This is a genomic window from Vogesella sp. EB (genome assembly GCF_001037925.1).
Lineage (GTDB): Bacteria > Pseudomonadota > Gammaproteobacteria > Burkholderiales > Chromobacteriaceae > Vogesella > Vogesella indigofera.
In genome coordinates this window covers 1-55,614 of sequence record NZ_LFDT01000002.1, presented here as the reverse complement: position 1 = coordinate 55,614, position 55,614 = coordinate 1, and the positions used below count along the sequence as shown (strand labels likewise).

Here is a 55,614-nt window from a genome sequence, read left to right as displayed (position 1 = left end):
CGGTCTCCAGCGCGAACGGCACCACCGCGGCCAGCATGTTGCCGCAGTTGGGGGTGGTGTCGACGCTGTCCTTGTCCGGCGTGATCTGCGCGAACAGGAAGGTGAGGTCGATGCCGGGCGTCGTGCCCAGGGCAACGATGCCGACCTTGCTGGTCAGCGGATTGGCGCCACCGAGGCCGTCGATCTGGCGGCGGTCCGGCGAGCCCATCACGGCGAGCAGCACGCGGTTGCGCAGTTCAATGTCGGCGGGCAAATCCGCTGCGTTGAAGAACGGGCCGCGCGAAGTACCGCCGCGCATGAACAGGGTAGGGATAGAGGTCTGCATGCGGCCAGTATCTGCCGGCCGGCGATGCTGCAAAATATGGATAGCTAACTAGTAGATATAGCAGTTTGATATGGATTGGATGCGAGAAAAGCCGCCGGTCGCGGCGGCGGGTGCCCGCCCTGCATCCGGCACCTTACGCCGCCGGCAAGGCCTTGCCCGTCACGATGGGCGGCACCATCTCGCGCACCAGTTCCTGCATCGCCTGTTGCGTCAGCGTGCTGGGGCGGTGCGAGCTGACCGCCAGCGCCAGCCGGCTGACCAGGCCCGGCTCGCCGATCGGGCGCAGCCGCAGCCGCGCCGCCTTGTCGCTGGTCGATACCGCCAGTCGCGACAGCACCGCGCAGCCGGCGCCGTCGGCGACCAGCTCCAGGATCGCCGGCACGCTGTCGATCTCCAGCGCAATGGTTGGCCGCAAGCCCTGCGCGCCCAGCTGCGACTCCACCAGCATGCGGATGGCGTGCGGCTGCGACGGGATCACCAGCGGCTTGGCGGCCAGCTCCGCCAGCGACACCGCGCCCGGCGCGGCGTCGCCATCGGCCAGCTCTACCAGGTACAGCATCTCGTCGCACAGCGGCGTGATGTCGATGTCGGAAGACGGCACCGGGTTGTACAGCAGCGCGATGTCGAGGCGGCCGTTGCGCAGCGCCTCCAGCATGTTGGCGGACAGACCCTCGCGGATCGCCAGCGACGCCTGCGGCAGCCGGGTGCGGAAGGCGCGCGACAGCGGCACCGACAGTACCCGCGACAGGCTGGGCGGCAGCCCCAGCGCCACCTTGCCGGCCAGCGCACCGCGTACGCGGCCCAGCTCTTCCTTGGCGCGTTCCACCTGGTGCAGCACGCCGCGGCCGTGTTCCAGCAGCAGCTTGCCGGCCTCGGTCAGCGTCACGCCACGGCCGTTGCGCAAGAGCAGCGTCTGGCGCAATTCCACCTCCAGCTGGCGAATCTGGCGGCTGAGCGCCGGCTGCGCGATGTCGAGCACGATGGAGGCACGGGTAAAGCTGCCCAGCTCGGCAACGCGGACGAAATACTCGATCTGTTTCAGGTCCATGGCGGCGCGGCAAACGGAAGGGAGGACAGGACAGCATACGCGATGGCGGGTAGCGCAGGAATGCCTTTCCGGCATAACCGCGGTGCCGACAGACAAAAAAATGGCCCGGCCGGTGACAACACCGAACGGGCCAGACAAGCAACGCAACGAGAAAAGGGAATAACGTTCAGGCCTGGGCGGCGATCATGCTGCGGAAGTGACGCTCCATGCGTGCGGTATCCGGCTGCCGCCCGGTGAACAGCTGGAAGGCGCCGATCGCCTGCCACACCGCCATGCCGCCGCCGTCGAGCACGCGGCAGCCGCGCTGGCGTGCCAGCTGCAGCAATTCGGTTTCCAGCGGGAAGTACACCACTTCGGCCACCCACAGGTCGCCGTGCAACAGCGCTTCCGGCAGCGGCAGGCCGGGATGGCCGTCCATGCCGGTCGGCGTGGCGTGCACCAGGCCGCTGGCGCCCGGCATCGCCTGGCCCACGTCGCTGCTGCCCGTCACCTGCCGATCCGGGAAGAAGCCATGCAGGCGTGCGGCCAACGTTGCGGCGCGCTGGGCGTCCTGGTCGACGATCACCAGCTCGCGGGTGCCGGCCACCAGCAGTGCGTGGGCGACGGCGGAACCGGCACCACCACCGCCGAGCAGCACCACGCGCTGCAGGTCGTCCGCGGCGAAGTGGCGGCGGAACGGCTCGGCAAAGCCGGACCAGTCGGTGTTGTGGCCGTAGCGCTTGCCATCGCGGAACACCACGGTGTTGACGGCGCCGATCTGGCGCGCGTCTTCCGACAGCTGGTCGAGGTAGGGGATCACCGCCTGCTTGCAGGGGTGGGTGATGTTGACGCCGGCAAAACCGCAGGCTTCGGCGGCAGCGAGCAGCTCCGGCAGCGCCTCGATACCCTTGCCGATGCGGCTGAGGTCGATCAGCTGGTAGTGCAGCTTGAAGCCCAGTTCGGCCGCTTCCTGCTCGTGCAGATAGGGCGACTTTGAACGCTGGATATCCGCACCGATCAGGCCGATCAGCACCTTGTCCGGCACGCCGTGCTCGGTTGCGAATGATGAAACTTCAGAGATCATGTCATGCCTCGGTGGTTGGCTCCCAGCGCCGCCTGCGGGGCGGCGCCGGGGTGGGGGGTAAATGGCGGCTTAGCGCAGTTTGGCCAGTTCGCTGTTCAGCTCGCCCATCAGCTGCGGGCCGACGTTTTCGCTGAACTTCTTGGTCACGCCCTGCAGCTTGATGCGGATGCGGCCTTTTTCGGCGGCGGACAGCTCGTTCACCTTCATCGTCGCCTTCAGCTTGGCCAGCGCCTGGGCGGCACCGTCACGGTTGACCTTGCGCTGGTACAGCGTGGCGTCGCGCGCGGCCTTCTGCAGCAGCTTCTTCTCGTCGGCGGACAGCTGGTCCCACAGCTTCTGGCTGGTCAGCAGCACCTGCGGGTTGTAGACGTGGCCGGTGAGGGTCATGTACTTCTGCACTTCGTTGAGCTTGGTGCCGAGAATGGTGGCTTCCGGGTTTTCCTGGCCGTCGACCGCCTTGGTTTCCAGCGCGGTGTACAGCTCGGTGAACGGCATCGGTACCGGGTTGGCGCCCAGCGCCGAGAACATCTCGATGTACAGCGGCGACTGCACCACGCGCACCTTGAGGCCGGCGATGTCTTCCATCTTCACCACCGGGCGCACGTTGTTGGTCAGGTGGCGGAAGCCCAGCTCCCAGTAGCCGAGACCGACCATGCCCTTGCCCTGCAGCTTGGCCAGCAGCTTGCTGCCGATCGGGCCGTCGACGATGGCATCGGCTTCCTTGCCGCTGTTGAACAGGAAGGGCAGGTCGAACAAGACGAATTCCTTGGCGTGGCTGGACAGCAGGCCGGCGTTGAGCACGGTGAAGTCGAGGGTGCCGCCCTGGATCGAGGACACGGTCTGCACGTCGCCACCGAGTACGCCGGACGGAAACAGCTTGACGGTGATCTTGCCGCCGGAGGCCTTGTTCACCAGCTCGGCGAACTTGGCGGCGCCCATGCCCTGCGGGTGCTCCTTTGCATTGAGGAAGGAGAAGCGCAGCGTGCGTTCCTTGATGTCGGCGGCGCTGGCCTGGCCGGCGAGGCTGAGGGCGAGGATGGCGGCACTGCCGAGCACGGCGATGTTGTTCAACTTCATGATGTCTCTCTCCATGTTGGAATTGGACTCCGGGGTCTCCTCCCCGGAGGTGCTACGAAAACTTAACGGGCAAACCAGGCGGCCGGCACGGTGACGATGCTCGGGAACAGCACCAGCAGGAACAGCACCGCCAGCTCGGCCAGCAGGAACGGGGTGATCGCCGAGATCAGCGCGCCCATCTTGGTGCGGGTGGCGCCGCACACCACGTTGAGCACGGTGCCCACCGGTGGCGTGATCAGGCCGATCGAGGTGTTGATGATGAACAGCACGCCGAAGTAGATCGGGTCGATGCCGGCCTGGGTCACCACTGGCACCAGCACCGGCGCCAGGATCAGGATGGTCGGCGCCATGTCCATCGCGGTGCCGACCAGCACGATGATCAGCATGATCACCAGCATCAGCAGTGTCGGGTCGTCCATCAGCGGGGCCAGCAGCTCGATCAGCTGCGACGGCAGGTCGGCGATGGTGATCATCCACGCCGACACCAGCGAGGCGGCGACCAGGAACATCACGATGCCGGTGGTCTGGGCCGACACGGTAAAGACATGGAACAGTTGCGACGGCTTCAGCTCGCGGTAGATCACCATCGCCACGAACAGCGAGTACACCGCGGCCACCACCGCCGCTTCGGTCGGGGTGAAGATGCCGAACTTGAGGCCGCCGATGATGATGCCGGGCAGCAGCAGCGCCCAGAACCCGTCACGCACCGCGGCCATGATTTCACCTGCCGACTTGCGCGGCGCCGGCTGGATGTCTTCCGAGCGAGACACCCACCACCACGCCACGCACAGCGAGGCGGCGATCAGGATGCCGGGCACGATGCCGGCCAGGAACAGCTTGGAGATCGACAGGTTGCCGGCCACCCCCAGCAGGATGAAACCGATGCTGGGCGGGATGATCGGCGCGATGATGCCGCCGGCGGCGATCAGCGCGCTGGAGCGGGCCTGGTCGTGGCCGGCGCGTACCATCATCGGCACCAGCAGCACCGCCAGCGCCGCGGCATCGGCCACCGCCGAGCCGGACAGGCTGGCGAGGATGCAGGAGGCGAGAATGGCGACGTAGCCGAGGCCGCCCTTGACGTGGCCGACCAGCGCCATCGCCACGTTGACGATGCGGCGCGACAGGCCGCCGACATTCATCACCTCGCCGGCGAGCAGGAAGAACGGTACTGCCAGCAGCGCGAAGCTGTCGGCGCCGTTGATCAGGTTTTGCGCGACGATCTGCGCATCGAACATGTCCATGTGGTACATCAGCGCCACACCGGACAAGAGCAGGGCAAAGGCAATCGACATGCCCATTGCCATGGCACCGAGCAGGGTGCCAAGAAAGATAGTCAGAACCATGATGCAGTCTCCGGCCGGGGCTTAGTCAGCGATATTCAGCGTGGTGTGCACGTCGGACACTGGTGCACCACTGAATACCTTGTACAGATCGAATACGACGACGATGGCGGACAGCACGCTGAACACCAGGCCGGCCAGATACACCGTCGCCATCGGCAGGCCGGTCATCGGCGCCGGGACGTCAAGGTTGATTACCACCTGCTGCCAGCTGCCGCTGCCGAACAGCCACAGCAGGTACAGCACGATGCCTTCCATCAGCACGTGGCAGACCTTTTGCGCCAATACCGGCAGGCGCCGGACCAGGCTGTCGACATTGAGGTGGCCCTTTTCGCGCACGCCGACGATGGCGGCGAGGAAGGTCATCCACACCATGAACCAGCGCGACAGCTCTTCGGAAAGGCTGATGCCGCTGTTGAAGCTGTAGCGCAGCACCACGTTGGTGAACACCAGCAGCACCATGCCGGCCAGCAGCAGGGCCATCATGCCCTTCAGTATCTGCATCGATACGTCGATTACTTTTTCCATCACAACCTCCATGCAGTGCGCCGCTGCAGCGCCGGGGCGCGACAGGCGCGTCTGCCAGTCAAGAAAACGGCTTGTCGTTTATTTCTTCAGGTGGCAGGCAAGGTGGTGCACCGCGAGGTTGTAGCCCGCCGTACCCAGACCGCAGATCACGCCGGTCGCCACTTTTGAAACGTAGGACAGATGCCGGAAACTCTCGCGGCGATGGATGTTGCTGATGTGCACTTCGATGATGCTGCCGGGGAAGGCGGACAGTGCATCCATCAGTGCGATGGAGGTGTGGCTGTAGCCGGCCGGATTGATCACGATGCTGGCGTGCTGCTCGCGCGCCTGGTGGATCCAGTCGATCAGCTGCGCCTCGTCGTTGCTCTGGCGGAAGTCGATGGTGAGGCCGTACTCGCGCGCCACGCTGCGGCAGCTGCGCTCGACGTCGGCGAGGGTTTCGTGGCCGTAGATTTCCGGCTGGCGTTTGCCCAGCAGGTTCAGGTTCGGGCCGTTGAGTACCAGGATATCGGTGGCCATGTCAGCGCGCTCCCTGCTGGGTGGCGGCCACTGCTGGCGATGGTGGGAAGAACATGTCGCGCTCCTCAATCTCTCTGTGTCTTTTTTAGAAATGTACCTGTTGGTACATAATGAAAGAATGGCGTATCAGTGTCGCTTTGTCAATGTCTGATTGAGGCAAATCAAGGTCATGCGATGACGGATTGTGGTGATCCGCAACAGTGCCGGCAGGCCCGCGTTTGCTGCATTGCGGCAAACGGGCGCCGCCACCGCAAACCGCACCGCCGCCGCCGGCGCCAGACAAAAAAACGGGCGCCGACCGGCGCCCAAAGGAGAGTGTTTCAGTTGCGGAAACTAGCCGCCCTGGCGGTTGCGGCGTTGTGCTTGTGCCGCCAGCCGCACCGGTGCGTTGGCCGCACCGTACTGGTCGTAACGGCCGAGGCGCTGCACGATCTCGAAGAAGAAACGCTCGTCGAACGGCGCGGAATACACGTGCAGGAATTCGCCGCCGCCGGCGTCGCGGTCGTACAGCACGTTGTGCTGCTGCAGGCGCGCGACAAAGTCGTCGTCGAGGCTGAAACGCGCCAGCAGGTCGTCGTAGTAGTTGTCGGGGATGTCCAGCAGCGGCACGCCGTTGGCACGTGCCTGCACCACCGCGGCGAAGATGTCGTCGCTGGCGAAGGCGATGTGCTGCAGGCCGGAGCCCTTGTAGGTCGACACCGAGCGCGCGATGGCGGTGTTGCGGTTTTCCGAGATGTTGAGCGGAATGCGGATGCTGTTGTTGGCGCTGCGCACCACGCGGCTCTTCATCAGACCGTACGGGTCCGGCAGCGTCCACTCGTGCTCGGTGGCAAAGCCGAAGATGGCGCGGAAGTGCAGGATCCAGTTGTCCATCGTCTCCGCCGGCAGGCCGATGGCGAAGTGGTCCAGCGCGGTCAGGCCGAGGCCGGGCGTGGTCGCGGGGCAGGCGTCGAAGTCCGACTGGTAGATGGACGCACCGTCAACGTTGGCCGCAACCAGGTACTGCAGGCTGCCGTCCGGCGCGCGCACCGCCGGGATGTGGCGCTCGTTGGGGCCGACGCGGCTTTCGAACGGCTTGCAGCCGTACAGCTTGGCGCGGGTCAGCGCCTGCTGCGCGTCGTCGGTGCGGAACGCCGCGGCGCACAGCGACGGGCCGTGCGACACGTAGAAGGCATGGGCGAAGGAATCCGGCTCGGCATTGAGGATCAGGTTGATGTCGCCCTGCTGGTACAGGGTGACGTCCTTGGACTTGTGCTGCCCGGCGCGGGAAAAGCCGAACTGTTGCAGCAGCTTGCCCAGCCGCGCGCCGGAGTCGTCGTCGACCGCGAACTCCAGGAACTCCACGCCGTGGTAGTCGGCGGCCGGCGGTGGCGAGAACAGGCTGTCGGCCACCGCGCTGGCGCCCTCGTCGCGCAGGGTGCGGGCGGTGACTTCTTCCAGATAGCGCAGCGAGCGCAGGCCGTCGATGGCGGTCAGCCGTGTCGGCGCGGCGCGGAAGCCGTCGTTGAACACCTCTAGCGACAGCGGGCCGCGGTAACCGGCGGCGATGATCGGCGCGAGGAAGGCGCCCAGCTCGAAATCGCCCTGGCCGGGAAAGCTGCGGAAGTGGCGGCTCCACTCCATCACGTCCATGTTCAGGATTGGCGCATCGGCCAGCTGCACGAACACGATTTTGTCGCCGGGGATCTGCGCCAGCAGCGACAGGTCGTCCTTGATCGCCAGGGTGTGGAAGCTGTCGAGGATGATGCCGAGGTTGGGGTGGTCGGCCTGCTGCACCAGGCGCCAGGCGTGCTGGTAGGAGTAGACGTGGCGGCCCCAGGCCAGCGCCTCGTAGCCGACCAGGATGTCGCGGCGCGCGGCGCGCTCGGCCAGCTGGCGCAGGTCGTCGGCAATCAGCGCGTCGTCCTGGCTGGTGTCCGGGGCCACGCTGCTGCACACCAGGATGCGGTCGGTGCCCAGCTCCTGCATCAGGTCGAACTTGCGTTCGGCGCGGTCGAGGTTGCGCGCCAGCCGCTCGCGCGGGCCGCCCTCGAAATCGCGGAACGGCTGGAACAGCATGATTTCCAGTCCCAGATCGGCGCACATGCGGCGCACGGTGGCCGGTGTGCCGTCGAAGTAGAGCAGGTCGTTTTCAAAGATCTCGACGCCGTCAAAACCGGCTGCCGCAATCGCCTCCAGCTTCTCCGGCAGCGTGCCGCTCAGGGACACGGTTGCAATGGAATGCTTCATGCCATCCTCCGTTATTGGGTGTGTATCTCCTTATTATGTACCAATTGGTACATTAGTGGAAAAATCTTGCGCCCGGGTGCGGCGGTGCGTGGCCGGCTGCGACAAATTGGCGACAGTGCCGGCGCCGGCGTGCGGCAGCCACACCATGCCGCTTGCGGCCAACGTTGGCCGCAGGCCGCGGCAAGGGGCAGGGAGTAGAGGGTAGGGAGCAGAGGCTAGGGAGTAGAGGCTAGGGAGTAGAGGCTAGGGCGCGGCAGGAAACCGCGGCCGCAAGCCGTGGCCGGGCGGTGGCGGCAGCGCCGGGTTTTCGGTGCGACGGTTCAGCTGGGGCGGCTGCCGGATCCGCGTTCGCTGGCGGCACAGTCAATGCCATCGCGAAAAATCGTTTTTTATGTCAGTCACTTAGCTGGTTTCACCTTTTTGTAATCCAAAAACTACATTTCCCAAAAAAGTGCCATAAATACCCAAAAAACGATATTGAGAGGCTGCGGCTTCAACTATAGAGTTTTGGCACCACTACCAGATTGATCTTGCAACAACATTGCATCAGGTCAAGAGAAAGCCCGGTTTTGGTTGGCAAGCGGTTTCACCCCGTCATCAAGCAGGCAACAACAGTTCCGCCGTGGCCATGCCCGGCGCCGCGCCGTCATCAAGGTGACAGCGTGCGCCGCGCGGCGACGGCAAGCGGGTGAAGTGCGGACACACACAAGGAGAAAAATGGTGAGTAACGGGAACAGGATCAGCACGCGGGCGCTGCCGGGCGTGCTGCTGGCAGCCTTGCTGGCGGTGCCGGCGATGAGTGCCAGCGCCGAAGGCACGGCCGAGATCTCCAGAGGCCAGCAGTACTACGAAAAAATCTGTGCCAAGTGCCACGAGGCCGGGATCGGCCCGGTGCTGCTTGGCCGCGGCCTGCCGGAGGTGATCTTCACCACCATCCCGCGCAGCGGCCTGCGCGCGATGCCGGCATTCCGGGTGTCGGACATCGACGACGCCACCTTGCAGAGTCTGGCGAAATACCTCGCCAACTCCAAGCCAAAACCGTAAGCGGGAGGAGCAGGCATGACTACTGATCGTCGCACTTTGCTCAAGGGCCTGGCCGCCGTCGGCCTCGCCTTCAGCGGTGGCTCGCTGGCGCAGGCCGCCACCGTGCTGCCCGCCGGCAAAACCCTGGCCGCCAACGCCACGCTGCCGCTGACCGCGGTGGTGTCCGGCAGCGCGCTGGACAGCCAGTTTCTGGCCGGCGTCGCCGCCGCCGCGCAGCAGCACGGCATGCAGCAGCAGCCGGCGCTGCGCCTGAACGGGCTGGACGGCACCCTGCTGAACCATATTCACGCACTGGCACAGGATGCGCAGCCGGCGATGCTGGTCGGGCTGGTGGATGACGCCACCGCCACCGTGTTGCTGGACCTGGTGCGCTCGTCCGGCGGCCGCGTGCTGTCGCAACAGCCGCAGCGGCTGGGCAGCGACGCCGCCCCGCTGGCCGCGCTGGGGCAGGCCCTGGTGGCCAGCCCGGAGCGTGTGTTGCCGGCGTCCAACCCGCAGGGCACCGCCTGCGTTTCCTTCTGCTGCGTGATCTGAACGGAGTTATCTCATGGCTAGTAAATATCTTGCCCTGCCCAAGGGCGTCAGCGAGGCCCGTTTCGACGCGGCCATCAAGAAGTTCACCGCCGCACTGGGCAAAGACAATGTGCTGACTTCCGGCGAACACCTGCAGCCCTACACCAAGGTGATGATGGCGGTGGAAACCGAAAAGCACATCCCGTCCGCCATCGTGATGGCCACCACCGTGGAGCAGGTGCAGGCGGTGGTGAAGATCTGCAACGAGTACAAGATCCCGGTGTGGACCATCTCCACCGGCCGCAACTTCGGCTACGGCTCGGCGGCGCCGGTGGAGCGCGGCCAGATCGTGCTCGACCTGCGCAAGATGAACAAGATCATCCATATCGACCCGGAACTGTGCACCGCGCTGGTGGAGCCGGGCGTCACCTACCAGCAGCTGTACGACTACATCGAGGACAACAAGCTGCCGCTGATGCTGTCGTTCTCGGCACCGTCGGCCATCGCCGGCCCGGTCGGCAATACCATGGACCGTGGCGTCGGCTACACCCCGTACGGTGAACACTTCCTGATGCAGTGCGGCATGGAAGTGGTGCTGGCCAACGGCGACGTGTACCGCACCGGCATGGGCGGCGTGAAGGGCGACAAGGCGTGGCAGGTGTTCAAGTGGGGTTACGGCCCGACGCTGGACGGCATGTTCACCCAGTCCAACTACGGCATCTGTACCAAGATGGGCTTCTGGCTGATGCCGAAGCCGCCGGTGTTCAAGCCGTTCGAGATCAAGTTCGACAACGAGGCCGACATCAGCGAGATCGTGGAAATGCTGCGCCCGCTGCGTATCGCACAGATCATCCCCAACGCGGTGGTGATCGCCGGCACGCTGTGGGAAGCGGCCACCTGCAACACCCGCCGTTCCGACTACATCACCACCCCCGGCCACACCCCGGATCACATCGTCAAACAGATCCAGAAGGACAAGCACCTCGGCGCCTGGAACGTGTACGCCGCGCTGTACGGCTCGCCGGAGCAGGTGGAGGTGAACTGGAAGATCGTCACCGAGACCATCAAGAAGGCCGGCAAGGGCCGCATCGTGACCCAGGAAGAGGCCGGCGACACCCAGCCGTTCAAGTACCGCGCGCAGCTGATGTCCGGCGTGCCCAACCTGCAGGAATTCGGCCTCTACAACTGGCGCGGCGGTGGCGGCTCGATGTGGTTCGCCCCGGTCAGCCAGGCACGCGGCAGCGAGTGCGACAAGCAGGTGAAGCTGGCCAAGACCATCCTCAACAAGCACGGCCTCGACTACGTCGGCGAATTCATCGTCGGCTGGCGCGACATGCACCACGTGATCGACGTGCTGTTCGACCGCAGCAGCGAAGAGGAAACCAAGCGCGCCAATGCCTGCTTTGCCGAGCTGCTGGACGAGTTCGAGAAGGAAGGCTACGCCGTGTACCGCGTCAACACCGCGTTCCAGGAACGGGTGGCCAACAGCTACGGCCCGGTGAAGCGCAAGCTGGAAAAAACCATCAAGCGCGCGCTGGACCCGAACGGCATTCTGGCACCGGGCAAGTCCGGCATCCGCATCTAAGGCAGGAAACTAGCGATGACAACGAAACAAGCATACGACGGCTTCGAACTGCAGCCGATCGCCGGCCAGTGGCGCCGAGGTGGTTCCCGCCAGCAGCTGACCGATACCAACCCGTACTCCGGCGACGTCCTGCTGCAGTTGCAGCTGGCCAGCCGCGACGACGTGGACGCGGCCTACGCCGCCGCCGCCACGGCGCAGCAGGAGTGGGCCGCCCGCCTGCCGGAAGAGCGCGCCGCGGTACTGAACCGTGCGGTGGAAATCATGCTGGCGCGCGCCGAGGAGATCCAGGACTGGATCGTGCGCGAATCCGGCAGCTCGCGCCTGAAGGCCATCATCGAATGGGACAGCGCGCGCCGCATCACCCAGGAGTCGGCCACCTTCTGCAACCGCGTCGAGGGCCGCATCCTGGCCTCGGCCATCCCCAACCAGGAAAGCCGCGTCTACCGTGCGCCGCTGGGCGTGGTCGGCGTGATCAGCCCGTGGAACTTCCCCTACCACCTGACCGCGCGCTCCGTCGCCCCGGCGCTGGCGCTGGGCAATGCGGTGGTGGTGAAGCCGGCCAGCGACACCCCGGTGACCGGCGGCCTGCTGCTGGCCAAGATCTACGAGGAAGCCGGCCTGCCGGCCGGACTGTTCAGCGTGGTGGCCGGTGCCGGCAGCGAGATCGGCGATCATTTCGTCGCGCATCCGGTGCCGAGTCTGATCTCGTTCACCGGTTCCACCGAGGTGGGCCGCAACGTTGGCCGCATCGCCACTGGCGGCCAGCACATCAAGCGCGTGGCGCTGGAGCTGGGTGGCAACGCGCCGCTGGTGGTGCTGGACGACGCCGACATCGAGCAGGCGGCGCAGGCGGCGGTGGTCGGCCGCTTCCTGCACCAGGGCCAGATCTGCATGAGCACCAACCGCGTGATCGTCGACGCCAAGGTGCACGATGCCTTCGTGGCCGCGCTGAAGGCGCGCGTCGAGCAGCTGCCGTACGGCGACCCGGCCGATGCGGCCAACATCGTCGGCCCGCTGATCAACGGCAAGCAGCTGGACAGCGTGCTGACCAAGATCGAGCAGGCGAAAAAGGACGGTGCCACGCTGCTGGTCGGCGGCGCGCCGCAAGGCAATGTGCTGCCGCCGCACCTGTTCGTGGACGTGGACCCGAGCTGGTCCATCGCCGTGGACGAGACCTTCGGCCCGGTGCTGCCGGTGATCAAGGCGCGCGACGAGGCGCACGCGCTGGCGCTGGCCAATGCCAGCGAATACGGCCTGTCCGCCGCGGTGTTCACCCGCGACTACGCCCGCGGCCTGCACTTTGCCCGCGGCATCCGCAGCGGCATGTGCCACATCAACGACATCACCGTCGACGACCAGACTAACGCGCCATTCGGCGGCGAGAAGAACTCCGGCCTCGGCCGTTTCAACGGCGAGTGGGCGATCGAGGAGTTCACCCGCGCGCAGTGGGTGACGCTGCAGTTCCAGCCGCGCCCGTATCCGTTCTGATCCTCTTTATCTATTGCCGTACGCCGGCGGCCTGGCCGCCGGCGCATCAAGGAGCAAACCATGCAATCACGTCGCAATTTCCTGATCAACAGCGTGGGTGTCGTGTCCGCGCTGGCCGTGGCCCGCGGCGCGCTGGCCGCCGCCCCGAAAGTGGACGCGAAGGACCCGGCCGCCGTGGCGCTAGGCTACGTCGCCGACGCCGGCAAGGTCGACAAGGCCAAGCAGCCGAAATACGTCGCCGGCCAGGCCTGTAGCAACTGCCAGTTCTACCAGGGCAAGGTCAGCGACGCCTTCGCGCCCTGTCCGATGCTGGCCGGCAAGCAGGTGGCCGGCAAGGGCTGGTGCAACGTCTACGTCAAGAAGGCCTGACCGTTAAACGCCGGGCCAGGGTTGGCCGCAGGCCGGCCGTGGCAACGGCAAGGAGAGCGCAATGGGTTCATTCAGCCTGTGGCACTGGTTGATCGTGCTGGCGGTGGTGCTGCTGGTGTTCGGCACCAGGAAACTGCGCCATGTCGGCGCCGACCTGGGTGGCGCGGTACGCGGCTTCCGGCAGGGCATGCAGGGTGAGGGCGAGCCGCCCGCAAGCGACGCCACGCCGAAAAGCTAGTTGCCGGCCGGCGCGCGCCGGCATACAAACGCAGCATGACCCATCACCCTGCGGAGAGCGCCATGCTGCACGCCCAGCTGTTCATCAATAACCAGGATGTCGCCTCGTCCGACGGCGCCACCTTCGACTGTCTCAACCCGGTCAATGGCGAGGTCGCCACCGTGGCGGCGGCGGCGAGCGTGGACAGCGCGCTGGCTGCGGTGAATGCCGCCACGGTGGCGTTCGGCGCCTGGGCGGCGATGCTGCCGCAACAGCGCCGTGCGCTGCTGGATCGTGCCGCCGACCTGATCGTGGCGCGCAGTGCCGATTTCAGTGCCGCGATGACGGCGGAAACCGGCGCCACCGCGGCGTGGGGCAGCTTCAACTGCCAGCTGGCGGCCAACATCTTCCGCGAGGCGGCGGCGCTGGTCACGCAGATCCAGGGCGAGCTGCCGCCGTCCAGCCGCGCCGGCGCCATCGAGATGGTGCTGCGCCAGCCGGCGGGCGTGGTGCTGGCCTTCGCGCCGTGGAACGCGCCGGTGCTGCTGGCGGCGCGGGCGGTGGCGATGCCGCTGGCCTGTGGCAACAGCGTGGTGCTGAAAGGCTCCGAGCTGTGCCCGTACACCCACCGCCTGCTGGGCGAGGTGCTGGCCGAGGCCGGGCTGCCGCCGGGCGTGCTCAACGTGGTGCTGAACGCGCCGGCCGACGCGGCCAGCGTGGTGGAGGCGCTGATCCGCCACCCGGCGGTGCGGCGGGTGAACTTCACCGGCTCCACCAGGGTTGGCCGCAGCATCGCCGAGATCGCCGCGCGCTACCTGAAGCGCTGCCTGCTGGAGCTGGGCGGCAAGGCGCCGTTCGTGGTGCTGGACGACGCCGATCTGGACGAGGCGGTGAAGGCGGCGGCGTTTGGCGCCTTCTTCAACCAGGGCCAGATCTGCATGTCGACCGAGCGCATCATCGTCGATCGCAAGGTGGCGGACGAATTCGTGCAACGCCTGGCCGACAAGGCGCTGAGCCTGAAAGCCGGGCTGCCGGACGAGCCAGGCTGCGCGCTGGGGCCGATGATCAGCGCCGGCGCCGCCGAACGCATCACGGCGCTGGTGCAGGACGCGGTCGGCAAGGGCGCCGAGCTGGTGACCGGCGGCCACGCCCGCGGCAGCGTGATGGCGGCCACGGTGGTCGATCACGTCACCGCGGCGATGCGGCTGTACGGCGAAGAGTCGTTCGGCCCGGTGGTGGCGGTGCTGCGTTTTGATGACGTGGAGGAGGCGATCTCGCTGGCCAACGACTCCGAGTACGGGCTGTCGGCGGCGGTGTTCGGCGGCGACGTGCTGCGCGCGCTGGAAGTCGCCCGCCGCATCGAGTCCGGCATCTGCCACATCAACGGTCCGACGGTGCTGGACCAGGCGCAGATCCCGTTCGGCGGGGTGAAGGACAGCGGTTACGGCCGTTTTGGCGGCCGCGCCGCGATCGACGAATTTACCGAGTTGCGCTGGATCAGCATCCAGCGTGGCGCGCAGCAGTACCCGATCTGAGAGGCTGTTTTACGATCTCGCGCGCTCACGCGAGACAAGGCAACAATGGCTGAGGAAGCGGCGTTTAGCTGGATAAAAACAAGCATGCCGAAGGCGCTTTTAACGCCGTATCGCCCCATTGGGATCAGTCACAGCAGATCGTAAACAGGTTCTGGCAGTATCTGGCCGCGGCCCACCGGGCCGCCGCCGGCCAGGCGCCGCGTCCCATCCGGACGTGCGGCGTGCGGCCAACCCTTGCAGCGGGACGCTGCGCTGCCCGTCCCGCTTGCCTAGTCGTGCAGGCAGCGCTTTTTCATACCCATCGTTAATGACATATAAATAAAACGGAGAGATTCATCATGCAACAATCCAGAGCGCTCACCACCCTCGTCACTACGGGCGCCTTGCTGTCGCTGGCGTCCGCCGGCTGGGCGACCGAGGGCGGCGGCGGCATGTACCCCAACGGCAACGAGAACTACCTGACCGGCGCCTTGCCGCCGCCCGGCTTCTACGTGCTGGGCTATGCTTCCAGCTACCGCGCCGATTCACTGCGCGACAACAACGGCGACGAGCTGCCGGTGGACTTCAAGCTGCGGGTCAACGCGGTGGCACCACGCTTCATCTGGGTGAGCGACCTGCCGCTGGCCGGCGGCCAGCTGGCGATGCACGCGATCACGCCGCTGGTGGAGGTCGACGCCACGGTCAACGGCCAGTCGCAGCGCAAGCGCGAGCTGGGTGACATCGTGCTCGGTGGCGGCGCCGCCTACCACGTCTCCGACAAGCTGCACTACTACGCCGGGCTGGACATCAACGCCCCCACCGGCCAGTTCGACAAACACGATCAGGTCAACGTTGGCCGCAACTACTGGAACGTGGAGCCGCTGCTGGCGGTGAGCTACGTACAGCCTAGCGGCATCAACGCCGACGTGAAGCTGATGTACGACTACAACTGGAAGAACAAGGACACCGACTACCGCAGCGGCCAGGAAGTGCACGCCGACTACGCGCTGGGCTGGGGCTTCGGCAATGGCTGGGTGGCCGGCGTGGGCGGCTATGCCTATCGCCAGGTCACCGACGATAACGGGCCGAATGTGGCGGCGCACGGCAACCGCGGCAAGGCCTTCGCCATCGGTCCGTCGATCAAGTACGACAACGGCAAGGGCTACTTCGTCACCGCCAAGTGGCAGCGCGAAAGCGGCGTGGCCAACCGCGCCCGCGGTTCCGAATTCAAGCTGCGCATGACGCTGCCGTTCTAAGAGCGTATTCACGATCTCGCGCGCTCACGCGAGACAAGGCGAAAACGGCAGAGGAAGCGGCGTTGAGCTTGATATAAACAAGCATGCCGAATGCGTTTTCAACGCGGTATCGTCGAAGCGCAGCAGATCGTGAACAGGCTCTAAGCCGGCACGCATGATGTCCGCCACTGCGCCGCCGTGCTCCGCATGGCGGCGCAGTGCCGTTATCATGTGAATCTGTTCACCCCCGTCGCGGCCTGCCCATGACCCCCGTCGCCCAGCGCATCAACGCCCACGCCGCAGCCCACCGTATCGACACCACGCTCGATACCCGCCGCTACGCGCTGGCCAACGGCCGCCACGACACCGCGCGTGCGGCGATCCTGCTGTTGAGCGGCAGCGCCAGCCTCAGCCTGGACAAGGACAGCATCGAGCTGGCGGCGCCGGCGCTGGCGTGGGTCAACGTGCCGCCGCAAAGCCATCTGCGCGTCAGCGCCGGCAGTTCCGGCTACCTGCTGTCGCTGTCGGACGTGCTGGTGAAGGAGGCGGCGGGGCAGGGCGCGGAATCGGTGCCGCTGCGCTATCTGGCCGATCGCCGCGTCGTGCAGAACCGCCTTGACGCCGCCGAGGCGGTGCAGGAGATGAGCGCCTCGTTCCGCAGCATCGAGCGCGAGCTGAAGCTGGGCGGCAAGGCGTCGTGGAGCTATCTCACCGCCCATCTCACGCTGATTCTGATCCACTGCTGGCGCCTGTCCGGGCTGGAGGATGTCAGCCAGCAGGGACACAGCACCAATTCGACGCTGCTGATGCGCTTCCGCCACCTTGCCGAGCTGCACCTGCGCGAACACTGGAAGATCGCCCGCTACGCCGCCGAGCTGGGCATCTCCCACGACCGCCTGCACGACATCTGCGTGCGCACCCTCAAACGCACGCCGCTGGAGCTGCTGCACGACCGGCTCACCCACGAGGCCTGCCTGCGGCTGGTGCGTTCCGGGCTGACCATCGAACAGGTCGCCGCCGATCTCGGCTTTCGCAGCACCACCCACTTCAGCCGTTTCTTCCGCCTGCACACCGGGCTGACCCCGGCGCGCTACCGGCTGGAGGCCAAGCAGCAGCTCAGCCGCCACGAGGCACTGGCGATCCGCAACTACGCCGACTGGCCGTGAGCGCGGCGGGATTGGTGCCGCCGGTATTGGCATAAGTGTTTTTAATGGTGGGGATGAAGCTGTCGGTGGTGGCAATCTGGCTGCCCGGGGTGCTTTTGGTGACGAGAAAAAACAAAAAAGCCCTTGATTTCTCAAGGGCTTAGATGTTGGTCTGGCGGAGAGGGAGGGATTCGAACCCTCGGTACGCTCGCACGTACGCCTGATTTCGAGTCAGGTACATTCGACCACTCTGCCACCTCTCCGACTCAGGCTGCGCATTATAGACTTCGATTTTTGATCGGTCAAGCGTATTTCATGAATATTGGTGCGAGGTGGTGGCTGCGGCATACTGGCTACCGATGGCACGCCATGCGCGTGCCCATGACGCTAACAAAGGGATTGCCGTGAAACTGTCAAAACGCCTGTCCGCCATCGCTCCGTTCCAGGTGATGGCGATTCTGGAAAAGGCCCGCGCCTTGCAGGCGGCCGGCCATGATGTGATCCACCTGGAAGTGGGCGAGCCGGACTTCGCCACACCGCAGGCCATCGTCGATGCCGGCCGTGCGGCGCTGGCGTCGGGGCATACCTATTACACCGCGGCGCAGGGCTTGGCCGAGCTGCGCCAGGCGATTGCCGGGTTCTACCAGTCGCGCTTCGGCGTGACGGTGGCGCCGGAGCGCATCATTGTCACGCCGGGTGCGTCCGGCGCGCTGCAGATTGCCCTGTCGCTGCTGGTGGACGAAGGGGACGGTGTGTTGATGGCTGATCCGACCTACCCGTGCAACCGCCACTTCGTCAGCCTGCTCGGCGGCGTGCCGCAGACGGTGCCGGTCGGCGCGGCGACGCGTTACCAGTTGCTGGCCGACGAGCTGGACGCCAACTGGCAGCCGAACACGGTGGCGGCGATGGTGGCCACGCCGGCCAACCCGACCGGCACCGTGCTCAGCCGCGACGAGATCGCCGCGCTGGCCGAATGCTGTCGCGAACACGACGGCGCGCTGATCGTGGACGAGATCTACCAGGGGCTTACCTACGGCGCCGATTCGTTCTCGGCCTTGCAGCTGGCGGACGACGCCTTCGTGATCAACAGTTTCTCCAAGTATTTCCAGATGACCGGCTGGCGGCTGGGCTGGCTGGTGGTGCCGCCGGCCTATGTCGAGCCGGCGATCCGGCTGGCGCAGAACCTGTTCCTGTGCCCGCCGGCGGCGGCGCAGCACGCCGCGCTGGCGGCATTCCAGCCGGCGGTACTGGATGTGCTGGAAAGCCGCCGCGCCGAGTTTGGCCGGCGGCGGGATTTCCTGCTGCAGGTGTTGCCAACACTGGGCTGGCGCATCGACGCGGTGCCGGACGGCGCCTTCTACGTCTACGCCGACGTGTCTGCGGTGACGGCAGACAGCTTTGCCTACTGCCAGCGCATGCTGGACGAGGTCAAGGTGGCGATTACACCCGGGGCGGACTTCGGCAGCAACCGCGCCGGCAGCTATGTGCGCGTCGCCTACACCACCGGCATCGACCGTCTGGCCGAGGCGGTGGCGCGCATGAAGACGGTGCGCTAGCCGCTGCGCGCCAGCCACAGCGTCGCCAGCAGCGCGCAGGCGGCGTGGCTCCACGCCAGCCGGCGCAGTGCACCGGCGGTGTCCTGTGGCGAGCGCCAGCTGATGATGAAGGGGTGGCGGTCGGCGGGGCGTTGCAGGTGATGGCTGAGCGGGATGGCGGCCAGTGCGCGGTGGTTGCGGCCAACCTCGCCGTGGGCGGTCTGGCGCGCGTGCTCCCACTCCTCGCTGCTGAGTGTGCCGTCGCCGTTCTGGTCGAAGCGGCGCAGCAGTTGCGCCGGGTCCTGTTTCCATTCGTTCAGCGTCAGCTGCAGGTCGTCGCGGAAGGCCTGCCGGTCCGGTTGGCCGCCGAGGCTGCGCAGCTCGCCCAGCGCGTACAGCGGGTCGCCGATGGCGATCCAGCGCTCGCTCAGCACGTCGTCGCCGTCATGCCAGCTGCGCTGGTGGCGGGCCTCGATGCTGGCGCCGGCCGGTTGCACGATGATCTCGCCGCGCCGATCCAGCAGCCGGAACGAGTCGTCGCTGCACAGGCGTTCGCTGCGCTGCGGGCGTTGCTGGCGACCGTTCGGACGCCGCTCCGCCTGATACCACACGCAACGCATGCCACCAAATGGGGTCACCAGCGGCGGGCCGTCCAGCGCTGCGGCCTCGCCAAAGCATTCGCAATAGCCCTGTGCCGCCGCCTGCGAGGTGGTGGTCGGGGTGTCGGCCACATGGCGGTACTGGCGGTAGAAGTGCAACCACAGCGCCACGCCGAGCAGGGCGCCGGCTGCCGGCAGTAGCCGCGGCGGCAGTTCGTCCAGTTGCCAGGCCAGCAGGGGTAGCAACAGGTAGGGCAGCAGCGAGGCGTAGCGCTGTTGCAGCGCCGCGAGCGGGATCATGGTGGTTTGGCTCAGCGTTCGAACAGCGCCTTGACGTCGACGTCGCGTTTTTCCGCTTCGGCAAAACGCAGCGCGCGTGCGGTGCGGAAGCCGAACAGGTTGGCGACGAACACGTCGGGGAATTGCTCGATGCGCACGTTGTTGTTGTTGACCGCTTCGTTGTAGAGTTCGCGGCGATCGGCAATGCCGTCTTCCAGCTGGCTGATACGCTGCGCCAGGTGGCTGAACTGCACATCGGCCTTCAATTCCGGATAGGCTTCGGCCACCGCGAAGATCTGGCCGAGCAGGCCGCGCAGCTGGCCTTCCAGTTCACCGATGCGGCCAACGTTACCGGCGCGGGCGGCCTCCGACATCGCGGCGCGCGCTTCCATTACCTGGGTCAGGGTGTCCTGCTCGAACTGGCCGTAGTGGCGGCAGACATCGACCAGCTTGGGGATCTCGTCGTGGCGCTGTTTCAGCAACACGTCGATATTGGCCCAGCTCTTGCTGACCTCGTGCTTCAGGCGCACCAGGCCGTTGTAGAGCAGGATGCCGTAGAAAAGCAGCACCACGAATGCAGAAACGAACAGGAAAAATGGCATGAGCGGGTGTCCTTTGAAATTCGATGCCATCGTCACCGCAGCGCTGGCGGGTGTCAAGAAAGTGGCGAGATGACTTCTCTCAATATTGTCGGCGGCGGGCGTCTGGGCAAGAGCGTGGCGCGGCTGGCGCACGACAGCGGGCGCTACCGCATCGGCGCGCTGCTGTGCCGCAGTCAGGCGTCGGCGCTGTCGGCGCGTGACTTTGTCGGTGCCGGCGTGGCGCTGACGACGCTGGCGGCCCTGCCGGCGGTCGACATCACCCTGCTGGCGGTGCCGGACGGCGAGATTGCCGGCGTGGCGGCCGATCTGGCGGCGGCGCGGGTGATTGCCGCCGGCAGCGTGGTGTGTCACGCCAGCGGTGTTGGCGAAGCGGCCTTGCTAGCGCCGCTGGCGGCGCAGGGCGTGCACTGCGCCAGCCTGCATCCGGCGTTTTCCTTTGCCGATCCGGCGCGTGCGGTGGCCGGTTTTGCCGGCACCCGCTGCGCGCTGGAGGGCGACGCGGCGGCCCTGCCGTTGTTGCAAAGCTTTGCCGCAGACATCGGCGGCGTGCCCTTCGTGCTGGCGCCCGGCGGCAAGGCGGCCTACCACGCCGCGCTGTCGATTGCCTCTAATTATCTGGTGACTCTGCACGATCTGGCGGCGCGGGTGGCGGCGCAGGCCGGCATGACGGACGAGGTGGCTGCCGCGGTGCTGGGCGGGCTGATGCGACAAACGCTGGAAAATACCCTGGCACTGGGGCCGGCGGCGGCGCTGACCGGCCCGATCGCACGTGGCGATGCCGGCACCGTGGCGCGCCATCGACAGGTGCTGTCGGCGACGGACGACGCGCTGTACTGCGCCTTGGGCGCGGCGACGGCAAGATTGGCCGCAGATCGGCTGACGGCGGCACAGCAACAGGCGCTGGCAGCGGTGCTGGGATCGCCGGCCGTTTAGCGTCAGGGTGTGATGGGTGTCGGATGGAGGAGTCGGGATGACGGACGACGGACTGCAGCAGGTGGTGCTGGCGGCGCTACAGTACGAATTGCGGCGCCAGGGCGAGAGTGATGACTATCCGGGCAGTTCCGCCGCAGTCGGGGCGCCGGAGCGGGCTGCCTTGTGCGGGGTGTTTGATCTGGAGGAGCTGGCCGAGGCGGTGTGTCGGGAATTGCAACGGCACGGCGGCGGGCCCGACTAAGGGACGCTGGTGCTACTTGTTGTCGCGTCTGAACAAAGGTTGGCCGCAAGCGTTGCGGCCAACCTTTTGTTATCAGGCAGCGTGGATCACGAAGATCGCCGGGCGCTTGTGAAAGTCCGGCGCCTCCTTCGGCCAGTCCTTCACCAGCCGGCTGACGATGGTCTGCGTCGGCGCGGTCAGGTCGGCGGCCACGCACAGGCGGGTGGCCGGCGCCAGCGTGTCGCGCAGTTGTTGCAGCAGCGCGTTGTTGCGGTACGGCGTCTCGATGAACAGCTGGGTTTCGTTGTTCTGCCGGGAGCGCGCTTCCAGCGCCTTGATTGCCTTGCCGCGCTCGGCGACGTCCACCGGCAGGTAGCCGTGGAAGGCGAAGCACTGGCCGTTGGCGCCGCTGGCCATCATCGCCAGCAGGATCGACGACGGCCCGATCAGCGGCTCGACGCGATAGCCTTTCTCGTGCGCCAGCGCCACCAGCTGCGCGCCGGGGTCGGCCACCGCCGGGCAGCCGGCTTCCGACACCAGTCCCACGTCTAGCCCTGCGGCCAACGGTGCCAGCAGCGCAGCGACTTCCGCCGGCTTGGTGTGCTCGTTCAGCGTGTTCATCACCAGCTCGCGAATCGGCGTGCTCACGCCCAGCTGTTTCAGGTGTTTGCGGGCGGTTTTTTCCGCCTCCACCACAAAGTGGCTGATATGGGTGACGCGGGCGCGCCCGCCCTCCGGCAGCCACGGGGTGTCGCCTTCGCCCAGCGGGGTGGGGATCAGATACAGGGTGCCGGCCATCACAGGATCTCCACGCCTTCGTTTTGCAGCATGCTCACCAGCGCGAACAGCGGCACGCCGATCAGCGCGTTGGGGTCGTCGGCTTCCACTTTTTGCAGCAGCGCGCCGCCCAGCGTTTCGCTCTTGGCACTGCCGGCGCAGTTGAGGGCGTCCGGCTCACGCGTCAGGTAGTTACGGATCTGCTGCTCGGTTAGCTGGCGCAGGGTGACGCGGGTGATGCCGACGTCTTCCTGGATGTGGCCGCTCTTGCTGTTGTACAGCGCCAGCGCCGAGTGAAACACCACGGTGCGGCCGCTCATCCACTTGAGCATCGCCACGCCGTTTTCGAAGCTGCCGGGCTTGCCGATTTGCTGGCCGTCGAGCAGTGCCACTTGGTCGCCGCCGATGATCAGCGCCTCCGGAAAGAGCTCGGCCAGCGACATCGCCTTGCTGCGGGCCAGGCGCACGGCGGTGTCGAGGGCGGTTTCACCCGCTAGCGGGGTTTCGTCACACACCGGCGCCACGGCGGTGACCGGCAGGCCGAGGCGTTCCACGATTTCGCGGCGGTAAGGGGAGGTAGAGGCAAGCACGATCTGCATGTCGGTCATCCGTGTTAAAGAGGGTGCAGGCTGCCTGTTGCATCAATGGCTTGTTGTCGCCGCTGCCGCAGTCAGTATGCTGGTTTGTTTTGACAAAGTGATGGCGCTGATAATATCATGCCGGGTTTATGTCTAACCCGATTTTGATTGATCCGCTCGCGTTTGCCCGCGATGGCGCTTCGTTGCAAAACGAACGGCCGGTTGCGACGCTCGCCGAGCGCGTACATGAGCTGCTGGCATCCGATGCTGGCGTGGTGAAATTCGAGGTGGAAGGTTTTCAGGACCGTCTGCTGCGACCCTCGCTGCGTTACCGTCTGTCTGCCACGCTCAGCGTTGAATGTCAGCGTTGCCTGACGCCGATGCCGTTCGAACTGGATGCAGGGGGTGTGATTACCCTGTTCTCCCGCGAGGACAAGCTGGAAGCAGCGGTAGAGGCCGATGACGAACTGGACGCCATTCTGGCGGAAGAAACTTTCGACGTTATCGCACTGATCGAAGACGAAATTATCATGGGCTTGCCGCTGTCGTTGATGCACGACGACTGCGACACGGAAGAACTGAAGCGCGCCAAGGCTGACAAGCCTAATCCGTTTGCGGTATTGGCGGTGCTGAAGCAATCCAAGTCCTGAACGTTTAACTTGAATCCTTAGGAGTCGACCATGGCTGTTCAACAGAACAAAAAGTCCCCGTCCAAGCGTGGCATGCACCGCGCACACGATTTTCTGACCGCTCCGTCGCTCGCTAAAGAGCCGACTACCGGTGAAACCCACCTGCGTCACCACATCAGCCCGAACGGCTTCTACCGTGGTCGTCAGGTTGTGAAGGCCAAGGGCGAGTAATCGTTCCTTACTATTATCCTTACCTTCATAACAACAGGTAGGTTAACTACCGTGTCACGTTGATGACTATCACCGTAGCGGTCGATGCAATGGGCGGTGACGTTGGCCTCAAGGTCACTGTCCCTGCATCTGTCCAGTTCCTTAGCGACACTCCCGATGTCAATCTTGTACTGGTGGGCGATCAGGCGGCAATCGAAGCCGAGCTGATGGCACTGCCGGATTCCGTGCGCGCGCGCATTACGGTTCGTCATGCTTCCGAAGTGGTGGGGATGGACGAGTCGCCGCAGCTGGCACTGAAGAACAAGAAAGACTCGTCGATGCGGGTGTCGATCAATTTGGTCAAAGAAGGCCTGGCGCAGGCAGCGGTTTCCGCAGGGAACACCGGCGCGCTGATGGCGACGGCCAAATTCGTCCTGAAAACCATTCCCGGTATTGACCGCCCCGCCATCGCCAAGATGATGCCCGGCATCAAGGGCAATACCTGCGTGCTGGATCTGGGTGCCAACATCGATTGCTCGCCGGAGCAGTTGTTGCAGTTCGGCATCATGGGTTCCGAACTGGTGGCCAGCCTCGAACACCGGACGAATCCAAGCGTCGGCTTGTTGAATATCGGCTCCGAGGACATCAAGGGCACCGAGTCGATCAAGCGTGCGGCAGAGCTGCTGCGCGAATCCGGCCTGAATTTCTACGGTAACGTTGAGGGCAACGACATCTTCAAATCGACGGTAGATGTGGTAGTCTGCGACGGATTTACCGGTAATGTTGCGCTGAAAGCCTCCGAGGGGTTGGCGCACATGATTTCTACGTTCCTGCGCGAAGAGTTTGCCCGCACGTGGTGGACCAAGCTGTGTGCCCTGGCCGCGATGCCGGTGCTCAAGCTGTTCAAGGCCCGTGTGGATCCCCGTCGTTACAATGGCGCCAGTTTTCTGGGGCTGCGGGGAATCGTGGTGAAAAGCCACGGCGGAACTGACGCGCTGGGATTCCGTATCGCGCTGGAGCAAGCTTGCGAGGAAGTTCGCGCCAACGTGATTGGTCACATTGCAGACCGGGTTGCCGTTCAATTACAAAATATCAAGCAATCCGAGTCAGAAGCTAAAGACAGCGCATGACCTATTCCCGCATTCTCGGTACCGGCAGCTATCTGCCGGAGCTACTGATGACGAATGCGATGCTGGCTGAACGTGTCGAAACCAGTGACGAGTGGATTGTCTCTCGCACTGGCATTCGTGCGCGCCACATCGCTGCCGATGACCAGAAGACCAGTGACCTGGCCTATCTGGCGTCGCTCAAGGCTATTGAAAGCGCCGGTATCGAGGCCAGCGAGCTGGACCTGATCATCGTCGCCACCACCACGCCGGACATGGTGTTCCCCAGTACCGCCTGCATCCTGCAGGAAAAGCTCGGCGTGCCGGGCATTCCTGCGTTTGATGTGCAGGCCGTGTGCGCCGGTTTCATGTACGCGCTGGTCACCGCCAACAACTACATCAAGGCCGGCATGGCCAAGAAGGTGCTGGTGGTCGGTGCCGAGCTGATGAGCCGCATTCTGGACTGGGACGACCGCCGTACCTGCGTGCTGTTTGGCGATGGCGCTGGCGCCATGGTGCTGGAGGCATCGGACGAACCGGGCCTGCTGCACGCCAAGCTGGCCGCCGACGGCCGCTACCAGGGCATCCTGAATACCCCGGCGCAGATCGCCGGCGGCAAGATCCAGGGCATGCCTTACCTGCACATGGACGGCCCGGCCGTGTTCAAGTTCGCGGTCAAGGCACTGTCCGATATCGCGGAAAAAACGCTGGACGAAGCCGGCGTGGCGCAAGCCGATGTCGACTGGCTGGTGCCGCATCAGGCCAACCTGCGCATCATCGAATCCACCGCCAAACATCTGAAACTGTCGATGGACAAGGTGATCGTCACCTTGCCGGAGCAGGGCAATACCTCGGCGGCCTCCATTCCGCTGGCGTTTGACTGCGCGGTGCGCGATGGCCGCATCCAGCGCGGCCAGACTGTGCTGCTGGAAGGTATCGGTGGCGGCTTTGCCTGGGGCGCGGTGCTGCTGCGCTTCTAAGGTGTTGTGCGCGACAGGTGATCGCCTGTCGCGCGCCTTGCGCTACGAAACTGTCAAAACATCGTCCAGCTGCAGTGAACTGCGGTGATCATACGAGCGTTTGACAGTTTCTTTTGCATAAATCGCAGCAAGCGGTCATCATTCACCCCGTTTCAAAAGGAGACCCCGAGATGGCGTTTGCCTTTCTTTTCCCCGGTCAGGGCTCGCAGAGCCTGAAAATGATGGACGGCTTTGCCGACCTGCCGGTAGTAAAACAGACATTTGACGAAGCCTCGGCCGCCCTGGGTGAAGACCTGTGGGCAATGCTGCAGGCGGAAACGCCGGAGGCGATCAATGCTACGGTCAATACCCAGCCGCTGATGCTGGCCGCCGGTGTGGCCACTTACCGTGCCTGGCTGGCGCAAGGCGGTGCCTTGCCGGTTGCCCTTGCCGGGCATAGCCTGGGCGAGTACAGCGCGCTGGTCGCTGCCGGGGCACTGGATTTTGCCGATGCGGTGAAGCTGGTGCGCTTGCGCGCCGAAGCGATGCAGGATGCGGTACCGGCCGGTGAGGGCGCGATGGCCGCGATCCTCAACCTGTCCGATGACGACATCCGCGCCGCCTGTGCCGAAGCGGCACAGGGCGAAGTGGTGGAACCGGTGAATTTCAATTCGCCGGGGCAGGTGGTGATTGCCGGCAACAAGGCTGCGGTGGAACGCGCGATGGAGCTGTGCAAGGCCAAGGGTGCCAAGCGCGCGCTGCCATTGCCGGTGTCGGTACCGTCGCACTGCTCTCTGATGAAGCCTGCCGCCGACAAGCTGGCCGCGGCACTGGCCACGATCCAGATCAACTCGCCGCAGATTCCGGTGCTGCATAATGCCGACGTTGCCGCCTATGGCGACGCCGACCAGATCCGTGACGCGCTGACGCGTCAGCTGTACCGTCCGGTGCGCTGGACCGAAACCATCCAGCAGCTGGCTGCCGGTGGCATCGTGCTGATGGCCGAATGCGGCCCGGGCAAGGTGCTGGCCGGTCTCGCCAAGCGTATCGACGGCAACGTGAACTGCCACGCGCTGACCGATGCCGCCAAGCTGGAAGCGGCCCGCGCCGAGCTGGCGTAAAGAGACAAGGTTGGCCGCATGCGGCCAGCCAGGAGAGAGACAATGAGTTTGCAAGGTAAGGTTGCGCTGGTCACCGGCGCCTCGCGCGGCATCGGTGCCGCCATCGCCGATACCCTGGCTGCCGCCGGCGCCAAGGTGATCGGTACCGCCACTTCCGAAGGCGGCGCCGCCGCCATCGGCGAGCGCCTAGCGCAGTGGGGCGGTGTCGGCATGGTGCTGAACGTCGGTGAAGACGGCGCCATCGACGCGCTGGTCGACACCATCAGCAAGGAGTACGGCGATGTGGCGATTCTGGTGAACAACGCCGGCATCACCCGCGACGGCCTGCTGATGCGCATGAAGGACGAAGACTGGGACGCGATCATGGATACCAACCTGAAGTCGGTATTCAAGACGTCCAAGGCGGTGATGCGCGGCATGATGAAGGCACGCTGGGGCCGCATCATCAACATCGCGTCGGTGGTTGGTGCGATGGGCAACGCCGGTCAGGCCAACTATGCGGCGGCCAAGGCCGGCATCATGGGCTTCACCAAGTCGATGGCACGCGAAGTCGGCAGTCGCGGCATTACCGTCAACTGCGTGGCACCGGGCTTCATCGATACCGACATGACCCGCGCGCTGCCGGAAGCGCAGCGTGAGGCGTTGGTACAACAGATTGCACTGGGTCGCCTGGGCGCGGCACAGGACATCGCCGATGCCGTCGATTTCCTGGCATCCAGCCGTGCGGCTTACGTGACAGGCCAGACCCTGCACGTGAACGGCGGCATGCTGATGCCGTAAGCGGCAACGGCAACGAATAGTTTTGTGGTTTTTGCCAGTGCAGCATGAGCATGCTGGCGGGTCAAAAGCCGGACTGACTGCCGATTCGTGGCCAATATCATGGCAATGATGTGACTGCGGTAGGCTTGGGCAGGTTTTTTTTGTAGAATGGCGGGGTTTTGTTGTCCCGTACACAGAAAGGTAAAGGATTTAAACAAATGGAAAACATCGAAGCGCGCGTTAAAAAGATCGTTGCCGAGCAACTGGGCGTGAACGAAGCCGAAGTCAAAATCGACTCTTCGTTTGTTGACGATCTGGGCGCCGACTCCCTGGATACCGTTGAACTGGTAATGGCACTGGAAGAAGAGTTCGAGTGCGAAATCCCGGATGAAGAAGCCGAGAAGATCACCACCGTTCAGCAAGCAGTAGACTACGTTACGGCTCACCTGAACAAGTAACCCCCCCCGGGGCTTACCAGGACCTCTGCCGGTGTAGCCTAGGCTCGCCTGCAGAGGTCTTTTGCTGTAGTGGCTCTGAAACGTTCGTTTGATTTAATGGCCAGCCATTAAGCGCCGTCCGTTCAGGACTATCGGGAGATTCCCTCCCTTTTTTCGCGGAGATACCCTGTGTCAAAACGCAGAGTAGTAGTGACCGGCCTGGGCCATGTGTCCCCGGTCGGCAACGATGTGAGCAGTGGCTGGGCCAATCTCCTGGCCGGCAAGAGTGGTATCACCACCATTACCCGCTTCGATGCCAGTGATATTGCCTGCCAGGTCGCGGGTGAAGTCAAAGGCTTCGACATTACCCAGTACATTTCGGCGAAAGACGCGCGCCGCATGGATGTGTTCATCCATTACGGCATCGCGGCTGCGCTGCAGGCGGTGGCGGATTCCGGCCTCGACGACGTGCCGGACCTGGACAAGACCCGTGTCGGCGTGAACATCGGTTCCGGTATTGGCGGCCTGCCGCTGATCGAGGAAACCGGCGTTGCCCGCCACGAAGGCGGCATCCGCAAGATCGGCCCGTTCTTCATTCCTGGCTCGCTGATCAACATGGTTGCCGGTCACGTATCCATTCTCAAGGGCTATCAGGGTCCGAGCTATGGCATCGTGTCCGCCTGCACCACCGGTGCCCACTGCATTGGCGACGCCGCGCGCGTGATCCAGTACGGTGACGCCGACGTGATGGTGGCCGGTGGCGCCGAAGGCACCATCTCCAGCCTGGCGGTAGGCGGCTTTGCCGCGATGAAGGCACTGTCGACCCGCAACGACGATCCGGCGACCGCCTCGCGGCCGTGGGACAAGGGCCGTGACGGCTTCGTGATGGGCGAGGGTGCCGGGGTGCTGGTACTGGAAGAGTACGAGCACGCCGTCAAGCGTGGCGCCAAGATCTACGCCGAGCTGGTTGGCTTCGGCATGAGCTCCGACGCGCACCACATCACCGCGCCGAGCGCGGAAGGCCCGGCCCGCGGCGTGCTGAACGCGCTGCGTGACGCCAAGCTGAATCCCGAGGATGTGCACTACGTCAACGCGCACGGCACCTCCACGCCGCTGGGTGATGCCAACGAAACCAACGCGCTGAAGATCGCGTTTGGCGACCACGCCAAGAAGCTGGTAGTGAACTCCACCAAGTCGATGACCGGCCACCTGCTGGGCGGTGCCGGCGGTGTGGAAGCGATCTACTCGATTCTGGCGGTGCACAACCAGGTGTCGCCACCGACCATCAACCTGCACGATCAGGATATCGAAGGCGGCTGCGATCTGGACTACTGCGCCAATACCGCGCGCGACATGAAAATCGACGTGGCGATCTCCAACTCCTTCGGGTTTGGCGGTACCAACGGCACGCTGGTATTCAAGCGCGTGTAAGCCACGGCAAACGGTGTCGAAACCGTTGACAGCCAAGACCGCTGCGATAAACTCGCGCGGTCTTTTCTTTTTGCGGCCAACATGACGTTGCTGTTGCCGCAAGATGGCGGGTAGTGCCGGCAGTCGCTGCCGCGCTGGCAAGGCATGGCGGCGGATGTATAGTCCTATTAGGTGGCGAGCAAGCATCGCCGCCCGCGCCCGGCCAGCCGCCCCGCCATCCTTGCCGCAACCGAACCTCAGGCCCTGCTGCCATGCACTGTGAACTGCTGAGTTTTACCCCCGATCTGCTGGCGCTGCATGCCCATGATCGCGCCCGTTTCCCGTACCTGATGCAGTCGTCGGGTGACAGCGGCTGGGACATCCTGATGGCCCTGCCGCAGCAAACCCGCATCTATCGCGAAGGCGAGGGTGCGCTGTTCCTCGACGACGTGCGCGCGCTGCCGCTGCCGCAGGCGGTGGCCAATCCGCACCGGCTGCCGTTCAGCGGCGGCTGGTTTGTCTATCTTGGTTACGACCTGCTGTCCGAGTTTGAACCCAGCGTGCCGCAGGCGATCAGCGACAGCTTCCCGCTGGCGGTGCTCAGCCGCATTCCCGCCGCGCTGCTCTACGACCGCGTGAAGCAGGAAAGCTGGCTGCTGGCGGAAACGCCGGCGCAGCTGGACACGCTGAAACAGGCACTGGTGGAGTCGGAGCCGTTTGCGGCCAACCCTGTGGTGCTGCAGGCGCTGGAAGAAGACCCGCCGCACTGGTACACCGACGCGGTGGTCAAGCTCAAGGACTACATCTACGAAGGCGACGTGTTCCAGGTCAACATCTCGCGCGGCTGGCGCGCCACGCTGAGCGAGGAAGTACGGCCGGTGGACCTGTACGCCGCGCTGCGTCGCGCCAACCCGGCGCCGTTCTCGGCGCTGGCCGATTTTGGTGACGCGCACATCGTCAGCTCCTCGCCGGAGCGGCTGGTGCGCGTGCACGACGGCTGGGTTGACACCCGCCCGATCGCCGGCACCCATCCGCGCTCACCGGATGCGGACGAGGACGCCGCGCTGAAGCAGCGGCTGATCTCCAGCATCAAGGAGCGTGCCGAGCACGTGATGCTGATCGACCTGGAGCGCAACGACCTCGGCCGCATCTGCCAGCCCGGCAGCGTGGAGGTCAACGAGCTGATGGCGGTGGCCAGCTACGCCTACGTGCACCACATCGAGTCCAATGTCCGCGGCCGCATCCGCGATGGCGTGGGCACCGTCGACGTGTTCCGCGCGCTGTTCCCCGGCGGCACCATCACCGGCTGCCCGAAAGTGCGCACCATGCAGATCATCCGCGAGCTGGAAAACAGCGCGCGCCGCGCCTACACCGGCAGCCTCGGCTATCTTAACCGCGACGGTACGCTGGACCTCAACATCCTGATCCGTACCTTCATGCAGCAGGGGCAGCAGCTGCGCTTCCGCGCTGGTGGCGGCATCGTCGCCGATTCCGATCCGCAGCGTGAATTGCAGGAAACCCGCCACAAGGCGCGCGGCCTGTTGCGGGCGCTGGGCGTGGAGCAGGCGTGATGCTGATCAACGGCCAGCCGGGCACCCAGATCAGCGCCAGCGACCGTGGTCTGGCCTATGGCGATGGTCTCTATCGCACGCTGGAAGCGCGGCACGGCACGCCGCTGCTGTGGCACTGGCAATGGCAAAGGTTGGCCGCAGACTGCGCCGCGCTGCGCCTGCCGTGTCCGGACGAGGTGCTGTTGTTAAGCGAGATTGCCACCGTTGCGGCTAACCTTGAGCGCGCGGTCATCAAGATCGTGCTCACCCGTGGCGTCGGCCAGCGTGGCTACGCGATGCCGGCAGAGTGCACGCCGACCCGCATCGTCAGCGCCAGCGCCTGGGCCGGTTACCCACAAGAGCGCGCGGCACAGGGCATCGTGGCGCGCTGGTGCGACACGCGGCTGGCGATCCAGCCGCGACTGGCCGGCATCAAGCACCTCAACCGCCTGGAAAACGTGCTGGCGCGCAGCGAATGGACGGACCCGGCCATCGCCGAAGGGCTGATGCTGGACATGGACGGCACGGTGGTGGAGGGCACCATGAGCAACCTGTTCATCGTGCGTGCCGGCGAGTTGATCACCCCGCTACTGGACCGCTGCGGCGTGTCCGGCGCCATGCGCGCCTGCGTGATCGACACTGCGGCCAACCTTGGCCTGCACGTGCGCGAGGTGCGGCTGTCACCGGATGAGGTGCTGGCGGCGGACGAAGCCTTCGTTTGCAACAGCCTGGCCGGCATCTGGCCACTGCGGCAGCTGGAGACGCGGCAGTGGCAGCCCGGCGCGCTGACCCGCCGCCTGCAGCAGCTGCCCTGATCTATCGCCGGCGGCTAGCGCAGGCCGGCACTCACCATCCTCCCCTGAGCTGAGCCTTGCCCCACTGCTGTTCGCCGCCATGCCGTCAGCGGCACCGGCTCAGTGCCATCCCGCCAGCGTGCGCCACGCCAGCAACAGCGCAAAGCCGATCAGCAGCACGCCGCAGGCCTTGTCGACCAGCAACTGCCCGCGTGCACCCAGCTGCGACAGCAGCCGACCACCGCCGTAGGCCAGCAGTAGCCACCATAGTGCCGAGCCGGCAAACACGCCCACCACCATCAGCATGCTGTCGGCCAGCGACGGCGTGCGCGCGCCGGCCAGCCCGGCGAAGATGGCGATGAAGGACAGGATGGTCATCGGGTTGGTCAGCGTTAGCGCCAGCGCGCTGCTGTAAGCGCGCGGCAGGCTGTGTACGCTGGCGGCACGTGCGGCGTGGCTGGCCGCGTCGCGGCGCAGGGTGGCGATGCCCAGATACAGCAGCAGCACGCAGCCGGCCAGCGCCAGCGGTGTCGCTAGCCGCGTCAGCAGCGCGATCAGCGTGCCGAGGCCGGCGGCGCCGATCGCGGCGTAGATGGCGTCGGCGGTGGCGGCGCCCAGCCCGGTGACAAAGCCGGTGGCCGCGCCCTGGCGCAGGGTGCGCTCGATGCACAACAAACCCACCGGTCCGACCGGTGCGGCAATCGCCAGCCCGATAAGGGCGGCTTCGACAAATAAATAGCTGCTTTGCATGGCGTCTTGCTCCTCGATGTGATGGCCTAGTGTGCGACGGCAGCGCCGCGGGCGCCATGAGGTATCTTCGCCAGAATGCGATGTCGGGTTTATATTCTTAGGTCAAACAGCAGAAAGGCTTGCAAATGGAAGTGGATGGCAAATCGTGGCTGATCCTGCAGGCGTTGCAGGACAATGCGCGGCAATCACTGACCGAACTGGCGCAGACGGTGGGCTTGTCCGTACCGGCGGTATCGGAGCGGGTGAAGCGGCTGGAAGAGGCGGGGGTGATCAGCGGCTACCACGCCGCGGTGGCGCCGCTGAAGGCCGGCTTCGCGCTGTCGGCGCTGGTCGGCATCACCGTGCCGCAACCGGCGAAGAAGGTGCTGCTGGAAAGGTTGGCCGCAATGGCGGAAGTGCAGGAGTGCCACCACGTGACCGGGGTCGATTCCTACGTCTTTCGCGTGCTGGCGCGTGACGTGTCGCATCTGGAGCTGCTGGTGTCGCGGCTGAACGATCTGGGCGAGACGCGCACCAGCATCATCCTGTCGACCCCGCTCAGCAACCGGCCAGTGCTGCCGCCGCGGTAGGGGGGGCTTTCTGGGAGATGTCTGCTGTCGACCCACTCCGGCCATTCAATGCATTCTTGGTTCAACGGCAGGTATCAGAGGGGAACCGTCACCCAGTGTAACCTCACTGGGCAGCAGATTTGCCTGGGCGATGAAGATAGACGGCATGGTCATGCCGTCCGTTAGATTGGTGGTTGTTATATTGACAAGCGAATAAAAATTTTTGAAAATTATGGCTTTGGAATTTTATAGTTTCTGCCAACAATATAAATTGTTATAGAGGTCTTGATGTCCTGCATAACTTAAAAGTTATACCTCTTTCCACATGGGTGACTCGTGAATTTTTACAAATCTCGGTTAATTTTATTTTTAATATGTGCGCCCACTCTCTGCGCATGTGCTGAATCCAATAAGATTCAATATGAGCGAAATTATTCTCCTGAGTCAGCACAAGTTGAGATAAGGTTGGCCGCTTTCGATTCAAATGCGTCGATGCGGATCGCTCCATGGCGAAAGCAGCGAGAGGATACTTCGGAAATCTTTGTTGCAGAGAAACCAATCATATCAACACACGATATCCTGGGCACGTCGCTTACCGAGAGTGTCTCTGATTGTGGACACGGCTTCGGCCTATTTATTTTCTTCCGTCCTGAAGCTGAAGCGCGCCTTCAAAAATTCAGCGAAATGCATATTGGGGACCATGTCGCAATGTTGATCAACAATGAGGTTGACAGCGTTATTCAGATTCGTAGCACGATTCTTTCATCCAAACTTTTGCTTTGTGAGCCTTTTGCATCCGCAGATCAGGCTAAAGTATTGGCGAGGTTAATTTCGGGCCAATAAGGGCATAGCCATCCGATCTAGCGGACCGCCTGTCATCTGCGTTTGCAGGTTCCCTCGCTTTGCTCGACAGCCCCATACCTTACTGTTGGGTTGGTATCGCTCCTTATATATAGGAAAATGTGGAGGTTCAAAGTAAAGAACAGTGTGTGTCCGGTTTTTGACACACAGACCATGCGAGGTGTGGACGACAGCTAAGGCCAAGTTGTTCGGGTAGGCGGCCCGGCAGGTATATGACCGAAGCGGCCGCTCAAATGGCCTGTCTGTGGAAACGACGACCGGCAGCAATTGACCGACTGCAGTCATGCTAGCACAAAGGCATGACCAACCACTCCAGCCGACAACTCGCCCCAAAACGATGCGGCCAACCTTTTTCAAGGTTGGCCGCATCGTTTTCAAGCCAGCCGGCAGGCTATTGCAGCTTCTGCCGCAGCCAGCGGCTGAAGCTTTCCACCCCCCACGACAGCAGCAGCATGGCCAGGATCAGCGTGGCGGCGTTGGACAGCTGGAACAGCGACAGCGCCAGATACAGCTGCTGGCCGAGGCCGCCGGCGCCGACCAGGCCGAGGATGGCGGCGATGCGGATATTGTTTTCCCAGCGGTACAGGGTGTAGGCCAGCCACTGCGGTAGCGCCTGCGGCAGCAGGCCGTAGCACAGGCAGGCGAGACGGCCGGCACCGCTGTGGCGCAGCGCGGCTTCCGCGTCCGGCGGCGTGTTTTCCAGTGTCTGCGCGAACAGCCGGCCCAGCACGCCGCTGGTGTGCACCGCCAGTGCCAGCACGCCGGCGGCCGGGCCGAGGCCGAGCGCCAGCACCGCCAGCGCACCCCACAGCAGGTCCGGCGTGCCGCGCAGGAAATTGAGCAGCAATTGCACCGGTGCACGCAGCCAGCGCGGGCCGCGGTTGCTGGCCGGCAACGCCAGCAGCGCACCGCCGATGAAGGCCAGCGCGCTGCCAAGCGCCGAGACCAGCAGCGTTTCCAGCACGCCGCTGCCGACCTGGACGAGGAAGTCGCCACGCAAGGTTGGCCGCAGGAATTCCTGGGCGAAGCGCCACAGGCCGGCGACATCGAACGGGGCCTCGCGCCATTGCGGCCACAGCCACAGCAGCGACAGGGTCAGCAGCAACAGCGTGCCGGCGGCGAGCATGGCGCCACCGGCGCGGCTGTGGATGGCGGCGCGGCTGACGCGGCTGACGCCCTCGGTCAGCGCCACCAGCGCGGCGAACAGCAGCAGCAGGCTGCCGACTTCGCCACCGTTCAGCATCCGCAGCGAGGTGTCCAGCAGCAGGCCGAGGCCGCCGGCGCCGACGAAGCCCATCACCGCCGAGGCGCGGATCGCGCATTCCCAGCGGTAGACGCTGTAGCTGATCAGTTCGGTCGCCGCCTGCGGCAGCAGTGCGTAGCCGAAGATGGCCAGCCGCGACGCGCCGCTGGCGGCCAGTGCCGCCGCGGCCTGCGGCGGCTGCGATTCCAGGATTTCGGCGTAGACCTTGCCCAGCATGCCGCCGTAGGCCAGCCCCAGCGCCAGCACCGCCGGCAGGCTGCCGAGACCCGCGGCGCGCACCAGCAGCAGCGCCCATACCAGGTCCGGCACGCCGCGCAGCACGATCAAGACGCCGCGCAGCAGGCGTTGCAGCCATTGCCAGCCGCGAGCCGGTGCCTCGCCACACAGGCGGTCGCGGTCCAGTGCGCGGCTGGTCAGTAGCGCCAGCGGCAGGCCGAGCAGCACCGCCAGCGCGAGGCCGCTGCTGGCAATCGCCAGCGTGGTGGCGGTTTCGCGCAGCATGTCGTGCAGGAAGGCGCCGTCATGGCTGGGCGGGAAGAAGTCGGCGACAAAGCGCCACAGCGTGCCGGCGGTGTCGCCATCGGCCAGCAGCAGCGGGTTGAAGCCGGTGTAGGCCATCGCCGCCAGCAGCAATAGCGGCGTGGCGATGAGGCCGGCCAGCCGCGACGCGCGGGCCGGGTCGTGCAGGCTGGCGCTCAGCATGGCGCGATCCGGATGCCGCTGCCCAGCGCCGGCTCGTCGGCGGTGGCCGGCTGTTCGCCGGCGTACAGCGCCGCCAGCAGCGACGGGGTGACCTCGGCGCGCGGCAGGTCGAAGGCGATGCGGCCGTCACGCAGGCCGATCAGGCGCGGGAAGTGGGCCAATGCCAGCTCCACCGAGTGCAGGCTGACCAGCAGCGTGGCGCCGCGCGCCCGGGCGTCGGCGCACAGCAGCGCGACGGTGTCGTCGGCCAGGCGCGGGTCGAGCGCCGATACCGGCTCGTCGGCCAGTAGCAGCTCGGGTTGCTGGTACAGCACGCGGGCGATGCCGACGCGCTGGCGCTGGCCGCCGGACAGGCGGTCGCAGCGCTGCCACAGCTTGTCGCCCAGCTGCACCCGCTGCAGCGCGTCGCGGATGGCGGCGACATCCTGCGGCCACAGCAGGCGGCGCAGTGCGGCCAACGTGGACAGCTGGCCCAGCTGGCCGGCGCCGATGGCGGTGACCACCCGTTGCAGCGCCGGCAGCGGCGGATGCTGGTACACGCTGCCGATGCGGCTGCGCAGCCGGCGCAGTGCCGGCGCGCCCAGCTGCCACGGGTCCTGCCCCAGCAGCTGCACGCTGCCGCCATCGGGACGGTGGCAGCTGTTGGCCAGCAACAGCAGCGACGATTTGCCGGCGCCGGACGGGCCGATCAGCGCCACCTGCTCGCCCTGCGCCAGCTGCAGCGACAGCGGCTGCAGGATGCGGCTGCCGCCCAGGCTCAGGCTGGCCGCGTCAAAACGCAGACTCATTGCAGCAGGCCGGCTTCCTTGGCAGCGGCTTCGATGCCCTTGTAGTTGGCGGCCTTGGTCGGGATGAACTTGCTGGCGCGTTGCAGATCGAGAATGGCTTTGTGCTCGGGGTTGGCCGCATTCAGCTTCAGGAACGCCTGCTGGATTTTCTGCTGCAGTTTTTTATCCAGGCTGCCGCGCACCGTCCAGTTGTAGTCGAAGTACGGCGGGGTGGTGCCCAGCAGCTTGACCTTGCTCTGGTCGACCTTGCCGGCTTCGACCAGCTTGTCCCACACCGAGGCGTTCAGCACGCCGGCGTCGACCTTGCCGGAGGCAACCCAGGCCACGGTGGCGTCATGCGCGCCGGAGTAGCCGACGCTCTTGAAGAAGGTTTCCGGTTTGATGTGCTGCTTTTGCAGGAAGTAGCGCGGCATCAGGTGGCCGGAGGTGGACGAGGCGGAGCCGAAGGCAAAGCTCTTGCCCTTCAGCTGCTGCAGCTTGCTGATGCCGCTGTCGGCATTGACGATGTATTTGGAGGTGAAGCGCGAATCTTCCTCGCGCTGTACCAGCGGCACCACCTTGCCGCGCTGGCTGGCCTGCACGAAGGTGAAGCCGCCCAGCCACGCCATGTCGATCTGGTCGGCGTTGAGCGCGGTGACCACCGCGGCGTAGTCGCTGACCGGCACGAACTGCACCTTCATGCCCAGCTCTTTTTCCAGGTACTGGCCCAGCGGCGCGAACTTGCGTTGCAGCTCGGTCGGGGCTTCGTCGGGAATGGCGGAGACTTTCAGCAGCGCTTCGGCGTGGGACAGGGTAGCGGCGGCCAGCAGCAGGCCTGCCACGGACAGTTTGGCAATGTTCATGAGCGGATTGTCTTTCGGGTTAGGCGGGCAACAGGCCGCCACCATCAAAAAAGCAGTCGCGCGGACTGCTCGGTGCAGGCGGACGATAAGCCGCCAAAGTGGCCGTATTTTATGCCAGATCGGCGCGCGCGCCTAATCGCGTCAGCATAAAACTGGGGGTGGCGCGCCGGCATTGCCGGCCGTGTGCGGCGCTTGCGGCCAACCTTGTCGCGGGCAAGGCTGCGACGGCGCGGGCGCTCAGTCGACGCGGTAGCGGATCCAGCCGCGTGCCTGCAGGCAGCTGCGGTACAGATCGTCGCGCGCGCGCTCGTTGATGTCGTAGCTCTCGGTTTCGGCGTCCTGCCAGTAGGGCAGCGTGCGGCTGCAGCGGGTGCCGGCGGGCGAGCAGAACCAGGACGGGCTGAAGCGCGGCGGCCGGGTGACGCGCTCGCCCGCCAGCGGCGGAAAGGCTTGCGCCGCTTCCTTCTTGCACTGGAAGCTGTCTTCGTCGAAGTTGGCGTCGTAGCGGGTGGCGTGGCGCCACTGGTAAGTGGCGCAGGCGCTGAGCAGAGCGAGGCTCAGCAACACAAGCAGGCGGTTCATGAGGGTGTCCCGTGGCGCAATGCCGATATCCGCAGTTTAGCCCGCCGTGCTGCCGGCGTGGTCGGGTGGCGGTTATTCCTTTGGTGGATAAAGAATACAAAATTCATTGGTTTGTATGGCTTTGTCATCGTTTTATGATGGGCCATCTTCTCCTGATCTCTGAATGAAAGCCGACCATGAAACGCAAACTGACCCTGGCCCTGCTGCTGGCCGTGACCGCTACCTCCGCCCTGGCCGACCGCCTCGACGACATCAAGAAAGCCGGCGTGCTGCGTGTCGCCGCCTTCGACAGCAACCCGCCGTTCGGCTTCCTCGACGCGCAGAGCCGCCAGATCACCGGGCTGGATGTGGACGTGGCGCGCCACATCGCCGCCAAGATCGGCGTCAAGCTGGAGCTGGTGCCGACCAATCCGGCCAACCGCATTCCGCTGCTGGTGTCGGGCAAGGCCGACCTGATTGTGGCCAACTTCACCGTGACGCCGGATCGCGCCAAGCAGGTCGATTTCAGCCTGCCGTACTTTGCCTCCGGCCAGCAGTTCATCAGCCGCAAGGGCACGCTGGCCACGCCGGCACAGCTGGCCGGCCTGCGCGTGGGTGCGGACAAGGGCACCACGCAGGAGATCACGCTGCGCGAGAAATACCCGGCCACCAAGGTGGTGTCCTACGACGACACGCCGCTGGCGTTTGCCGCGCTGCGCAACGGCAACGTGACCGCGATCACCCAGGACGGCTCCAAGCTGGCGGCCCTGCTGGCCAATGCCCCGGACAAGGACAAGTACGAGATCGCGCCGTTTACGCTGACCCGCGAATTCCAGGCCATCGGCCTGCCCAAGGGCGAGGCGCGGCTGGTGAAGGTGGTCAACGAGGTGCTGCTGGGGCTGGAGAAAAACGGCGAAGCGAAAAAGATCTACGATCACTGGTTCGGCCCCAGCACCAAGGCGCCGCTGCCGCGTGATTTCAGGATCGGCGACAAGGCCTGACCCGTCGCGGACTCGGCTGATTCGTGCTGCCGCCGGGCTTGCCTGGCGGTTTTTCTTTGCTGAAGGGAGTAAATCATGACACCGCCTGCATGGCTGGGTTATGGCTGGCTGGAGCCGCATTTCATCGGCTGGATGCTGCAGGGCGCGGCGCTGACGGCGTGGCTGGCGCTGCTGGTGTGCGGGCTGGCAACGCTGCTGGGTGTGCTGCTGGCCGCCGGTTACGAGCAGCGCTGGCGTAGCGTGCGCCTGGCGGTGCGGACCTTTCTGTCGCTGCATCGCAATACGCCGCTGATGGTGCAGCTGCTGCTGTGGTACTTCGGCGTGGCCGGCTTGCTGCCGGAAGCGGTGATGTTGTGGCTGAATGCGCCGCACGAGGTGACGCTGGCCGGCTGGACGCTGGCCTGGCCGTCGTTCGAGTTTGTGGCGGCGCTGATCGCGCTGTCGCTGTACAGCGCGGCGTTTGTCGCCGAGGAAATCCGCGCCGGCATCCGCAGTGTCGCGCCGGGGCAGCGCGCGGCGGCGCTGGCGCTGGGGATGACGCCGCGCCAGGTGTTCCGCCACATCGTGTTGCCGCAGGCGCTGCGCGTGGTGCGCCGCCCGTTGCTGGGCCAGTATCTGGGCGTGATCAAGAACACCTCGCTGACCATGGCCATCGGCGTGGCCGAACTGTCGTACAGCTCGCGCCAGGTGGAGAGCGAGACGCTGCTGACCTTCCAGGCCTTTGCCGTCGCCACGCTGCTGTACCTGCTGCTGGTGCTGGGCGCGCAGCTGGCCGGCGGGCGGGCGCGGCCAACCTTGGGGGGCGGGCGATGACGGCGGTCGAGGTGATCAACGCCAATCTGGACTATCTGCTGCTGGGTAGCTGGCCGGCCGGGCCGCTGGGCGGCATGGCGCTGAGCGTGGTGATCGGGCTGACGGCGGCGCTGCTGGCGTCATTGTTGGGGCTGGCGGGCGGCATCGTGCTGACGCTGGGGCCTCCGCCGCTGCGGCGTCTGGTGGCGATATCCGCCGCGCTGCTGCGCGCGATTCCGGTGGTGATGCTGATTTTCTGGTGTTACTTCTTGCTGCCGGTGCTGTTTGCCATCGACGTGCCAGGCACGCTGACGGTGATTGTGGCGCTGGCGCTGATCGGCGGCGCCTTCCTGACGCAGGCGGTGCACGCCGGCATTGCCGCCATCGCCGCCGGGCAGTGGCAGGCCGGGCTGTCGCTGGGTTTCAGCTGGTGGCAGACGCTACGCCTGATCGTGCTGCCGCAGGCGCTGCGCATCATGGTGCCGTCCTTCGCCAATCAGTGGGTCACGCTGGTGAAGGACACCTCGCTGGCCTATATCGTCGGCGTGGCCGAGCTGACCTTTGTCGCCTCGCAAGTGAACAACCGCGAGCAGGTGTATCCGCTGCCGGTATTCGCCACGGTGGCGCTGCTGTACTGGCTGTGGTGCAGCGGCCTGGTGTGGCTGGGCGCACGCTGGGAGGGCGCTATGCCGGGGTTGGCCGCAAATGACAAAACCCGGCCGTAGCCGGGTTTTGTCGGGTAAGCGTGGTCAGGCTGGTGCCGTGTCGCGTCTGGCGGCCCAGCGGTACAGCGCGAGGCCGGCGACGATCATCGGCACGCTCAGCCACTGGCCCATGCTGATGATGTCGGACTGGCCGAAGATGCCGGCGTCCGGGGTACGGAAGAATTCGGCGATGAAGCGGAAGCTGCCGTAGCCGATCAGGAATACCGCCGACACCTGCCCCAGCGGCCGGCGCCGTGCCGAGAACAGCCACAGGATCACGAACAGCGCCAGGCCTTCCAGCGCCGCCTGGTACAGCTGCGACGGGTGGCGCGGCATGGCGTCGACGTGCGGGAAGATCATCGCCCACGGCAGATCGTGGCTGGCGATGCGGCCCCACAGCTCGCCGTTGATGAAGTTGCCAATGCGGCCGGCGGCCAACCCTGTCGGCACCAGCGGTGCCACGAAATCGCTGATCTGCCAGAAGCTGACGCCTTTCTTGCGCGCGAACAGCAGCATCGCCGCCAGCACGCCGATAAAGCCGCCGTGAAAGCTCATGCCGCCTTTCCAGACCATCAGGATCTCGGCCGGGTGCGCCAGATAGTAGCCAGGCTGGTAGAACAGCACCTCGCCCAGCCGCCCGCCGACGATGACGCCGAGCACCGCCCAGGTCAGGAAATCGTCGAGATCCTTGCCGTTCCAGCCGCAATCCGGCTGCTGTTTGATACGGACATGGCCCAGCCACAGGAACAGGCCGAAACCGACGAGGTACATCAGGCCGTACCAGTGGATGGCCAGCGGGCCAAGCTGGATGGCGACAGGGTCAAACTGGGGATGGATCAGCATTTGTCAGGTATGTGCGTTTGCGGTAAAAGGATAACTATAAATTATACGGAAAGCGTTACCGGTCGTCGCGCTGCTACCCGCCGCGCGACGCCTTATGTGTAGAACATGCCGGCACCCGCAAGTTCTACCGGCCGGGCAATATCCCGCCCGGCCCGCGACGCGCCGCCAGATCAAAGCGACAAAGCCATTACTGCATTCAAGGACACATCATGCCTCAATACCGTTCCAAGACCTCGACTTCCGGCCGCAACATGGCGGGTGCCCGCGCCCTGTGGCGCGCCACCGGCATGAAGGACGAGGATTTCCAGAAACCGATCATCGCCATCGCCAACTCCTTCACCCAGTTCGTACCCGGCCACGTGCACCTGCACAATATGGGCCAGCTGGTGGCGCGCGAGATCGAAAAGGCCGGTGGCGTGGCCAAGGAATTCAACACCATCGCCGTGGACGACGGCATCGCCATGGGCCACGGCGGCATGCTGTACTCGCTGCCATCGCGCGACCTGATCGCCGACAGCGTGGAATACATGGTCAACGCCCACTGCGCCGACGCGCTGGTGTGCATCTCCAACTGCGACAAGATCACCCCCGGCATGCTGATGGCCGCGCTGCGGCTGAACATCCCGGTGGTGTTCGTGTCCGGCGGCCCGATGGAGGCCGGCAAGGTCAACTGGCGCGGCACCGAGCGCAAGCTGGACCTGGTCGACGCGATGGTCGAGGCCGCCAACGACAGGATCAGCGACGAGGACGTGGACAAGGTGGAGCGTTCCGCCTGTCCGACTTGCGGCTCCTGCTCCGGCATGTTCACCGCCAACTCGATGAACTGCCTGACCGAGGCGCTGGGGCTGTCGCTGCCGGGCAACGGCTCGATGCTGGCCACCCACGCCGACCGCAAGGAGCTGTTCCTGCGCGCCGGCCGCCTGATCGTCGAGATCACCAAGCGTCACTACGAGCAGGACGATTACAGCGTGCTGCCGCGCAGCATCGCCACCAAGGCCGCGTTCGAGAACGCGATGAGCCTGGACGTGGCGATGGGCGGCTCCACCAACACTGTGCTGCACTTGCTGGCCGCCGCCAGCGAAGCCGGTGTCGACTTCAAGATGACCGACATCGACCGCATCTCGCGCAGCGTGCCATGCCTGTCCAAGGTGGCGCCGGCGACGCAGAAGTACCACATGGAAGACGTGCACCGCGCCGGTGGCGTGGTCGCCATCCTGTCCGAGCTGGACCGCGCCGGCCTGATCCAGCGCGAGGTGCCGACCATCCACAGCGCCACTATGGGCGCCGGTCTGGAAGCGTGGGACATCCGCCGCCACGGCGCCGACAGCGAGGTGCACCGCTTCTACCGCGCCGCGCCAGGCGGGGTGCCGACCACCATCGCCTTCAGCCAGAGCATGCGTTACCCGACGCTGGACGACGACCGCGCCGAGGGCTGCATCCGTGACAAGGAACACGCGTACTCGCAGGACGGCGGCCTCGCCGTGCTGTACGGCAACATCGCCGAGCGTGGCTGCATCGTGAAGACCGCCGGTGTTGACGATTCCATCCTCAAGTTCACCGGACGCGCCCGCGTGTTCGAAAGCCAGGATGACGCGGTGGCGGCGATTCTGGCCGACAGCGTGGTGGCCGGCGACGTGGTGGTGATCCGCTACGAAGGCCCGAAAGGCGGCCCTGGGATGCAGGAAATGCTGTACCCGACCTCGTACCTGAAATCCAAGGGTCTGGGCAAGGAATGCGCGCTGCTGACCGACGGCCGTTTCTCCGGCGGGACCTCCGGCCTGTCCATCGGCCACGTGTCGCCGGAAGCGGCCGAAGGCGGCGCCATCGGCCTGGTGGAAGAGGGCGATCGCATCGAGATCGACATCCCGAATCGTGGTATCCGTCTGGCCATTTCCGACGAGACCCTGGCCGCACGCCGCGCAGCGATGGAAGCCCGTGGTGCGCTGGCATGGAAACCGGTCGACCGCCAGCGCGTGGTCAGCCCGGCGCTGCGCGCCTACGCCGCGATGACCACCAGTGCCGACACCGGCGCGGTGCGTGACGTGTCGCAGGTGGAACGCAAGTAAGCCATCCCCGTTGCGGCCAACCTTGGCCGCATCCCGTCAAAACGGCAGCCCCCGCGGGCTGCCGTTTTTCATGGCCGTCGCGGCGCTGGTTACGATTGGTCACAGTTTGCCGGGCGCGCTGCCGCTACCATGCTGTCGCCACAGGCTTAAACAGACAATCGCGGTTGTTGATCGTGTTTCGATACAAAAGCGGACGGTCTGCGCCGGTTCAGACACTCGCGTCATGAGCCGGTAACAAGCGTGGCAGGGCTGGCGCCAGTGCCGGATTTTGAGGTACGGACGGCCGGCCCGCGACAGACAGCATGACCTTATCCATAACAAGCAGCGGCCAAAAAAACACGCTGCACACGGCAATGAAGAGCAAACAGCAAACGGGAGAGATAGATGTTCAAAACGGTAAAAGCCCAATTCATGGCCATGGTGGGCGCAGCGGCCATCGGCATCGTACTGATGACCATCTGGGCGCTGTTCAACCTTGGCCAGACCCTGACCGAGCAGGCGGTGCGCGATACCCGCCGGCTGGCAGAAAGTGCGGCCAGACTGGTGGAAAGCTACGAGGCACAGGCGGCGACGCTGGGCGAGGACGAGGCGCGGCGGCGGGCGATGGCCGCGGTGATGGCGATGCGCTTCGGCGAGGACGGGTACTTCTTCGTCACCGACGAGCGCTTCACCTACCTGGGGCACCCGATCCGTCGCAACCTGGTCGGCACCAGCATGACGACGCAGGTCGACCCCAACGGCGTCAACCTCGGTAAAGCTTTCCGCCAGGCGCTGGCCGGCGGCGGTGTCGCCGAGTACCACTGGGCCAAGCCCGGCTTTGCGCAGCCGGTGGGCAAGATCGCGGTGGTGCAGAAAACGGCGCGCTGGGGCTGGGTGATCGGCACCGGCATCTACGTCGACCATATCGACAAGGCGGTATGGCGCCAGGCGCTGTTCCTCGGCGCCGGCCTTGTCGGCCTGCTGCTGCTGCTCCTGGCCATCGGCTACGTGATCGGCCGTCGCCTGATCGGCCAGCTCGGCGGCGAGCCGGCCTACGCGGTGGAGGTGGTGGCGGCGATTTCCGCCGGGCGGCTGGATACCGCGGTCGATGTCAGCAAGGCCGAGCAGGGCAGCCTGTTGCTCAGCATCGCCGAAATGCAGCAACACTTGCGCGACATGGTGGGGCAGGTGATCACCAATGCCGACTACCTGGTGTCGGTGGCCGACGGGCTGATGGACAACGTCGACCGCGTCGCCGGCGGTTCCGACCGCCAGAGCGGGGCGGCCACCGCGATGGCGGCCTCGGTGGAGCAGATGACGGTCGGCATCAACCATATCGCCGCCAATGCCGAACACGCGCACGAGCTGGGGCGCAACTCCGGCCAGCTGTCGCGTGACGGCGCGGCGGTGGTGCGCAAGGCGGTGGACGAGATGCGGGTGATCAGCGACGTGGTCGGCACCGCCTCGCAAAGCCTGCAGCGGCTGGTGGAGGATGTCGGCAATATTTCCTCCATCGTCGGCGTGATCCGCGATGTCGCCGACCAGACCAATCTGCTGGCGCTGAACGCGGCGATCGAGGCGGCGCGTGCCGGCGAGCTGGGCCGCGGCTTTGCCGTGGTCGCTGACGAGGTGCGCAAGCTGGCGGAGCGCACCGCGCAGGCCACCGGCGACATCGTCGACAAGATCGAGCAGATCCGCCGCCTGTCGGCCGATACCAGCCAGGCGATGGTGGAGACGGTGGCGCGCGTCGCCGCCGGCCGTGCGCTGGCCGACGAGGGCGGCACGGCCATCGCCAGTATCGAGGCGGCGTCGGCGGCGGTGCTGCGCGCGGTGGAGGACATCTCGCTGGCGCTGAAGGAGCAGAGCGTGGCCAGCAACGACATCGCCGTCAACGTCGAGGGCATCGCCGGCAGCGCCAGCGACAACGCCGCCGCCGCGCGTGCCGCTGCCGACGCGACGCAGAGCATGCACGGCCTCGCCGGCGAGCTGCACCAGTCGGTGACCAAGTTCCACCTCGGCTAAGCGCCGTGACCCGCCGCCGGCCATGTTGGCGGCGGCTTTTATGGAGCGGCCTGCGGCCAACCTTGGCAGCAGCCGGGGAGTGTGTTCTCCTTGCGCCTTTGCCGCCGGAGCCTCCGATGACCACACCTTCCCCGCTTGACGCCGCGCTGGCGCAGTATTTCGGTTTTGACGGCTTCCGCGACGGCCAGCGCGAGGTGGTGCAGGCGCTGCTGGACGGTCATTCCGCGATGGCGATCTTCCCCACCGGCTCCGGCAAGTCGCTGTGCTACCAGCTGGCGGCGACGCAGCTGCCGCACCTGACGCTGGTGATCTCGCCACTGCTGGCGCTGATGCGCGACCAGCTGGCGTTTTTGCAGCAGAAGGGCATCGCCGCGGCGGCGATCGACTCCAGCCAGAGCCGCGACGAGGCGCAGCAGGTGATGGCGGACGTGCGCGCCGGACGCATCAAGGTGCTGATGGTGTCGGTGGAGCGGCTGAAGAACGAGCGCTTCCGCCGCTTTATCGCCGAGGTGCCGCTGTCGCTGCTGGTGGTGGACGAAGCGCACTGCATCTCGGAGTGGGGCCACAACTTCCGCCCCGATTACCTCAAGCTGCCGCAGTACCGCGAGCAGCTGGCCATCCCGCAGGTGCTGCTGCTGACCGCCACCGCCACCCCGGCGGTGATGCAGGACATGGCGCGCCGATTCGACATTGCACCCGAACACATCACCGTCACCGGCTTCTACCGTCCCAATCTGCACCTGCACGTGCGCGCGGTGGCACAGGCGGACAAGGACGCGATGCTGCTGAAGCTGCTGGCGCGCACGCCGGGCGCCGCCTGCGTGGTGTACGTCACCCAGCAGCAGACCGCGGAAACGTTGGCCGCACGGCTGCAGGCGCAGGGCGTCGGCGCCGCCGCCTACCACGCCGGACTGGACAGCGCGCTGCGCGAGCAGATCCAGGACGAGTTCATGCGTGGCGACACGCCGGTGATCGTCGCCACCATTGCCTTCGGGATGGGCATCGACAAGGGCAATATCCGGCAGGTGATCCACTACGACCTGCCGAAATCGGTCGAAAACTACAGCCAGGAAATCGGCCGCGCCGGCCGCGACGGCGAGGTGTCGCTGTGCACGCTGCTGGGCAACCGCGACGGCCTGCACGTGCTGGAAAACTTCGTCTACGGCGACACGCCGCAGCAGGCGTCGATCGCGCTGGTGTTGCAGCGCATCCGCGACGAGGCGCAGCACGGGCAGTGGGAAATGACGCTGTACGGCTTGTCGGCGGACAGCAATATCCGCCAGCTGCCGCTGAAGACGCTGCTGGTGTATCTGGAGGTACAGGGCATCCTGCAGGCGCAGTACAGCTACTACAGCGAGTACCGCTTCCAGTTGCGCGAGGACGAAGCTGCGCTGCTGGCGCATTTCAAGGACGAGCGCCGCGAGTTCGTCGCCGCGCTGTTGGCGCACAGCAAGCTGGGGCGCAGCTGGTACGCCTTCGACTTCGACAGCTTCCTGCAGGCCTTCCCCGGCCAGCGCCAGCGCGCGGTGACGGCGCTGGAATTCATGGACGAACGTGGCTGGCTGACGCTGGAAACCAAGCAGATGACCGAGGTGTACGCGGTGAACGACGCCACCTTCGATGTCGCCACGCTGGCCGCCAGCCTCTATCGCCAGTTCCAGGCGCGCGAGGACAGCGAGCTGGCGCGCCTGCAGCAGATGCTGCGCCTGTTCGAAACGGAAAGCTGCCTGAGCTTCGCGCTGGCCAGCTACTTCGGCGATGCCGCCGCGCCGCGCGAATGCGGCCATTGTCTGGTGTGTCGCGGCAAACCGGCGCGGCTGCCGGCGGCCCCGACGCTGACAGCGCTGGACGCGGCCACGCTGCACGGCGCGCTGGCGGCACTGCACGACAAGCTGGGCGCGGCCGCGGCGCCGCATCTGGCGGCCTGCTTCTTGTGCGGCATCACCCTGCCACGGCTGACGGCGCTGCGCGCGGCACGGCTACCCGGCTTCGGCCGCTTTGCCGGCTATCCGTTTGCCAGCGTGCGTGAGCTGTTGTCGGTGGAAATGGTGTAAGAACCTGTTCAATGTCTGCTGCAACTGATCTCAACATGAGGCGATACGGCGTTAAAACGCCTTCGGCATGCTTGTCTATATCCAGCTCAACGCCGCTTCCTCAGTCGTTTTCGCCTTGTCTCGCGTGAGCGCGCGAGACTTTGAGCAGGTTCTAAGGGGAGGCGTTGCGGCCAACCTTGGCCGCAACAATTGGATGCTCAGTAGAAGCCGAGTGCACCGAGCAGGCTGAAGATCAGCACGAAGCAGGTGATGCCGGTCAGCAGTAGGTTGGTCTGCTTTTCCTTGTGCAGCGAGGTTTCCAGCGAGCGCTCCTGCGACTGCAGACCGTGCAGCTTGTGCTGCAGCTCGGCGCGTTCCTCGTCGTGGCGCGACAGCGTGGTCAGCAGCGCGTTGAGCGATACCTCGGCCACTTTTTCGTTGTCCCAGCCACTGATCAGCTGCCGCACGCGGGCCTTGTGATAGCGGCCGTGTACCTGGCTGCCGTCGTCCCACTCGAAATCGAAGCCGTGCGCCGCCAGCCGGCTGTTGCGATGCGCGCGCGCCTCTTCGCCGTCCGCCTCTGGTGCCGGCAGCACGCTGGGCAGCACGCGGTAGTCCGGGTAGCGTTGTTTCAGCCAGCTGATGGCCTGCGAGTAGGCGTAGCCGGACAGGCCGAGACCGGAGATTTCCGGGCTGAGGCTGAAGCCGGATTTCGGCCCGAACGACACCGTGTGCGACGGGTGATCGACCGCCACCTGCAGGCAGTTGCGGGTGTTCATCCATTCCGACGCCTCGCCGCGCAGCGGCAGCCACTGGCTGCCCTCGGCACGGGCGAAGGTGACGAACTGGATGCGGAAAAAATCGGATTGGAAGGTATGGCCGCTGCTGATGCGGCTGAACAGGTAGATCGGCACCCCGTTGTCGAGCAGCGCGATCAGCTGCTCCGCCTGCGGCGTGCTGCGGCCGGCAAGATGGCTCTCGTCTTCCGGCGACGGCAACGGGATCGCCTCCGGCTCGCTGGCGGTTTTATCGATTTTCGGTGGCGTTTTCAGGCTTCGGCTGGACATGGCGGCATGGTTTCAATCGTGCGTGGCGGCTAGCGTACACCATTGGCTGCCGGACGTCAGGAAACGAGGGTGGCTGAGGTAGTGGATAAGCAAGAGCCACCTTTCGGGTGGCATGCGGCTTCTTCTGCGCCAGCATGGCAGCAGGCGCTCACGAGCGGGCGGTCGCGCATCATCTCTAGGATGGTTTCTTGCACGGATGTTCTCTACAGCAACTCGCTGAGAGTGGCCTCGGTCCAAGTGGTCGGATTGGGCTATATCTTGGTCAATAGCCAAAGAGTCATCCGGTGGCGAGGAGCTTCTTTGGTCTGATGAACCAGATCGGGAGGGCATGAGATCATGTTCAACAAGGATCGTTTTATCCAGGATTGCTTGAGCGCCATTTCCGGGGGCCATGAGGCGATTAGTGAGCTGGTGGCCGAAGCGGTGTCGGATAGGGCCGGGGTGATGGCCGAGCTTGGCGAGCCGCAACATGCCGGCCTTACGCCGCTATTCAGGTCGCCTGATCTTACCGTCATCAGCTTTGTCTGGGCGCCGTGCATGAGCCTGATGCCGCACAATCACCAGATGTTTTCGGTGGTCGGCATCTATACCGGGCGCGAGGACAACGTCTTCTGGACGCGGACGGGAACGACGATAGAGGCAGTCGGTGCCAAGTCTTTGGGGGCTGGCGATGTTGCCACGCTCGATAGTGACGTTATCCACTCGGTGCTGAATCCAATCGGGAAGATGACTTGTGCGATACACGTCTATGGCGGTGATTTCTTCGCTCCCCCCGTACCGCGCAGTGAATGGGACCACGAAACGCTCATCGAAGCACCATGGAATGTCGAGCACGCCAAGTCGCTGTTTCGGGAGGCCGAGGCACGCTTTCGTGCGAGCCTCGGCTAAGCAGGGCGACTCAAGGCGCTCCGGCCGTAATTGTGGCCAACCTTATGTGCCGGCCACTGCCAGCCGCGCTGTGCCGCAATCAAAAATGGCTGCTTCCGTCACCGGAAACAGCCATTTGCCTTGTCGGGCCAGACCAGCCGGCTTGCCACACCGGCCCAGTCTTGCCGCTTACGCCAGATCGAAACGGTCCAGGTTCATCACCTTGCTCCACGCCGCCACGAAGTCGTTGACGAACTTCGGCTGCGCGTCGCTGCAGGCGTACACCTCGGCCAGTGCCCGCAGCTGCGAGTTGGAGCCGAACACCAGATCCACGGTGGTGGCGGTCCATTTCTGCGCGCCGGTTGCGCGGTCGCGGCCTTCCAGTACGCCGTCGGTGGCGGATTTTTGCCACTTGGTGCCCATGTCGAGCAGGTTGACGAAGAAGTCGTTGCTCAGGGTTCCGGGGCGCTGGGTGAACACGCCGTGCTGTGCCTGGCCGGCGTTGGCGCCCAGCACGCGCAGGCCGCCGATCAGCACCGTCATTTCCGGCGCGCTCAGCGTCAGCAACTGCGCCTTGTCGATCAGTAGCTCGGCTGCGGCGCCCTCCAGCCCCGGCTGCACGTAGTTGCGGAAGCCGTCCGCACGTGGTTCCAGCACCGCGAACGAGGCGACATCGGTCTGGTCCTGCGTGGCATCGGTGCGCCCCGGCGCAAACGGCACGGTCACCTGCTGGCCGGCTTGCTTGGCCGCGGCTTCGATGGCGGCACCACCGGCGAGCACGATCAGGTCTGCCAGCGAGATCTGCTTGCCGCCGGCGGCGCTGGCGTTGAAGTCCTGCTGGATCGCGGCCAACGTTTGCAGTACCTGCGCCAGTTGCGCCGGCTGGTTGACCGCCCAGTCCTTCTGCGGCGCCAGGCGGATGCGCGCACCGTTGGCGCCGCCGCGCTTGTCACTGCCACGGAAGGTGGCGGCGGCGGCCCAGGCGGTGCCGACCAGCTGTGCCACGGACAGGCCGGAGGCGAGTACCTTGGCTTTCAGCGCGGAGATGTCCTGTGCGTCGACCAGCGGGTGGTCCACGGCCGGCACCGGGTCCTGCCAGATCAGTTCTTCAGCCGGTACCAGCTTGCCGAGGTAGCGGGCGCGCGGGCCCATGTCGCGGTGGGTGAGCTTGAACCAGGCGCGGGCGAAGGCGTCGGCAAACGCCTGCGGATCCTGATGGAAGCGGCGCGCAATCGGTTCGTAGATCGGGTCGAGGCGCAGTGACAGGTCGGCGGTGGTCATCATCGGCGGATGCTTCTTGCTCGGGTCGTGCGCGTCCGGAATCATGTCTTCCGGCTTCACGTCCTTGGCCACCCACTGGTGCGCGCCGGCCGGGCTCTTGGTCAGCTCCCACTCGTAGCCGAACAGGGTGTTGAAGTAGCCGTGGTCCCAGGTGGTGGGGTTGGGTTTCCATGCCCCCTCGATGCCACTGGTGGTGGCATGCACGCCCTTGCCGCTGCCGAACTGGTTGATCCAGCCGAGGCCCATTTCCTCGAGCGGCGCGGCTTCCGGTTCCGGGCCGACCAGTGCCGGGTCGCCGGCGCCGTGTGCCTTGCCGAAGGTGTGGCCGCCGGCGACCAGCGCCACGGTTTCCTCGTCGTCCATCGCCATGCGGGCGAAGGTTTCGCGCACGTCACGGCCGGAGGCGACCGGGTCCGGATTGCCGTTGGGGCCTTCCGGGTTCACGTAGATCAGGCCCATCTGCACCGCGGCCAGCGGGTTTGCCAGCTCGTGGTCGCCGCTGTAGCGCTTGTCGCCCAGCCAGGTGCTCTCCGGTCCCCAGTAGGCGTCTTCTTCCGGTGCCCAGATGTCCGCGCGGCCGCCGCCGAAGCCGAAGGTCTTGAAGCCCATCGATTCCAGTGCCACGTTGCCGGCGAGGATGAACAGGTCGGCCCACGACAGCTTGCGGCCGTATTTCTGCTTGATCGGCCACAGCAGGCGGCGCGCCTTGTCGAGGTTGCCGTTGTCCGGCCAGCTGTTGAGCGGGGCGAAGCGCTGGTTGCCGGTGCCGGCGCCGCCGCGGCCGTCGGCGATGCGGTAGGTGCCGGCGGCGTGCCAGGCCATGCGGATCATCAGGCCGCCGTAGTGGCCCCAGTCCGCCGGCCACCAGTCCTGCGAATCGGTCATCAGCGCGTGCAGGTCGGCGACCACGGCATCCAGATCCAGGGTCTTGAACTCGGCGGCATAGTCGAACGCCTCGCCCATCGGGTCGGACTTGGCGGAGTGCTGGTGCAGGATGCCCAGCTTCAGCTGATTGGGCCACCAGTCACCGTTGGAGGGGCCGCCGGCTACGGTGTGCGGGGCGGCGCTACCCGAAAACGGGCACTTGGCTTCTGTCGACATGGTTATCTCCTGTTGCTTTTGATTGCCAGCGGATCACGCCAGGTGGCGGGTCCGCTGCGGTTGGCTGGGGTTGACTTGACTGCTGATCTGAACGGCATCGCCGGCGCCGGCCACCCGGCTGGTTGCCGGGCACTGGCCATCACGCGGGTTGCGGCCAACGTGGTGGCTTACTGCATCCACACCAGGTTGGCCCACATCTCGTCGAGGGTGATGTGCTGGCGGAAGAAACGTTTCATGGCCTTGCTCCTTGCAGATCGGTTGATGACTGGATTATGGATACCGGTTATGCATTTGTTAAATTGATTGTTGTTTTTGATTTGTTAGCTTTTTGCTATTTATCTGCCATGCCGCCCGCATCGGGTGCCCATTGCGCCGTGCTGGTGCACGCGCCATGTCGTGGTGATTCTTTTTATAGCGGCAAAGTGGCGAATTGGCAGCGCCGGCGGCGCTTTTTGCTGGCACGGCAATTGCTAAATACTCGGTGAGGGTAGCTGTGGTGGCTGCGCCTCGCTTGAGAGTCTGTCCCGTTGCTTCTGTCGGCATACTGCTAGACACGCCCGTTCCCGCACTGGGGGCGGGCGATTTTTTTGCGCCGGCCGCGCGCCGCGGCGGTTAAGCAATGCCGCGCAACGCGCTATACTCGCCGCTTCGATCACCGGGGGTGTCTGCCGCAGGCAGACTGAGAGATACCCCAGAACCTGATCTGGGTCATGCCAGCGGAGGGAGCGTGATGCGCGGCCAGTCCGCGTCCCGCTTCTTCTTTTGGTCGGCACCATTACCAAAAGAGGATGTCTGCAATGTTCAAGAAGTCCGTACTGCTGCTGGCGCTGGCCGGCGTTTCCCTGACTACCCTGGCCGCGGAGCTGCGGGTGATGACGCACAGCTCGTTCAGCCTGCCGAAAGAGCGCATCGCCGAGTTCGAGAAGCAAAGCGGCGCCAAGCTGGCCATCATCAAGGGCGGCGATGCCGGCGAGATGCTCAACAAGCTGATCCTGACCCGCGCCAATCCGGTGGCCGATGTGGTGTACGGCATCGACAACACCCTGATCGGCAAGGCCAACGCCGCCGGCGTGCTGGAGGCCACCAGCAGCAAGGTTGGCCGTAGCGTGGCGGTGGCCAGCCTGCCGGGCGCGGTGGCCATCGATTACGGCTACGTCACCCTCAACATCGACAAGGCCTGGTTTGCGGGCAGCAAGCTGCCGCTGCCGGCGACGCTGGACGACCTGACCCGCCCGGCCTACAAGGACCTGCTGGTAGTGGAAAACCCGGCGACCTCCAGCCCCGGCCTCGCCTTCCTGCTGGCGACCATCGCCGGCAAGGGCGAGGAGGGCGCCTTCCAGTGGTGGGGCAAGCTGCGCGATAACGGCCTGAAGGTGGCCAAGGGCTGGAGCGAGGCCTACTACACCGATTTCACCCGCAACGGCGGCGCGCGCCCGATCGTGGTCAGCTACGCCACCAGCCCGGCGGCGGAAGTGTTCTACAGCAAGGAAAAACTGGCCGAATCGCCGACCGCCAACCTGTTGCTGAAAGGCGGCGTGTTCATGCAGGTGGAGGGCGTGGCCAAAGTCAAGGGCGGGCTGCAGCCGCAGCTGGCACAGCAGTTCGTCGATTTCCTGCGCGGCGAGGCGGTACAGAAAGAGCTGCAGACCAGCATGTGGATGTACCCGGCGGTCGCCGGCGTGGCGCTGGCGCCGGTGTTCAAGCACGCCGCGCAGCCGGCCAGCTTCAGCAACCCGGACCTGAAGGCGATGCAGCACAAGACCGCCGCCTGGGTCAGCCGCTGGACGCGGCTGGTGATCAAGAACGCGCCGTGATGCGGCGGGCTGCCGGCGCTGGCCGGCAGCGGGGTGTTTTCGCGACGGTAACGGCGGCAGCCGTTACCGTTTTCCATTGTCGTGATGCAGAAAGTGTTGCCGTTGCCTAATTTCCGCTGGCTGGCGTTGCCGCCGCTGTTATTCCTGCTGCTGCTGGTCGGGCTGCCGCTGTCGCGCCTGCTGTACGAGGGCGGGCTGGCGTTCAGCCCGGCGCTCCTGGGTGACGCCTACCTGCAGTGGCGCCTTGGCTGGTCGCTGCTGCAGGCGGCGGCCACCTGCGTGCTAACTCTATTACTCGGCCTGCCGCTGGCGTGGGTGCTGGCGCATTTCGAGTTTCGCGGCCGCGCGCTGCTGTTGCGGGTGCTGATGCTGCCGTTCGTGATGCCGACGCTGGTCGCCGGCCTCGGCGTGCTGGCGCTGTTCGGCCCGCACGGCGTCAGCGGGCTGAACCTGCAGGACACGCCGTGGCTGCTGCTGTACGGCAACCTGTTCTACAACCTGCCGCTCTTGATCCGCGCCGCGGTGGACGGCTTCGACCACGTGCCGGCCAGCCGGCTGATGGTGGCGCGCACGCTGGGCGCCTCGCGCTGGCGCGCGTTCTGGCGCGTGGAGTGGCCGGTGGTGCGGCCGTGGCTGGCGTCGGCGCTGTGCCTGATCTTCCTGTACTGCTTCTCCGGCTTCGGCCTCGCGCTGCTGCTCGGCGGCCAGCGTTACGCCACGGTGGAGGTCGAGATCTATTCACTGGTCGCCTACGAGCTGAACCTGGCCGATGCCGGCGCACTGGCGCTGCTGATGCTGCTGCTCGGCGCCGTCATTGCGCTGCTGTACGCGCTGATCGAGCGCCGCCTGGCGCGGCCGGACAAGCGCAGCCCGCCGCTGCGACAGCCGGTGCAAGGTTGGCCGCAACGGCTGCTGCTCTTGGCCAGCCTGCTGCTGTTGGCGCTGTTTGCCGCCGCGCCGCTGCTGGCGGTGCTGCTGCGCGCGCTGCTGGCTGATGCCGCGGCGTGGCGGGTGCTGCTGCAGGACGACACCCTGCTGGCGCTGGGCAACACGCTGCGCTTCTCGCTGCTGGCGCTGCTGCTGGCGACTCTCCTGGGCCTGCTGCACGGGCTGGCGGCGAGAAGCAGCGCCAGCCTGCGCGCGCTGATGTTCCTGCCCTTCATGGTGTCGCCGGTGTGCGTCGCCTTCGGCCTGCTGCTGGCCTATCCCGGCTACAGCGCGACGCTGGCGCTGCTGGTGGCCGCCTATGCGCTCCTGGCCTATCCCTTTGTCGCCAAGGCGGTGGTCAGCGCTCGCGATGCCTTGCCGGCGGCGCTGCCCAATGCCGCGCGCACGCTGGGCGCATCGCCGTGGCGCGTGTTCTGGCGCGTCAGCCTGCCGCTGATGCGCCCGGCGCTGCGGCGTGGCATGGCCTTTGCCGCCGCCACCGCCGTCGGCGAGTTTGCGGTCAGCCTGTTCCTGTCGCGCCCGGAATGGCTGACGCTGACCACGCTGATCTACCAGCATCTGGGCCGCCCCGGCGCGGCCAACCTTGAGGCGGCGCTGGTGTTGTCCAGCGTGCTACTGCTGCTGGCGCTGCTGGCATTCATGGCCATCGAGTGGCCGGAGAAGACCCATGCTCGAACTTCGTGACCTGGCGCTGGCGTTTGCCGGCCGCCGCGTGCTGGACGGCCTGTCGCTACAGGTGGCGGCCGGCGAAACCGTGGCCCTGCTCGGCCCCTCCGGCGAGGGCAAGTCCAGCCTGCTGGCGGTGATCGCCGGCCTGTTGCGGCCACAGCGCGGCCAGGTGTGGCTGGGCGGGCGCGACATCAGCCGCCTGCCGCCGGAGCAGCGCCAGCTGGCGATGATGTTCCAGGACCACGCCTTGTTCCCGCATCTCGATGCCGCGGCCAACGTTGCTTTCGGCCTGCAGGAACGCGGCGTCGCCGCGCGCGGCCGCACCGGCAGCGTCGCGAGGCGGCGCTGGCGGCGGTGGGGCTGGCCGGCCGTGG

General features: G+C 65.6%; 55 protein-coding genes, 1 tRNA gene and 1 riboswitch (1 of these 57 only partly in view). Of the genes, 35 read left to right on the top strand and 21 right to left on the bottom strand.

What is annotated here, in order from left to right; translation table 11 throughout:
• From ACG97_RS01720 to ACG97_RS01685, 8 genes are all read right to left on the bottom strand, one after another.
• Positions 1 to 325, bottom strand: partial view of a 4-oxalomesaconate tautomerase gene (locus ACG97_RS01720; protein ID WP_047965600.1) — the 5' portion only. The gene continues 776 nt to the left of window position 1, outside the view; only the first 325 of its 1,101 coding nucleotides appear in the window; its start codon is at positions 323 to 325; its stop codon lies off the left edge, out of view.
• 133 nt (positions 326 to 458) lie between these two features.
• Complete coding sequence (locus ACG97_RS01715; protein ID WP_047965599.1) at positions 459 to 1,373, bottom strand: LysR substrate-binding domain-containing protein; 915 nt, start codon at positions 1,371 to 1,373, stop codon at positions 459 to 461.
• A 166-nt stretch (positions 1,374 to 1,539) separates the two neighbouring features.
• The gene (locus ACG97_RS01710; protein ID WP_047965598.1) at positions 1,540 to 2,436 is read right to left on the bottom strand and encodes a shikimate dehydrogenase; all 897 of its coding nucleotides are present in this window, start codon (positions 2,434 to 2,436) and stop codon (positions 1,540 to 1,542) included.
• Positions 2,437 to 2,505: 69 nt separating this feature from the next.
• Positions 2,506 to 3,513, bottom strand: a complete 1,008-nt coding sequence (locus ACG97_RS01705) for a TRAP transporter substrate-binding protein (RefSeq protein ID WP_047965597.1) — start codon at positions 3,511 to 3,513, stop codon at positions 2,506 to 2,508.
• A gap of 62 nt (positions 3,514 to 3,575) precedes the next feature.
• Entirely contained in the window at positions 3,576 to 4,856 is a 1,281-nt protein-coding gene (locus tag ACG97_RS01700; protein ID WP_047965596.1) for a TRAP transporter large permease subunit, read from the bottom strand.
• Positions 4,857 to 4,877: 21 nt separating this feature from the next.
• The gene (locus ACG97_RS01695; protein WP_047965783.1) at positions 4,878 to 5,381 is read right to left on the bottom strand and encodes a TRAP transporter small permease; all 504 of its coding nucleotides are present in this window, start codon (positions 5,379 to 5,381) and stop codon (positions 4,878 to 4,880) included.
• A gap of 78 nt (positions 5,382 to 5,459) precedes the next feature.
• Positions 5,460 to 5,900 carry a type II 3-dehydroquinate dehydratase gene (aroQ, locus tag ACG97_RS01690; protein ID WP_047965595.1) on the bottom strand — a complete coding sequence of 147 codons (441 nt, stop codon included), beginning with the start codon at positions 5,898 to 5,900 and terminating at the stop codon, positions 5,460 to 5,462.
• A gap of 333 nt (positions 5,901 to 6,233) precedes the next feature.
• The gene (locus tag ACG97_RS01685; protein WP_047965594.1) at positions 6,234 to 8,129 is read right to left on the bottom strand and encodes a bifunctional sugar phosphate isomerase/epimerase/4-hydroxyphenylpyruvate dioxygenase family protein; all 1,896 of its coding nucleotides are present in this window, start codon (positions 8,127 to 8,129) and stop codon (positions 6,234 to 6,236) included.
• A gap of 717 nt (positions 8,130 to 8,846) precedes the next feature.
• Between ACG97_RS01685 and ACG97_RS01680 the strand changes: the two genes are divergently transcribed.
• The 9 genes from ACG97_RS01680 (at position 8,847) to ACG97_RS01640 (ending at position 17,260) form a co-directional block, all read left to right on the top strand.
• Positions 8,847 to 9,173, top strand: coding sequence for a cytochrome c (locus ACG97_RS01680; protein ID WP_047965593.1), 327 nt, complete (start codon positions 8,847 to 8,849; stop codon positions 9,171 to 9,173).
• Positions 9,174 to 9,188: 15 nt separating this feature from the next.
• Positions 9,189 to 9,707 (top strand): hypothetical protein, encoded by a 519-nt coding sequence (locus ACG97_RS01675; protein ID WP_156167856.1) that lies wholly within the window; start codon positions 9,189 to 9,191, stop codon positions 9,705 to 9,707.
• Positions 9,708 to 9,720: 13 nt separating this feature from the next.
• Entirely contained in the window at positions 9,721 to 11,271 is a 1,551-nt protein-coding gene (locus ACG97_RS01670) for an FAD-binding oxidoreductase (RefSeq protein WP_047965592.1), read from the top strand.
• 15 nt (positions 11,272 to 11,286) lie between these two features.
• Positions 11,287 to 12,759, top strand: coding sequence for an aldehyde dehydrogenase family protein (locus ACG97_RS01665; protein ID WP_047965591.1), 1,473 nt, complete (start codon positions 11,287 to 11,289; stop codon positions 12,757 to 12,759).
• Between the two features lie 60 nt (positions 12,760 to 12,819).
• The gene (locus ACG97_RS01660) at positions 12,820 to 13,128 is read left to right on the top strand and encodes a high-potential iron-sulfur protein (RefSeq protein WP_047965590.1); all 309 of its coding nucleotides are present in this window, start codon (positions 12,820 to 12,822) and stop codon (positions 13,126 to 13,128) included.
• 61 nt (positions 13,129 to 13,189) lie between these two features.
• Positions 13,190 to 13,366, top strand: a complete 177-nt coding sequence (gene tatA / locus ACG97_RS01655) for a Sec-independent protein translocase subunit TatA (protein WP_047965589.1) — start codon at positions 13,190 to 13,192, stop codon at positions 13,364 to 13,366.
• A 62-nt stretch (positions 13,367 to 13,428) separates the two neighbouring features.
• Complete coding sequence (locus tag ACG97_RS01650) at positions 13,429 to 14,880, top strand: aldehyde dehydrogenase (RefSeq protein WP_047965588.1); 1,452 nt, start codon at positions 13,429 to 13,431, stop codon at positions 14,878 to 14,880.
• A gap of 338 nt (positions 14,881 to 15,218) precedes the next feature.
• Positions 15,219 to 16,115, top strand: a complete 897-nt coding sequence (locus ACG97_RS01645; RefSeq protein WP_047965587.1) for a transporter — start codon at positions 15,219 to 15,221, stop codon at positions 16,113 to 16,115.
• A gap of 242 nt (positions 16,116 to 16,357) precedes the next feature.
• The gene (locus ACG97_RS01640) at positions 16,358 to 17,260 is read left to right on the top strand and encodes a helix-turn-helix domain-containing protein (RefSeq protein WP_047965586.1); all 903 of its coding nucleotides are present in this window, start codon (positions 16,358 to 16,360) and stop codon (positions 17,258 to 17,260) included.
• Positions 17,261 to 17,412: 152 nt separating this feature from the next.
• On the opposite strand, the gene ACG97_RS01635 is transcribed toward ACG97_RS01640, so the two are convergent.
• A tRNA-Ser gene (locus ACG97_RS01635) sits at positions 17,413 to 17,502 on the bottom strand.
• Between the two features lie 141 nt (positions 17,503 to 17,643).
• Between ACG97_RS01635 and ACG97_RS01630 the strand changes: the two genes are divergently transcribed.
• Entirely contained in the window at positions 17,644 to 18,795 is a 1,152-nt protein-coding gene (locus ACG97_RS01630; RefSeq protein ID WP_202902679.1) for a pyridoxal phosphate-dependent aminotransferase, read from the top strand.
• Here the strand turns inward: ACG97_RS01630 and ACG97_RS01625 are convergent.
• The gene (locus ACG97_RS01625; protein WP_053068027.1) at positions 18,792 to 19,673 is read right to left on the bottom strand and encodes a hypothetical protein; all 882 of its coding nucleotides are present in this window, start codon (positions 19,671 to 19,673) and stop codon (positions 18,792 to 18,794) included. The two genes, ACG97_RS01630 and ACG97_RS01625, sit on opposite strands and share 4 nt — an antisense overlap.
• An 11-nt stretch (positions 19,674 to 19,684) precedes the next feature.
• A complete protein-coding gene (locus ACG97_RS01620) occupies positions 19,685 to 20,254 on the bottom strand; it encodes a LemA family protein (protein ID WP_047965585.1) in 570 nt (189 codons plus the stop codon).
• Positions 20,255 to 20,323: 69 nt separating this feature from the next.
• Here ACG97_RS01620 and ACG97_RS01615 point away from each other — a divergent pair, with 69 nt between their 5' ends.
• Positions 20,324 to 21,187: a Rossmann-like and DUF2520 domain-containing protein gene (locus ACG97_RS01615; RefSeq protein ID WP_047965584.1), complete on the top strand. Its 864-nt coding sequence runs from the start codon at positions 20,324 to 20,326 to the stop codon at positions 21,185 to 21,187.
• A gap of 37 nt (positions 21,188 to 21,224) precedes the next feature.
• The gene (locus tag ACG97_RS01610) at positions 21,225 to 21,428 is read left to right on the top strand and encodes a hypothetical protein (protein ID WP_047965583.1); all 204 of its coding nucleotides are present in this window, start codon (positions 21,225 to 21,227) and stop codon (positions 21,426 to 21,428) included.
• A gap of 72 nt (positions 21,429 to 21,500) precedes the next feature.
• On the opposite strand, the gene ACG97_RS01605 is transcribed toward ACG97_RS01610, so the two are convergent.
• Positions 21,501 to 22,205: an SAM-dependent methyltransferase gene (locus ACG97_RS01605; RefSeq protein ID WP_047965582.1), complete on the bottom strand. Its 705-nt coding sequence runs from the start codon at positions 22,203 to 22,205 to the stop codon at positions 21,501 to 21,503.
• Complete coding sequence (locus tag ACG97_RS01600; protein WP_047965779.1) at positions 22,205 to 22,783, bottom strand: Maf family nucleotide pyrophosphatase; 579 nt, start codon at positions 22,781 to 22,783, stop codon at positions 22,205 to 22,207. The genes ACG97_RS01605 and ACG97_RS01600 overlap by 1 nt, the downstream gene beginning before the upstream one ends.
• A 128-nt stretch (positions 22,784 to 22,911) precedes the next feature.
• Between ACG97_RS01600 and ACG97_RS01595 the strand changes: the two genes are divergently transcribed.
• The 10 genes from ACG97_RS01595 (at position 22,912) to pabC (ending at position 31,758) form a co-directional block, all read left to right on the top strand.
• The gene (locus ACG97_RS01595) at positions 22,912 to 23,412 is read left to right on the top strand and encodes a DUF177 domain-containing protein (RefSeq protein ID WP_047965581.1); all 501 of its coding nucleotides are present in this window, start codon (positions 22,912 to 22,914) and stop codon (positions 23,410 to 23,412) included.
• A gap of 30 nt (positions 23,413 to 23,442) precedes the next feature.
• A complete protein-coding gene (gene rpmF / locus ACG97_RS17105) occupies positions 23,443 to 23,622 on the top strand; it encodes a 50S ribosomal protein L32 (protein ID WP_017509929.1) in 180 nt (59 codons plus the stop codon).
• 62 nt (positions 23,623 to 23,684) lie between these two features.
• The gene (gene plsX / locus ACG97_RS01590; RefSeq protein ID WP_047965580.1) at positions 23,685 to 24,731 is read left to right on the top strand and encodes a phosphate acyltransferase PlsX; all 1,047 of its coding nucleotides are present in this window, start codon (positions 23,685 to 23,687) and stop codon (positions 24,729 to 24,731) included.
• Positions 24,728 to 25,687 carry a beta-ketoacyl-ACP synthase III gene (locus ACG97_RS01585; protein ID WP_047965579.1) on the top strand — a complete coding sequence of 320 codons (960 nt, stop codon included), beginning with the start codon at positions 24,728 to 24,730 and terminating at the stop codon, positions 25,685 to 25,687. Before plsX ends, ACG97_RS01585 begins: the two co-directional genes overlap by 4 nt.
• Positions 25,688 to 25,857: 170 nt before the next feature.
• Positions 25,858 to 26,787, top strand: a complete 930-nt coding sequence (fabD, locus tag ACG97_RS01580; protein ID WP_047965578.1) for an ACP S-malonyltransferase — start codon at positions 25,858 to 25,860, stop codon at positions 26,785 to 26,787.
• Between the two features lie 18 nt (positions 26,788 to 26,805).
• On the top strand, positions 26,806 to 27,567 hold the full coding sequence (fabG, locus tag ACG97_RS01575; RefSeq protein WP_369793022.1) for a 3-oxoacyl-ACP reductase FabG: 762 nt from the start codon (positions 26,806 to 26,808) through the stop codon (positions 27,565 to 27,567).
• Between the two features lie 197 nt (positions 27,568 to 27,764).
• Positions 27,765 to 28,004 carry an acyl carrier protein gene (gene acpP / locus ACG97_RS01570; RefSeq protein WP_047965576.1) on the top strand — a complete coding sequence of 80 codons (240 nt, stop codon included), beginning with the start codon at positions 27,765 to 27,767 and terminating at the stop codon, positions 28,002 to 28,004.
• Positions 28,005 to 28,172: 168 nt separating this feature from the next.
• Positions 28,173 to 29,414 (top strand): beta-ketoacyl-ACP synthase II, encoded by a 1,242-nt coding sequence (gene fabF, locus ACG97_RS01565; RefSeq protein ID WP_047965575.1) that lies wholly within the window; start codon positions 28,173 to 28,175, stop codon positions 29,412 to 29,414.
• A 251-nt stretch (positions 29,415 to 29,665) separates the two neighbouring features.
• Positions 29,666 to 30,964, top strand: coding sequence for an aminodeoxychorismate synthase component I (locus tag ACG97_RS01560; RefSeq protein WP_047965574.1), 1,299 nt, complete (start codon positions 29,666 to 29,668; stop codon positions 30,962 to 30,964).
• The gene (gene pabC / locus ACG97_RS01555) at positions 30,964 to 31,758 is read left to right on the top strand and encodes an aminodeoxychorismate lyase (protein WP_047965573.1); all 795 of its coding nucleotides are present in this window, start codon (positions 30,964 to 30,966) and stop codon (positions 31,756 to 31,758) included. The genes ACG97_RS01560 and pabC overlap by 1 nt, the downstream gene beginning before the upstream one ends.
• Before the next feature lie 99 nt (positions 31,759 to 31,857).
• On the opposite strand, the gene ACG97_RS01550 is transcribed toward pabC, so the two are convergent.
• Positions 31,858 to 32,487 carry a LysE family translocator gene (locus ACG97_RS01550; RefSeq protein ID WP_047965572.1) on the bottom strand — a complete coding sequence of 210 codons (630 nt, stop codon included), beginning with the start codon at positions 32,485 to 32,487 and terminating at the stop codon, positions 31,858 to 31,860.
• Positions 32,488 to 32,612: 125 nt separating this feature from the next.
• Between ACG97_RS01550 and ACG97_RS01545 the strand changes: the two genes are divergently transcribed.
• Entirely contained in the window at positions 32,613 to 33,056 is a 444-nt protein-coding gene (locus tag ACG97_RS01545) for an Lrp/AsnC family transcriptional regulator (protein ID WP_047965571.1), read from the top strand.
• A gap of 315 nt (positions 33,057 to 33,371) precedes the next feature.
• Positions 33,372 to 33,878, top strand: coding sequence for a hypothetical protein (locus ACG97_RS17455; protein ID WP_156167850.1), 507 nt, complete (start codon positions 33,372 to 33,374; stop codon positions 33,876 to 33,878).
• A gap of 409 nt (positions 33,879 to 34,287) precedes the next feature.
• Here ACG97_RS17455 and ACG97_RS01540 read toward each other — a convergent pair whose 3' ends face one another.
• The 4 genes from ACG97_RS01540 to ACG97_RS01525 form a co-directional block, all read right to left on the bottom strand.
• A complete protein-coding gene (locus ACG97_RS01540) occupies positions 34,288 to 35,862 on the bottom strand; it encodes an ABC transporter permease (RefSeq protein ID WP_047965570.1) in 1,575 nt (524 codons plus the stop codon).
• Entirely contained in the window at positions 35,856 to 36,650 is a 795-nt protein-coding gene (locus ACG97_RS01535; RefSeq protein WP_047965569.1) for a phosphonate ABC transporter ATP-binding protein, read from the bottom strand. Before ACG97_RS01535 ends, ACG97_RS01540 begins: the two co-directional genes overlap by 7 nt.
• On the bottom strand, positions 36,647 to 37,492 hold the full coding sequence (locus ACG97_RS01530) for a putative selenate ABC transporter substrate-binding protein (RefSeq protein WP_047965568.1): 846 nt from the start codon (positions 37,490 to 37,492) through the stop codon (positions 36,647 to 36,649). Before ACG97_RS01530 ends, ACG97_RS01535 begins: the two co-directional genes overlap by 4 nt.
• A 237-nt stretch (positions 37,493 to 37,729) precedes the next feature.
• Entirely contained in the window at positions 37,730 to 38,074 is a 345-nt protein-coding gene (locus ACG97_RS01525) for a hypothetical protein (protein ID WP_047965567.1), read from the bottom strand.
• 176 nt (positions 38,075 to 38,250) lie between these two features.
• Here ACG97_RS01525 and ACG97_RS01520 point away from each other — a divergent pair, with 176 nt between their 5' ends.
• From ACG97_RS01520 to ACG97_RS01510, 3 genes are all read left to right on the top strand, one after another.
• Positions 38,251 to 39,054: an ABC transporter substrate-binding protein gene (locus ACG97_RS01520; protein WP_047965566.1), complete on the top strand. Its 804-nt coding sequence runs from the start codon at positions 38,251 to 38,253 to the stop codon at positions 39,052 to 39,054.
• 75 nt (positions 39,055 to 39,129) lie between these two features.
• On the top strand, positions 39,130 to 39,867 hold the full coding sequence (locus tag ACG97_RS01515) for an amino acid ABC transporter permease (protein WP_047965565.1): 738 nt from the start codon (positions 39,130 to 39,132) through the stop codon (positions 39,865 to 39,867).
• A complete protein-coding gene (locus ACG97_RS01510; RefSeq protein ID WP_047965564.1) occupies positions 39,864 to 40,571 on the top strand; it encodes an amino acid ABC transporter permease in 708 nt (235 codons plus the stop codon). Before ACG97_RS01515 ends, ACG97_RS01510 begins: the two co-directional genes overlap by 4 nt.
• A 24-nt stretch (positions 40,572 to 40,595) precedes the next feature.
• Here the strand turns inward: ACG97_RS01510 and lgt are convergent, their stop codons facing one another.
• Complete coding sequence (gene lgt / locus ACG97_RS01505; RefSeq protein WP_047965563.1) at positions 40,596 to 41,393, bottom strand: prolipoprotein diacylglyceryl transferase; 798 nt, start codon at positions 41,391 to 41,393, stop codon at positions 40,596 to 40,598.
• A 209-nt stretch (positions 41,394 to 41,602) separates the two neighbouring features.
• On the opposite strand from lgt, the gene ilvD reads away from it, so the two are divergent.
• From ilvD to ACG97_RS01490, 3 genes are all read left to right on the top strand, one after another.
• Positions 41,603 to 43,459, top strand: a complete 1,857-nt coding sequence (gene ilvD, locus ACG97_RS01500) for a dihydroxy-acid dehydratase (RefSeq protein ID WP_047965562.1) — start codon at positions 41,603 to 41,605, stop codon at positions 43,457 to 43,459.
• Positions 43,460 to 43,843: 384 nt separating this feature from the next.
• Complete coding sequence (locus ACG97_RS01495) at positions 43,844 to 45,460, top strand: methyl-accepting chemotaxis protein (RefSeq protein ID WP_047965561.1); 1,617 nt, start codon at positions 43,844 to 43,846, stop codon at positions 45,458 to 45,460.
• Between the two features lie 116 nt (positions 45,461 to 45,576).
• Entirely contained in the window at positions 45,577 to 47,514 is a 1,938-nt protein-coding gene (locus ACG97_RS01490; RefSeq protein WP_047965560.1) for an ATP-dependent DNA helicase RecQ, read from the top strand.
• A gap of 197 nt (positions 47,515 to 47,711) precedes the next feature.
• Here ACG97_RS01490 and ACG97_RS16820 read toward each other — a convergent pair whose 3' ends face one another.
• The gene (locus tag ACG97_RS16820; protein WP_053068026.1) at positions 47,712 to 48,560 is read right to left on the bottom strand and encodes a hypothetical protein; all 849 of its coding nucleotides are present in this window, start codon (positions 48,558 to 48,560) and stop codon (positions 47,712 to 47,714) included.
• A 336-nt stretch (positions 48,561 to 48,896) separates the two neighbouring features.
• Here ACG97_RS16820 and ACG97_RS01480 point away from each other — a divergent pair, with 336 nt between their 5' ends.
• Complete coding sequence (locus tag ACG97_RS01480) at positions 48,897 to 49,448, top strand: metal-dependent protein of the double-stranded beta helix superfamily-like protein (protein ID WP_047965559.1); 552 nt, start codon at positions 48,897 to 48,899, stop codon at positions 49,446 to 49,448.
• Between the two features lie 168 nt (positions 49,449 to 49,616).
• On the opposite strand, the gene katG is transcribed toward ACG97_RS01480, so the two are convergent.
• Positions 49,617 to 51,809, bottom strand: a complete 2,193-nt coding sequence (katG, locus tag ACG97_RS01475; protein ID WP_047965558.1) for a catalase/peroxidase HPI — start codon at positions 51,807 to 51,809, stop codon at positions 49,617 to 49,619.
• Positions 51,810 to 52,021: 212 nt separating this feature from the next.
• Here katG and ACG97_RS17450 point away from each other — a divergent pair, with 212 nt between their 5' ends.
• The 4 genes from ACG97_RS17450 to ACG97_RS01455 all read left to right on the top strand — a co-directional run.
• A complete protein-coding gene (locus tag ACG97_RS17450; RefSeq protein ID WP_156167847.1) occupies positions 52,022 to 52,294 on the top strand; it encodes a hypothetical protein in 273 nt (90 codons plus the stop codon).
• A 162-nt stretch (positions 52,295 to 52,456) separates the two neighbouring features.
• Positions 52,457 to 52,552: riboswitch (TPP riboswitch) on the top strand.
• Positions 52,553 to 52,606: 54 nt separating this feature from the next.
• On the top strand, positions 52,607 to 53,623 hold the full coding sequence (locus ACG97_RS01465) for a thiamine ABC transporter substrate binding subunit (RefSeq protein WP_047965556.1): 1,017 nt from the start codon (positions 52,607 to 52,609) through the stop codon (positions 53,621 to 53,623).
• 102 nt (positions 53,624 to 53,725) lie between these two features.
• Positions 53,726 to 55,255 carry an ABC transporter permease gene (locus ACG97_RS01460; protein ID WP_369793021.1) on the top strand — a complete coding sequence of 510 codons (1,530 nt, stop codon included), beginning with the start codon at positions 53,726 to 53,728 and terminating at the stop codon, positions 55,253 to 55,255.
• On the top strand, positions 55,239 to 55,614 hold a 376-nt coding region (locus ACG97_RS01455), incomplete at its 3' end, for an ATP-binding cassette domain-containing protein (protein ID WP_238377231.1). The genes ACG97_RS01460 and ACG97_RS01455, both read left to right, overlap by 17 nt.

Coding starts and splice junctions, on each gene's coding strand:
- pabC (WP_047965573.1), top strand. CDS start 30,964: ATGCTGATCAACGGCCAGCCGGGCACCCAGATCAGCGCCAGCGACCGT.
- ACG97_RS01615 (WP_047965584.1), top strand. CDS start 20,324: ATGACTTCTCTCAATATTGTCGGCGGCGGGCGTCTGGGCAAGAGCGTG.
- ACG97_RS01650 (WP_047965588.1), top strand. CDS start 13,429: ATGCTGCACGCCCAGCTGTTCATCAATAACCAGGATGTCGCCTCGTCC.
- ACG97_RS01645 (WP_047965587.1), top strand. CDS start 15,219: ATGCAACAATCCAGAGCGCTCACCACCCTCGTCACTACGGGCGCCTTG.
- ACG97_RS01715 (WP_047965599.1), bottom strand. CDS start 1,373: ATGGACCTGAAACAGATCGAGTATTTCGTCCGCGTTGCCGAGCTGGGC.
- ACG97_RS01610 (WP_047965583.1), top strand. CDS start 21,225: ATGACGGACGACGGACTGCAGCAGGTGGTGCTGGCGGCGCTACAGTAC.
- ACG97_RS01525 (WP_047965567.1), bottom strand. CDS start 38,074: ATGAACCGCCTGCTTGTGTTGCTGAGCCTCGCTCTGCTCAGCGCCTGC.
- ACG97_RS01495 (WP_047965561.1), top strand. CDS start 43,844: ATGTTCAAAACGGTAAAAGCCCAATTCATGGCCATGGTGGGCGCAGCG.
- katG (WP_047965558.1), bottom strand. CDS start 51,809: ATGTCGACAGAAGCCAAGTGCCCGTTTTCGGGTAGCGCCGCCCCGCAC.
- ACG97_RS01605 (WP_047965582.1), bottom strand. CDS start 22,205: ATGGCCGGCACCCTGTATCTGATCCCCACCCCGCTGGGCGAAGGCGAC.
- ACG97_RS01595 (WP_047965581.1), top strand. CDS start 22,912: ATGTCTAACCCGATTTTGATTGATCCGCTCGCGTTTGCCCGCGATGGC.
- ACG97_RS01515 (WP_047965565.1), top strand. CDS start 39,130: ATGACACCGCCTGCATGGCTGGGTTATGGCTGGCTGGAGCCGCATTTC.
- plsX (WP_047965580.1), top strand. CDS start 23,685: ATGACTATCACCGTAGCGGTCGATGCAATGGGCGGTGACGTTGGCCTC.
- ACG97_RS01660 (WP_047965590.1), top strand. CDS start 12,820: ATGCAATCACGTCGCAATTTCCTGATCAACAGCGTGGGTGTCGTGTCC.
- ilvD (WP_047965562.1), top strand. CDS start 41,603: ATGCCTCAATACCGTTCCAAGACCTCGACTTCCGGCCGCAACATGGCG.
- ACG97_RS01530 (WP_047965568.1), bottom strand. CDS start 37,492: ATGAACATTGCCAAACTGTCCGTGGCAGGCCTGCTGCTGGCCGCCGCT.
- ACG97_RS01540 (WP_047965570.1), bottom strand. CDS start 35,862: ATGCTGAGCGCCAGCCTGCACGACCCGGCCCGCGCGTCGCGGCTGGCC.
- ACG97_RS01700 (WP_047965596.1), bottom strand. CDS start 4,856: ATGGTTCTGACTATCTTTCTTGGCACCCTGCTCGGTGCCATGGCAATG.
- ACG97_RS01705 (WP_047965597.1), bottom strand. CDS start 3,513: ATGAAGTTGAACAACATCGCCGTGCTCGGCAGTGCCGCCATCCTCGCC.
- ACG97_RS01510 (WP_047965564.1), top strand. CDS start 39,864: ATGACGGCGGTCGAGGTGATCAACGCCAATCTGGACTATCTGCTGCTG.
- ACG97_RS01685 (WP_047965594.1), bottom strand. CDS start 8,129: ATGAAGCATTCCATTGCAACCGTGTCCCTGAGCGGCACGCTGCCGGAG.
- ACG97_RS01710 (WP_047965598.1), bottom strand. CDS start 2,436: ATGATCTCTGAAGTTTCATCATTCGCAACCGAGCACGGCGTGCCGGAC.
- ACG97_RS01675 (WP_156167856.1), top strand. CDS start 9,189: ATGACTACTGATCGTCGCACTTTGCTCAAGGGCCTGGCCGCCGTCGGC.
- ACG97_RS01520 (WP_047965566.1), top strand. CDS start 38,251: ATGAAACGCAAACTGACCCTGGCCCTGCTGCTGGCCGTGACCGCTACC.
- ACG97_RS01465 (WP_047965556.1), top strand. CDS start 52,607: ATGTTCAAGAAGTCCGTACTGCTGCTGGCGCTGGCCGGCGTTTCCCTG.
- ACG97_RS01550 (WP_047965572.1), bottom strand. CDS start 32,487: ATGCAAAGCAGCTATTTATTTGTCGAAGCCGCCCTTATCGGGCTGGCG.
- ACG97_RS01585 (WP_047965579.1), top strand. CDS start 24,728: ATGACCTATTCCCGCATTCTCGGTACCGGCAGCTATCTGCCGGAGCTA.
- ACG97_RS01625 (WP_053068027.1), bottom strand. CDS start 19,673: ATGATCCCGCTCGCGGCGCTGCAACAGCGCTACGCCTCGCTGCTGCCC.
- ACG97_RS16820 (WP_053068026.1), bottom strand. CDS start 48,560: ATGTCCAGCCGAAGCCTGAAAACGCCACCGAAAATCGATAAAACCGCC.
- acpP (WP_047965576.1), top strand. CDS start 27,765: ATGGAAAACATCGAAGCGCGCGTTAAAAAGATCGTTGCCGAGCAACTG.
- ACG97_RS01480 (WP_047965559.1), top strand. CDS start 48,897: ATGTTCAACAAGGATCGTTTTATCCAGGATTGCTTGAGCGCCATTTCC.
- ACG97_RS01620 (WP_047965585.1), bottom strand. CDS start 20,254: ATGCCATTTTTCCTGTTCGTTTCTGCATTCGTGGTGCTGCTTTTCTAC.
- aroQ (WP_047965595.1), bottom strand. CDS start 5,900: ATGGCCACCGATATCCTGGTACTCAACGGCCCGAACCTGAACCTGCTG.
- ACG97_RS01545 (WP_047965571.1), top strand. CDS start 32,613: ATGGAAGTGGATGGCAAATCGTGGCTGATCCTGCAGGCGTTGCAGGAC.
- rpmF (WP_017509929.1), top strand. CDS start 23,443: ATGGCTGTTCAACAGAACAAAAAGTCCCCGTCCAAGCGTGGCATGCAC.
- ACG97_RS01535 (WP_047965569.1), bottom strand. CDS start 36,650: ATGAGTCTGCGTTTTGACGCGGCCAGCCTGAGCCTGGGCGGCAGCCGC.
- ACG97_RS01695 (WP_047965783.1), bottom strand. CDS start 5,381: ATGGAAAAAGTAATCGACGTATCGATGCAGATACTGAAGGGCATGATG.
- lgt (WP_047965563.1), bottom strand. CDS start 41,393: ATGCTGATCCATCCCCAGTTTGACCCTGTCGCCATCCAGCTTGGCCCG.
- tatA (WP_047965589.1), top strand. CDS start 13,190: ATGGGTTCATTCAGCCTGTGGCACTGGTTGATCGTGCTGGCGGTGGTG.
- ACG97_RS01560 (WP_047965574.1), top strand. CDS start 29,666: ATGCACTGTGAACTGCTGAGTTTTACCCCCGATCTGCTGGCGCTGCAT.
- ACG97_RS01600 (WP_047965779.1), bottom strand. CDS start 22,783: ATGCAGATCGTGCTTGCCTCTACCTCCCCTTACCGCCGCGAAATCGTG.
- fabD (WP_047965578.1), top strand. CDS start 25,858: ATGGCGTTTGCCTTTCTTTTCCCCGGTCAGGGCTCGCAGAGCCTGAAA.
- ACG97_RS01670 (WP_047965592.1), top strand. CDS start 9,721: ATGGCTAGTAAATATCTTGCCCTGCCCAAGGGCGTCAGCGAGGCCCGT.
- ACG97_RS01665 (WP_047965591.1), top strand. CDS start 11,287: ATGACAACGAAACAAGCATACGACGGCTTCGAACTGCAGCCGATCGCC.
- ACG97_RS01680 (WP_047965593.1), top strand. CDS start 8,847: ATGGTGAGTAACGGGAACAGGATCAGCACGCGGGCGCTGCCGGGCGTG.
- ACG97_RS01490 (WP_047965560.1), top strand. CDS start 45,577: ATGACCACACCTTCCCCGCTTGACGCCGCGCTGGCGCAGTATTTCGGT.
- fabG (WP_369793022.1), top strand. CDS start 26,806: ATGCGGCCAGCCAGGAGAGAGACAATGAGTTTGCAAGGTAAGGTTGCG.
- ACG97_RS01640 (WP_047965586.1), top strand. CDS start 16,358: ATGACCCCCGTCGCCCAGCGCATCAACGCCCACGCCGCAGCCCACCGT.